We start from the raw sequence: 57,671 nt of genomic DNA, 5'->3' as shown, positions 1-57,671 counted from the left end.
AATGTTCCACAGACATCTCGGAGATAGACTTGCGAGCGATCAAACCACCGGCGTTATTCACCAGAATATCGATGCTTCCGAACGCCTCGACCGTGGCCGAAACCAATGCGTCCACACCCTCGGATTTACAAAGATCACCCTGCACCGCGATGGCCTTGCCGCCCGCTGCGGTGATTTCATCAACCGTCGCCTGGGCGCTGTCGGCACTGGCAAAATAGTTTATCGCGACATTCGCGCCTTCACCGGCCAAACGAAGGGCACAAGCGCGCCCGATATCACGGCCACCGCCAGTTACGATCACTGTCTTGCCTTGTAGTTTCAAATCAATTTCCTCCAGTTTCAGGCTGATTTATAGACACTATAACGGTCTTTCGGTCCCTTACTCTACAAGTAGCATACTAGTTTACAATAGCTGTTTCTAGCTAAACCTGCCCCATCGCAGTGTGGCGCTGATAAAGTTCATAAAAAAAACCACCACGACGGGCGTGATACGGAATTTCGCTCAGTTTGCCTTGTTCAAAGCGACCCAGTTTTCGGCTGTGATCCAGTCACAAAAGGCGGCAACGGCCTTGATTCGTTTGTGGGCCTTGGGAAGCACGAGGTAAAAACCCGCGACATCGCCCTCGGGCATATCGTTCAGGGCGTCACGGCCAAGGGGGGCAACCAGCTTGCCCGACCTCAGATCATCCAGCGCATCAATCCGCGAGATTAGACCAATTCCCAACCGCGCAATCGTCGCGCGCCGCAAGGTCGCCGCATCCTGAAACTCAATCTCGCCCTTGGCCGTCGCATCCGGAACACCCAAATGGGACAGCACCCGCTGCCAATGAATGCGCCCCACCACCGGATGAAGCAGGGTGTGGTTTTGCAGATCTTCCGGCGTTTCCACCTTATCGGCAAGCTCTGGCGCACAACAGATAATCTTGGGATCCTGCACCAGAAGCGTCACCTCCAGATCCTTCCATTCGCCAAAACCCCATTGGATAGAGACATCAACCTCGTCACTGTCGAATTCCGGCAGTTTCACCATGGTCGTCAGGCGCAGGTCGGCGGTGGGCTCCCTCTCGCGGAAATGTTCCAGCCGTTCCATCAGATAGCGGGTTGCGAAATAGGGGCTGACATTGATGTTTATCCGGTTCCGGTCGCTGGCATTTGTAACCCGCCGCACACCATTGGAAAATTCGTCAAAGCCGGCCCGCACATAATGCGAAAGCACAATCGCAGGCTCGGTCGGTTCTATCACCCGGCCTTTTCGGTGAAACAGCTCCACCTGAAGCATATCTTCCAATAACTTGATCTGCTGGCTAACCGCTTGGGGAGAAACCAAAAGAACTTCGGCCGCCGCGCGGTAGCTGCCCTGTTTCATCACCACAGAGAAAACCCGCAAGGAGTTCAGTGGTGGCAGGCGGGTCGTCATGGCACAGTGTCTATATCATCAAAGAAATGGGCGTTGTTGGTCTTGATATGTTCGATCGTGGAATCAAGACGGCTAAGGTGCAGCATCCCTTCCGCAACCGCTTTTTCGGCGTCATGCGCCTTGATCATCGCGACAATCCGTGCGTGATCCTCGATCAGCTCAGGCATCCGGTCCTCTTTGGACAGGCCCAAAACGCAAAGACGATCTACCTTTGCCTTTTCCGAACAGATCACCTCAAAAGCATATTCGACACCGGCAATTTCACACAGCAACGCGTGGAACTGATAATCAAGCGCGCTGAAATCCCCGTATTCGCCGGTTGTCAGCAAGGCTCGCTGCTGCTCAAGGCTGGCATCAAGTGCCGCCGCACCTTCTTTGTCGCATAGCCGGGCGGCACGGCGCAGAACCTCTGCCTCTACCGCTGCACGAATAAAACGTGATTTTTCAATGGCCTGCGTGGAAAACCGCTTTACCTCGGTGGCTTTTTGTGGCCGGATCAGCAACAGGTCAAGGTTCGCAAGACGGCTAAACGCCTCTCGGACAGGTTGCCGTGACACGCCGAAACGCGAAGCGATCTCAACCTCTGACATCTTGGTTCCCGGAAGCAGGCGCAGCGAAATGATATCGTCGTAAAGGTGGTTTGCCACCTCATCCACGCCGGTACGCCCATCCCACTTTGGTGCTTTTGCCGTATGCTTATTCATGTTTTGAACCTAAATAATTCCCGACCATATAAGCCCGAAAAACCTTAAGACGTCGTCCTTTGGCCTCTCTTGTCAAGGTGTTGCAGCCTTTTTTCCGGTCAAGCGCCCAGAGTTTGCATGCAATCGATGGAACGCTATGGCCGTTTGACGGCCAATGGTTAAATATGGGCAGATGGTGTAAAGCTGAAAACAAGAAGTAATTTGCACATCCCGCCGCATCCTGACTAGATTGATGGCGAAATGTCGGGTTACTCCGGATACTGAAGGGTCACACAATGCGAAGTTTGCAACCATGAGCGCGATGCAGCAGCAAAAACATGACCGCTCTCTTTCCGATCTGGTCTATGAGAAAATCCTGGCACTGATTGCCAGCGGGGAGACATCTCTCGGCTCCAGACTTCCGACCGAAAGCGCGTTATGCGAAAAGTTCTCGGTCTCTCGTCCTGTGCTGCGGCAGGCGCTTAAACAATTGCGCGAGGACGGGGCGATCGTATCGCGGCAGGGGTCGGGATCATTTGTTGTGCGCCGGCCCGAAGGTGCTGTCTTTGGCTTTGCGCCGGTCGGGTCGATTGCCGATATCCAGCGAACATTTGAATTTCGCGCCGCCATTGAATCAGAGGCGGCCTATCTTGCAGCGCAACGGCGGACAGATGCAGAACTGGCCTCGATGCGGTCCCTGCTGGCGGAACTTGACCGCTGCACCAGCGAGGGGAAATTGGGCGTCACGACCGATGAGGCCTTTCATGAGCTGATCTGCAGCGCATCGGGAAACCCCTATTTTACGGTCGCGCGCACCTCTATCAAAGGGAACATCCTGACCGGGCTGAACCTGACCCGAAACCTGTCGCTTACCAAACCCCAGGAACGGTTGGATATGGTCCAGCGTGAACACTACCAAATCTTTGAAGCCATCGAGCAAAAAGACCCAAACTCGGCACGGGCGGCCATGCGCGCCCATGTCGAGAATGCCCGAAAACGGGTGTTTGAGGGGTAACCCTTAGTCGTCGGGGTGGCCCAGATTGACGAACCAGCCGCCAATGCGGTGGCTCGAAGGATCTTTCGGGTCCACAGGGTCGGTCGCGGCCTCAACCTTGGCGCGGAACTGTTCCGAACTGTCTTGCGGTTGATAGCCGATATGCCCGCTATTGCTCATATTGACCGGCTTGACCTTGTTATCGGACATGCCTGCGGTGATCGTGAACCCCAGATGCGGGGCGGTCAGGCTGGCGGTGACAAGCCGGATGCAATCATCAAATGACAGCCAAGACCAAAGCATCCGCCGGTCAGCCGGTTCAGGGAAGGACGAGAAGATGCGTAGACAGGCGGATTCAATGCCGAACTTGTCCCAATATAGGCTCGCGAGCCCTTCGACAAAACACTTCGAGACGCCATAAAGGCTGTCAGGGCGGGGCTTTGCATCGCAATCAATGCCGTCATTGATCCCGTGATAACCGATCGCATGAACAGACGATGAATAGATCACACGTTTGACGCCATGTTTCCGCGCGCCCTCATAGATGTGATATGACCCGCGGATACTGCTGTTGAGGATATCATCCCAAGGGCTTTCCTGCGGAGAGCCGCCGAGGTGAACAATGGCATCGCAACCCTCAGTCGCGGCAATGGTCGCCGCCTCGTCGGACAAATCAAAGATCAGCTCTTCTTCATGCGGCTGCAGGTTCTTGCACGCCACACGGTCGGCCAGCACCAACCTATCCGCCAAGGGAACAAGCCCGCGACGCATTTCCGTACCCAGACGCCCGGCCGCGCCGGTAATGAGGATTCTCTTGTAAGGTTTGCTCATGGTATTTCCTTGGTCTTAACGGTTCAATTGGGCCACTGCACGTGCAATGCGGGTAACGGCCTCGGTCAGCTCATCCTCGGATGTGGCCGTCGAGATGCGAACGTAGGGCGACAAACCATAGGCCGTCCCCGGCACCGCCGCAACATGCCCCACGTTCAGCAGGTAATTCGCAACCGCGATGTCATCCTCCAGCCGCTCTCCCGAAGGGGTCTTGGTCCCGATCAGGGCCGCGCAGCCGATGTAGGCATAAAATGCCCCTTCGGGCGCGTCGAGCGTCAGCCCGTCAATCTTGGCAATCGCATCGACAACAAGATCACGGCGTTTCTCATAGGCGGCACAAAAGCGCGGGATGTTTTCCTGCGTGCCTTCAAGGGCTGCTTGTGTTGCGTGCTGTGCCGGCGCGCTCACGGATGTGCAGGACTGGCTTTGCACCGTTCCCATCGCCTTGATCAGGTCGCGCGGCCCGGCGGCATAGCCCACACGCCATCCCGTCATCGCATAGGCTTTGGACACACCGTTCACGATCAGCGTGCGGTCGCGAAGCTGCGGACACGCCGCCCCGAACGAGACAAACTCCCGTCCGTCAAAGATGATATGCTCATACACTTCATCGGACAGGATCATAACCTGTGGATGGCGGTCCAGCACGGCGCCCAGCGCCTCTAGCTGCGCACGCGAATAAAGCGAGCCGGAGGGGTTGCCGGGCATGTTCAGGAACAGCCAGCGGGTTTTTGGCGTAATCGCCGCCTCCAGCATTTCGGGCGTCAGGCGAAACCCCGTTTCGGCCTTACCTTCCGGCGTCACCGGCACGCCGCCGAACAGCTTTGCCATTTCAGGGTAGGACACGAAATAAGGGGCGGGAAAGATCAGCTCATCCCCCGGCTCCACCGTGGCAACCAGCGCGTTAAAGATGATCTGCTTGGCCCCATTGGCGACAGCAATCTCGTCAATCTCAAACTCAAGCCCGTTTTCGCGTTTGAACTTTCCGCAGATCGACTGACGCACCTCCGGCGTGCCAAGCGGCGCTGTATAGAGCATCCGGTTCGCGCTTGCCGCCGCAAAGGCCGCATCGGTGATATGGGCAGGCGTGGCGAAATCCGGCTCCCCTTGCCCCAGATCAATCACATCAACCCCGGTGGCCGCCAGCTTCTTGGCCGCTTGGCTTACCAACATCGAGGCCGAAGGTTTTACCGCTGAAAGGCGGTTGGCAATATGGGTCATTTGGTGTCTCCGGTTACATAGCCTTTGCGTACGTCTTCTTTGCGTGCCGCCTCTGTGCGCGCCTCGGCGGGGCCAAAACCACCCCCCCCCGGCAGCTCCAGAATTAGCCGTTTGCCTGCCGGTACATGCTGCCAGCCTTTGGGGCGCAACTTTGTGCCGTCATCCAAAGAAACAGAGCCTAACACACCATCTTTTCCCCCATCACGGCCCCGTGCAGCCTGTGACACACGGTCGAACATGGCGGAAAAATCGAACTCATGCCCGTCAAGCGCGCCAACCTCCATCACCTGACCAAGGCCACCGCGATACTGCCCGTCACCGCCTGAATCGGGGCGCAATTCCTTACGCCAGATCACCACAGGGCCGGTGTGTTCAGTCGCCTCAATCGGCATTGTGTGCACCCCTGACGGGAAAGCAGTTGCCGCCAGCCCGTCAAGCCCGGGCCGCCCGCCCATCCCACCAGAGTTGAACATCAACACCTCGGCATGTTGCCCCTCACCCCCCTTAACCGGCCGTGCCGAGATATGGATATTCCATAGCGCCCCGGCCCCTTCGGCAGGGATCTTACCCGGCATCGCCTTGGCCAAGGCCCCCAGCACCAGATCAGGCACCATATGCCCGATGATGTGACGCAGCGATACCGGCGCCGGCCGTTCGGCATTCACGATATTCGCTGGCGAAGTCACATCAAAGGCCGCCAATGACGCCGCATTATTCGGGATATCCGGCGCCACAACACATTTCAGCGCATAAGAGGCATAGGCCTTGGTATAGGTCAGCGGCACGTTGATACCCCAAGGGCTGATCCCGTCCGTGCCCGTGAAATCGACATTGACCTTACCCTCCATGATCTGCAGTTCTGCCTGCAGACGGATCGGCGTGTCATAGCCGTCGGTCAACATGCTGTTCGACCAACTGCCCTTGGGCAGTGCCGCCAGCCGTTCGACCATCGCCGCATGGGTGCGCGACATGATGAATTCGCCCAGCGTATCAAGGCTGTCAAAACCCGCCTCATCCATCATCTCCATCAGGCGCATATGGCCGACGTCGTTACAGGCCGCGAGCGAGTAGAAATCACCGATGACCTGATTGGGTTCGCGCACATTGGCACGGATCATCGAGACCAGAACCCTGTCTACCTCACCGCGTTCGGCGAATTTCATGATCGGGATCTGGATGCCTTCCTCGTACACAGATTTCCCGTCCGCGCCAAAGCCGCGCCCGCCGACATCGACCACATGGGCGGTGCAGGCAAAGAAACCCACCAGCTCGTCGCCCCTGAACGACGGGGAAACCATGGTGATGTCATGCAAATGGCCGGTGCCCTTCCACGGGTCATTGGTCACATAGGTATCACCGGGGAACATCTGGTCCCGCGGGATCTCAGCCGCGAAATGCTTGACCGCTTCGGCCATGCAATTCACATGCCCCGGCGTGCCTGTCACCGCCTGCGCCAACATGCGGCACTGCGGATCAAACACACCTGCCGAGAGGTCTCCCGCCTCACGAACCGAAGTCGAAAAAGCCGTTCTCAGCAATGTTAGAGCCTGTTCTTCGACAATAGAGACAAGCCGATTCCATGCGACCTGCATGCGGATTTCAGCGATCTGACTCATGCTGTTGTTCCTTTCTGGACTTTCCGGACAAGCAGGATGGTCCCGTCCCCTTGGATGATGGCGTCAAATGGCGAGGTCACAACGGTAGAAGTTTCGCGCTCGGTGATCACCACCGGGCCTTTGATACGGTCGCCCGACGCAAGGTCATCGCGTGCAACGATGCCGGTCGTCAGGTTCGTGCCGGTGGTCGGATCAAAGACGTCGCGTGTCTCGCCAACCTCACGGAAGATCCCGTCAGCCTGCAGGTCGACCCCTTCTGGCGGCACCATCACGTCCTGCGCCTTGACCGAGAAGGTCACGAATTCAATCTCTGGCCCGACAACGGCGCGGCCAAAGAAGTGGGCGTAACGTTCCTTGAAGGCCGCGACGATCCCGTCACGATCAGCCTCGGTGAAATCACGGTCGGGCAAGACAACCGGAATTTCCCAACCCTGACCAGCATAGCGCATAAAGGCCGTCACCTCCCGCTCGATCTTGTTCTGGGTGCCTGCCCGCACAAAGCTTTCGGCAGTTTGCTTCAGATCGCGCAGCAATGTGTTAAGTGCCGCAGGATCAAACGCAGACATCGGGATGACCTTGGAGGCAAGCGCCTCATAGCCAAACGGCGCCCGCAAAAACCCGATAGCAGAGCCGACGCCCGCACCATTGGGGATCAGACATTGCTGCACCCCCAGCTTTTCGCAAAGCCGTGCGGCGTGAAGCGGGGCTGCACCACCAAAGGCGATCATCACGTTGTTATTGATGTTCTTTCCGTTCTCAACCGCATGCACCCGTGCGGCGTTGGCCATATTCTCATCGACCACCTCGACAATGCCGAAGGCCGCCGCCTGCGCATCGATCTTCAGCTTGTCGCCCACATCGCGCGCAATGGCGTCGCTGGCATTTCCGGTCGACAGCTTGATCTTGCCATCCGCAAAATTATCCGGGTCCAGCTTGCCCAAGACAAGATCGGCATCGGTGATCGTCGGGCGCATCCCGCCACGCTGATAACAGGCGGGACCCGGCTCTGACGCAGCGCTTTCGGGGCCGGTTTCAATGCGGCCCATCGCATCAACCCAAGCAATAGAGCCACCGCCAGCACCGATCTCAATCATCTCGATCACAGGGATCGAAATCGGCATCCCTGACCCTTTGGAGAAACGATAAGTACGGGCCACCTCAAAGGTGCGGGCGGTTTGGGGCTGATAGTTTTCAATCAAGCAAATCTTGGCCGTGGTGCCGCCCATGTCATAGCTGACCACATTTTCAAGGTTGAAGCGTCTGGCCACATCGGCCGCAAAAATCGCGCCCCCCGCAGGACCGGATTCAACCAATCGTACCGGAAATTCCGCAGCCGTCTCAACCGAGATCAGGCCACCACCCGAATGGATAATAAAGACGGGGCATTTCACGCCCATATCTTTCAGCCGCCCCTGCAAGCGCCCCAGATAATCCGACATTTGCGGGCGCACATAGGCGTTCGCACAGACGGTATTGAAGCGTTCAAATTCGCGCATCTGGGGCGAAACTTCGGCAGAGATCGAGATCGGCACATCCAGCTTGCGCGCAATGATTTCACGCGCCCGCTCCTCATGCGAAGGGTTGAGGTAGGAGTGGATGAAACCGATCGCCACCGCCTCGAACCCTTCGGCGGCCAGCCGGTCGGCCAAAGCCTCTAGCGCCGCCTCGTCCAAGGGCTGCAGCTCATCGCCTTTGGCACTAATACGGCCCTTTATGGGAAACCGATCCTCTCGCGGGATAAGCGGCGTTGGCAGTTTTATGTTGAGGTCGTACTGCTCAAACCGGTTCTCGGTCCGCATCTCGATCACATCGCGAAAGCCCTCGGTTGTGACCAGTGCCGTGCGCGCGCCGCGCCGTTCGATCAGCGCATTGGTGGCAAGGGTGGTGCCATGAATGACGATGTCGATCTCGCTGACATCGACGCCCGCATCCTTGGCCACAATTTCCATCCCGTCCAGAATGGATTGTTCGGGATTGGTGTAATTTGTAAGCAGCTTGGTCGAAAAAATCGCGCCCCGCACTTCCAGTGCAATATCGGTGAAGGTGCCTCCGATATCAGCGCCAAGACGAATGTCGGATTTGGTCATGCAGGTTTCCTCTCAGCGAATTTTGATCCGGGAATAGAGCGCCCCGATAGCGTGCTTGGGTCAGGGAACATCCCCCGTTCACATTCAACTTGGACGCAAGGCAGCGGAAAACCAATCAAGAAAATGTGGGTATAGGCAAGTTTTACTTGCTAGTGGTAACCCGTAATTCTGGGTCTAAATGGGCCGGATTTCTAATACCGGAGCACGCAGATGAAGCTTTATTACGCCGATACAACCGTCGCCATCGCCCTGATCATCGCCCTGAAAGAGGCAAAATTGCCTTGTGATCTCGTCAGGGTCGATTTCGCCGCAGGAGAGCAAACTAGACCGGAGTTTCTAGCGATCAACCCCAAAGGACGGGTACCTGCCCTTGTTACGAAACAAGGAATTCTTACGGAAACGGGGGCCTTGCTGGACTATATCCATGCGCTGGCCCCCGAGGCCGGTTTGGTACCGGACGATCCCTTTCAGGCCGCCAAGATGCGCGAGTTGATGTATTATCTGGCCTCTACCTGGCATGTGAACCACGCCCATAAGGGGCACGGCGAGCGTTGGGCCGACAAAAAAGAGAGCCATGAAGACATGCGCCTCAAGGCCCCCGAGACGATGAGGGCCTGTTGCGCCTATATCGAGGAGAATCTGCTGAAGGGGCCATTCCTGTTGGGTGACCGGTTCAGTTTGGCAGATGCCTATCTTTATGTTGTCAGCGGATGGCTGAAAGGTGACGGGGTTGATGTTTCGGACTATCCAAAGCTGGCGGCGTTCCGTACCGAAATGGAAAAGCGCCCCTCGGTTCTGGCCGTTCTTTCAGAAAATATGATGTAGGAAAATGCCAGAACCAGTCTCTAATATGCCCTAAAATGATTCCTCGATGCGCGCCCGAAGGTCGGGCGGCACGAGAGCTGCAAGGGAATGGACCTGACCGCCACGGGATGACGCAACCATCACCGCATGGATCTGCCAAGCCTCGCCATCCTTAGCCAGAACCGGCGCGCCAGAGTTACCGGAAACCACCCGGCAAGAGAGCGCCAATACGCCCGGTGCCGTTGTCAGCAAAGCGCAGTCGTCCTGCCGCTCTGCCTGCTCGGGTGTGTCGCGGCGATAGGCAAACAGGTTGAACGGCGCAGAGGGTGGGCCAGCATCGGGACTGGCCAACGGTAGCGGCGCAACCAGATCCATCGGCACAGGGGATGCCAACCGCAACAGGGCCACATCATTCGCCATGCTTGCGGTTACGTCGGCTGTGGACAGGATCACCTCGGCGCCCCGCCCCGTCACAACACTGCGTCCTGCCGAATAGCCTGCGGCAAATTGCACCATGCCCGGACGTGCCTGAGACCTCGCCAGACAATGCCGCGCGGTCAGAACCAGATCAGGGGTTACCAGTACCCCGGTGCAGATCGCACTGCCGGACCGGAACGTATTACCATAGCTGATCCTGCCGATGGCAGATGGCACCTCTTGTGCCGCAACCTGCCCCGCCGCGCCGATCAAAAGGGCCCCAAGCCCTATTCTCCACGTCCTCGCCACTCCGGCCCCCGTTCTCTTGCACTGTCAAAACAGGCACTAACATGGCCTTATTTGTGCATCTATTGCCAAGACCATGCCACATATAAATCCGCAAGAATAGCAATGCCTTTGACCCAACCAAGGTTACGTTGTTCCGTCCTATTCCCTACTGTTTTCAGCTAACGTGAAAAGGGACGGCTACCATCAGCACCGCGCCTATAGGTTGGGGAGTGCGCAGCAGCGGCTATCTATCTGGCGGCGCTAACATCTTTCACGCAGATCAATCACAGCAATTCCGTTAGCGCTACCCCCAGTCAACTGCCCCTCCATCTGCTTGGCATGGTAAATATTTGCCGTTATTCAACGCCTCGGGAAAGGTGTTTTGCAAAAAAACATAGCCCGTCCCCCCCACCCTTGGGGCCCTCCTTTTAGTCAAAGCAACGGAGTTTGCCGTGTCCCGTTCCAGCCGCATCGCCCCAGAGTCGCTCAAAGCCAAAATCATGGGCGCCGAAGACGCAGCCTCTCTCATCGACAATGGCGCTGTCGTCGGGATGAGCGGGTTTACCGGTTCGGGCTATCCCAAAGCAGTCCCTTTGGCGCTAGCTGCGCAGATCGAGGAACAGCATGCGGCGGGCAATCCGTTTCAGGTAAAGATATGGTCCGGCGCATCAACCGGCCCCGAGCTGGACGGCGCTTTGGCCAAGGCAGATGGTATTGATTTCCGGCTGCCCTATAACTCTGACCCGATCGCGCGTGAGAAAATCAACGCGGGTGAGATGAATTATTTCGACATGCACCTAAGTCAGGTCGCGCCGATGGCGTGGCAGGGGTTTCTGGGTCGGCTTGATACGGCTGTGATTGAGGTTTCCGGCATCACGCCCGAGGGCGATCTGATCCCCTCCTCTTCGGTTGGCAACAATAAGACATGGCTCGATCAGGCCGAAAAGATCATTCTGGAGGTCAACAGCTGGCAGAGCGACGCCTTTGACGGAATGCATGACATTTACTACGGTACCGCCTTGCCGCCCAACCGCCTGCCGATCCCGCTGGTAAAGCCCGATGACCGCATCGGTCAGCCCCATTTCAAGGTCGATCCGAACAAGATCGTCGCCATCGTTGAAACCGACATCCCCGACCGTAACGCCCCCTTTGCCAAACCCGACGCAACCGCCGAGGCGATTGCAGGCCATCTGCTGGACTTCCTTAAACACGAAGTTGCCGTTGGTCGGATGCCTGCATCGCTTTTGCCACTACAATCTGGCGTGGGTAATGTGACCAATGCGGTGCTGGCCGGCCTGTTGGACAGTCCTTTTGAGAATATGACCTCCTTTACCGAGGTTATTCAGGACGGCATGCTCGATCTGCTGGATGCGGGGAAGCTGCGCATGGCCTCTGCCACCGCCTTTTCCCTAAGCCCCGAAGTTGCCGAACGGTTCAACAAGGATGCGCACCGCTATCGCGACAAGCTGATCCTGCGCCCGCAAGAGATCTCGAACCATCCCGAATTGATCCGCCGCCTTGGCTGTGTGGCAATGAACGGGCTGATCGAAGCGGATATTTACGGGAATGTGAATTCCACCCATATCATGGGGTCGCGGATTCAAAACGGGATCGGCGGTTCGGGTGACTTTGCCCGCAACGCCTTTATTTCCATTTTCATGTCGCCCTCTACCGCCAAGGGCGGCAAGATTTCGGCAATCGTGCCTATGGCAAGCCACGTCGATCACATTTCACAGGATGTGCAGGTCATCGTGACCGAGCAGGGCTTGGCCGATCTTCGCGGGCTGGCGCCCAAGCAAAAAGCCAAGCTGATTATCGAGAACTGCACCCATCCCGATTACCGCGACGCCTTGCGCGATTATTTTGATCGGGCGAACCACAGCTCTTTCGGGAAACATGCGCCCAATAACCTGAACGAGGCGCTAAGCTGGCATCAGCGCTATGTCGAGACAGGGTCGATGAAATAAAGGAAGCCGCATCTAGCGGCTTCCCCATATTCGATCAGATCGCGGTTTTGCGGCTTTCTTCAAGATAGATTTCGCGCAACCGCGTGGCGACGGGGCCGGGTTTGCCCGTGCCGATTGCGGCCTCGTCAATCTCCACCACAGGCATCACAAAGGCCGAGGCTGAGGTAAAGAATGCCTCATCCGCGGCTTTCGCCTCATCAATCGTGAAGGGGCGCTCTTCCACTTCCATCTGTGCCTCGGCGGCAAAGCGCAGAACCGCCGCCCGTGTGATCCCGTGCAGGATATCATGCGACAGTTGGCGCGTGATGATCCGCCCGTTTTTCACGATATAGGCGTTGTTGGAGGTGCCCTCGGTCACATGCCCATCCTCAACCATCCAGGCATCGTCGGCACCGGCCTTTTTGGCCATCATCTTGCCCATTGACGGGTACAAAAGCTGTACGGTTTTGATGTCGCGGCGGCCCCAACGGATATCCTCGATCGAGATCACCTTGATGCCTGTTTTCGCCTGCGGGCTATCGGCCATCCCCGGTTTGGACTGTGTAAACATCACCAGTGTCGGTTTCACATCGGCACCGGGAAAGGCAAAATCGCGATCACCGGGATTGCCGCGCGTAACCTGCAAATAGATCATCCCGTCGACTACCTCATTGCGGGTCACCAATTCGCGGTGGATCGCCAGAAGCTCTTCGTCCGAACAAGGCGTCGCGATGTCCAGCTCCTTCAAACTGCGGGCCAAACGGACCGAGTGACCGGCAAAATCGAGCAGCTTGCCATCCAGAACGCTGGTCACCTCATAAACCCCATCCGCCATCAGAAAACCGCGGTCAAAGATTGAAATGGTGGCCTCGGATTCGGGCAGATACTGACCGTTAACGTAGACGATGCGCGACATGAATAATCCCCATAATTTGGCGCTGGGTGGATGGACACCTTCGGCATCAAACCCAACGGACCCCTGCGGTTTCCGCCAAAAAACGCGGTCCGTCAAGGTCGCGGGGGGATTCAATCCCGGTTTTCCCCCTGATCCACGGGTGCGCCGCGCCGCCGCAGGAATGCTGCGCCGCAAAAACAGGGTTGCGAACACAAACGCAACAATCTAACCCTTGATGCAATCAAGACGACATTTCATTACCAAGAGGTCCGACATGAGTTTCCGCATTCAACCAGCCCCAACCGCGCGCCCCAACCGTTGCCAGCTTTTTGGCCCCGGCTCCCGTCCTGCGCTGTTTGAAAAGATGGCCGCCTCTGCCGCGGATGTCATCAACCTTGACCTTGAGGATTCCGTCGCCCCCAGTGACAAAGACAGCGCGCGCGCCAATATCATTGAGGCGATCAACACCGTCGATTGGGGCAACAAGACGCTTTCGGTCCGGATCAACGGGTTGGATACACCTTTTTGGTACCGCGATGTCGTGGATCTGCTGGAACAGGCCGGCGAGCGGCTGGATATGATCATGATCCCCAAGGTGGGTTGTGCCGCCGATATTTACGCCGTGGATGCGCTTGTCACCGCGGTTGAGCGTGCAAAGGGTCGCCAAAAGCCGATTGCGTTTGAGGTCATCATCGAATCTGCCGCAGGGATCGCCCATGTTGAGGAAATCGCGGCATCATCGCCACGTTTGCAAGCGATGAGCCTTGGCGCAGCCGATTTCGCGGCCTCGATGGGGATGCAGACCACCGGCATCGGCGGCACGCAGGAAAACTATTACATGCTGCAAGGCGGGCAAAAGCATTGGTCCGATCCGTGGCATTGGGCGCAGGCCGCGATTGTTGCCGCGTGCCGGACGCATGGGGTTTTGCCGGTCGATGGCCCCTTCGGTGATTTCTCGGATGATGAGGGCTTTCGCGCGCAGGCACACCGGTCTGCTGTCTTGGGTATGGTCGGAAAATGGGCGATCCACCCCAAACAAATCGCGCTGGCGAATGAGGTCTTTACCCCTTCGGACGCCGCCGTGGCCGAAGCCCGCGAGATTTTGGCCGCGATGGATGACGCCAAAGCCCGCGGCGAAGGCGCGACCGTTTACAAGGGCCGTTTGGTTGATATCGCCTCTATCAAACAAGCCGAGGTCATTGTGCGCCAGTCCGAGATGATCAAGGGCTAAGCCTTGAACCGGGCCAGAAAACCCTGCACTCTGGCCCGGAATTTTGAGAGACCTCAAAGAATGTAACGCCTGACCACCCGTTGGTCAGAAACCGGCAGGTGCACTATGACAATATCCGATCCGCGGGCTTTTCTGACCGGGCTTTTTACCACGGCCGTTGCACGGGCAGATCCGATGCTGTGCTTGGCTGCCCATCTTCCTCCCCGCCCCAAGGGACGTCTGGTTGTGATCGGTGCGGGCAAGGCCAGCGCCCGTATGGCCGAGGCGCTTGAGGCGCATTACGGCCCCTGCGAGGGGCTGATCATCACGCGATACGGCTATAATAGACCCGTTTCCGTTGAGGTGCTTGAGGCCGCGCATCCCGTTCCCGATGACGCAGGCGTTGCGGCCACGCGGCGGTTGATGGATTTGGTTTCCAGCTTGGGCGCGGACGACCAGATTATCGCCCTCATCTCTGGCGGGGGGTCCTCACTGCTGTGCGCACCGGCAAAGGGGCTGACCTTGGCGGACAAGCAAACGCTCAACGCGGCGCTGCTGGCCTCGGGGATGCCGATCTCGCAGATGAATATCGTGCGCAAACAGGTGTCCATGGTGAAAGGGGGTCGGCTTGCCGCGCTCGCCCATCCGGCGCAAATGCTGAGTCTGGTGATCTCGGATGTGCCGGGCGATGATCCGGCCGAGATTGCCTCGGGGCCAACGGTGGGAAGTGCTGCCACACGGGACATGGCGCTTGCGGCCTTGGACCGTTGGGCCGTCACCCTGCCCGCCCATATCCGCGCGGTGATTGAGGGTGCCCCTGATCCGCTTGCCCCCGATGACCCCCGCTTGGCTGGTGCCGAATTGCGCATCATCGCCGCCCCCGCACAATCGTTACAGGCCGCAAAAGCCGAGGCCGAGGCGCAAGGTGTCGAGGTCCGCCTATTGGGTGACGCGCTAGAGGGTGAGGCCCGCGATCTGGCCGCCCAACAAGCCGCCATGGCCCTCCAGATCGCCGAAGAGGGCCATCCCCATCCGGTCTTGTTGCTGTCGGGGGGCGAATGCACCGTCACGCGTCGCGGTGATGGTGTGGGCGGGCCGAATGCGGAATATGCCTTGGCGGCTGCTGTGGCGTTAAAAGGCCATCCCCGCGTGCATGTTCTGGCCTGTGATACGGATGGCGTCGATGGCGCGGCCGAAGTCGCAGGCGCCTATGCGGGGCCAGAGACGCTTTTGCAGGAGGTGTCTGCCCCGGATGCACTGGCGAGCAACGATGCGCATGGATTTTTTGGCCGCATCGGGGGGCAGATTGTGACCGGCCCGACCCTGACCAATGTCAATGATTTCCGCGCAGTGCTTATCATGCCGCAAGCATGAAAAAGGGCGGCAAAAATGCCGCCCCCTTTGTCATTGTATCGATCGATTAAACCGCAGAGGCAATCCAAGTTGCCAATGCCGCCTTTGGCGCCGCGCCAACTTTGTTTGAAACAACCTCACCATCTTTGAACAAGAACAGCGCCGGAATGCCGCGCACACCCAGTTCAGCAGGGCTGTTGGGATTTTCATCGACGTTGATCTTCACGATCTTCACTTTGCCTTCGTATTCGGCGGAAAGCTCTTCCAATGCCGGGCCGATCTGGCGGCACGGACCGCACCATTCCGCCCAGAAATCCACGACAACGGGAATATCGGATTTGCGGACTTCGGCATCAAAGGTTGCGTCGGTAACGGGGATCGTGGCCATGACATATCTCCTGACTGGAATGTGTTTAAAGTGAAGGTAAGGGTGGCCCTAAGGAACGTCAAGGGAAGCTCGTACCTTCAAGCGCCCGCCTCACGGTATCGGGATCAACCGTCATCAGCTGGGCTGTACGTGTCCAAAGCAAGGCCACCTCGACCACGCGATCAGGATAGATCTGCGTTAGGGCGGTGTGATAGGCCCCCATCTGGCGCAAAAGACCGTCCGGTACTTTGGCCACGCTGTCCGGGATCACAAGGTTGGACTTGAAATCCACGGCCAAAACCCCTGTGTCAGAGACTAATAGCCGGTCAATGCTGCCAACCATGGGCTTGCCTTGCAAAAGGGCTGTCAAAGGCGCTTCGGCCAAGGCATCCGCGCTGAACAGCGTCGGGTGCGCGGTGATGGCGGCAGCAGCCTCGGCCAGAAGGGCATCACCATCAGGCGCATCAGGCAGCAGCGCGGCGGCGATTGCGGGCCAATCCGTGACGGGATAATTGGGTAGATGTTCCAACAAAAGATGCAACCGCGTGCCTCGGTCCATGGATGCGCGGTTGTCGTCATCGCTTGTGAAATCGCCGGGCAATGCCTTTGCCCCGCCCAGATTGGATGGGTTAAGCGCTTGTTCGGGACGGTGTTCAAGTGGCGCCGGCGCTGTGACCCATTCAGGAAGCTCCGAAGATTCAGGCTCTATTATGGCAGAACGTGCTTCATTCGGTGGCCAAATCCCATCACTCAGGGTCAGCCCACCATCAACGCGCGCTGTGGCACCGGCCTTGACCATAGCCTCTTGGATCAGCCGGTACCACACCACCGTTTCCGCATCATCATCGGATTTATCCGCGCCAATAGCGCCTGCCGCCGCCACAATCAGCCAGCTTTGGGCCCGTGTCATGGCAACATAAAGCAAGCGCATCGATTCCGCTGCATCTTGCTCTTTACGGGCGGCGCGGGCGGCCTCGATGGCCTCCGGGCTTTCGGCGCTGGGGGTTTTCCAAGCAGGGCCTTCGGGCAAGACAAAAAGCTCGTTGCGCTCACGGGACCGGTATTGCGCGGTGTCGGGCAGGATAACAATCGGCGCCTCCAACCCCTTGGCGCCATGCACCGTCATCACGCGAATACGCTCGCCCGCGCTGTCCATCTGGCGCTTCACCTCCACATCATCCGTCTGTAGCCAGCCCAAAAAGCCGGTCAAACTGGGAACATCGTTGCGCTCATAGGCCAAAGCTTGGGACAGGAATTCGTCGATCCCGTCCTCAGCCTCGGCACCCAAACGGGCCAGCAGTTTGCGACGGCCATCATGGCGGGTCAGCATGCGTTCGATCAGATCATAGGGCCGCATGAAATCTGCCTGATCGCGCAAATCCCTAAGTACAGACACTGTTTTGGCATGCTCAGGTGCGTTTTCCAAAGCTCGCCAAAGATAGCCTTTGCGCGGTTGGGCAAGGCTGTACAGCTCTTGCTCGGTCCAGCCAAACAGCGGGCTGCGCAGACATGCCGCCAGCGAAAGGTCATCTTCCGGCGTCGCCAAAAATGCCAAAAGGGCCGCAAGATCGCGCACGGCAAGCTCTGCCCCCAGTTTCAGGCGGTCGGCCCCCGCAATCGGTAAGCCAGCCGCCTTACATGCCTGAATAATCGCGCCGAAAATATCCGACCGTCTGCGCACAAGGATCAGGAAATCCCCTGCATGAACCGGACGAGTTTTCGTGCCGCCATTCACCGGAATTTGCGTGCCCGCAGCGATAGCATCGCGGATCGTTTCGGCGACCTTTTGGCCCAGCTTGGCGGCGTGATGTTCCTCTGTAACCAAGTCGACAGGGTCGTACCAGTTTTCCGGCTCCGGCTTGGTGGATTTTTCAATCACCGGCCATAAATCCACCCTGCCCGGCATGTCGGGGAAAAAGGCGATATGCTTGACCTCGCCGCCCAAGCCCTTCTCATAACGCGCGTCAAAAGTCATATCCACCAAACGCAGAACCGTATTGGAAGAGCGGAAAGAATGCTCCAATTGCAGCTCTTGCAGCGGGGTATCGACTTGATTGAGCTTGCCTTTGAAAAGGTCGCGCTTTTGGTCAAACGCTTCCACCTCAGCCCCTTGAAAGCTGTAGATCGACTGTTTTTTATCGCCCACAACGAAAATCGTGCGCGACACATCCCGCGCGCCGCTGCCGGATGTAAACTCATCCGCAAGCAGCTCGATCACGCGCCATTGGTCGGGGCTGGTATCTTGCGCCTCATCCACCAGAATGTGGTCAATGCCGCCATCGAGCCGGAACAAGACCCATTGCGCCACCAAAGGATCGGTTAACAACGCTTTGGCATAGGTGATCAAATCATCAAAATCGAGCCAGCCGCGCGCCTCTTTCCGCGCCTTATATTCAGGTAGGAAAGCCGCGGCAAAACGGTGCAAAATGGCAGTGCGCTTGGCGGCAGCAAGGGCAATACGCGCGCCGCGGGCGGCCTCTACCCGGCGCATCAAATCCTCTAGCCGATCAAGCAATTGGCCAAGTTTGGCCTGCGTCGCTTTGGTTGGAAAGGTGCCTAACTTGGCGGAAAAGGGGGATTTGGTCTTGGCCCCCGTCAGGAAAATACCCTCCATACCGGCCAAAAGTCGCAGGTCAGGGTTGGCCAGATCAAGCATGCCCAGTTTGGCCGCCGCTTTAACATCATTAGCGGAACCCGTGGCGATGATCGCGGTCGCTTCTGGTAGCCATTCTGCCTCACCGCCCAAAAAGACATCGGCAAGAATAGATGCCTCGGTTTGGCCCTCGGGTACTTCGAATAGCGCCCGACATTCGGCATCGGACAAAAACCCGTGAAAATCATTCCGGCGGTTCGCAATCTCGGCGGCCAAGGCGTTAAAATCCTCACCGGTATAGGCATTTGCAAGTGCGCGGATCACATCAGGGGCGATGTTATCGGCAAGTTCGTCAATGATTTCGTCACGCAGCAGGGCGGCGGCGCGGTCATCCATTTCCGTGAACTGCGGAGAAACCCGCGCCTCTAGCGGAAAGCGGCGCAACAAGGACGCACAAAAAGAGTGGATGGTTTGAATGCGCAAACCGCCGGGCGTTTCAATTGCGCGGGCAAAAAGCTGACGGGCGCGGGCCAAGCGCGCCACATCCACCACATCATCGACACCCAGATCCACCAATTCCTTGCGCAGGGCGCCATCCTCTTTCATCGCCCATTCACCCAAGCGCGCGAACAAACGGTTTTGCATCTCGGATGCGGCCGCCTTGGTATAGGTCAGGCACAAAATCCGTCCCGGATCGACGCCCGACAACAACATACGCGCCACTCGGTCCGTCAATACCCTCGTTTTGCCCGATCCGGCATTGGCCGACAGCCATGTCGAGGCACGCGGATCGGCCGATTGCACCTGCCGCGCGGAAGCTGCGTTGCGGATCATGTCACATCCTCCGGTTTCGGGTCATCGGTCATTTCCCATTCGCCATAACGGGCGAGGTGATCATAATCGCCCGGGAAGCGCTCTTCATGCATCGCGCGGCGCGAAACATAGCCGCGCTCGGGGTCCATATATTCGGCGATCAGCAGGTGAAGCTCCTCCCAAACCTTGCCTAACATGGCCTCATCGGGGGTGCTGGTGTCTTGTTTTGGCGACGATCCAAGCCCGATATAGGTGATGCCAGCCACCTCTCGTGGGCCGTCAAGCGCGGTGAATGCGCCGCGACTTGCCATTGCCGCCTCAAGCAGCAGCTGCTTGTCATAAAACTCTTGCTGTTTCTGGCTTGGTGGCGCGCCGGTTTTATAGTCGAAAATATGCACGCGGCCATCGGGCAGCGCGTCGATCCGGTCGGGTTTGGCGGTCAAGGTAAAGGGCAGGCCAGTCAAGGGGGCCGCGCCCTGTTCCTCAATCAGCACAGGGGTTCCGCCCAGCCGTTCCTCTACCCCCAAAAAGAAATCGGCGGCACGGTTCAGGCGCGAAAGCCACAGCGCACGGGCAGCGGGCCAGGGTACTTCTTGGGTCAAAACAGTCTCTGCGATGGCCAAAAGACGGGTGCGGGCGGCATCACGGGTTTCCTGCGCGGGCCTGCTGCGGGTGAAGTTTTCCAACACCATATGAAGCACCGAGCCGCGCAGTAACGCATCCGGTGACGGGCGCAAAGGGTTCAGCTTGAACAGCCGCAAGATATGGCGGGCGTAAATCGCATAAGGATCGCGCAGCAGGGTTTTGATGCCAGTGACGGCCAGCTTGGCAGGACGGGCAGAAACCGGCGGGCGGGGCGCGGGGCGGGGTGCGCTTGGGGCAATCGGGTTCGGCTGCTCGGCGGCGGTGGCAAGCGAAAACCACGCCTGCCCACGAGCCCGCATTTCTGCAAGCGCCTCTTGCCCACCTTGAACAGGCAAACCGTTTAGCAGGTTCGTCAGGCGGTTGACCCAACGCGAGGCAACCGTTTCTGCATCGGCATTTCGCACCGCGCGGCTGATCACAACACGCGGTGCGGCGACGGCTTGCTGATAGTCGTGCGCCGAAAGCCCGATCCGGCGTTCGGGCAGCAACAGACCCGCCTCCATCCGCATCGCGCGATTCATCCAAGGGTCGGGCGGCGGCGATTGCGGCCAGATGCCATCATTCAACCCGCCAAGTATCACCAGTTCCGCGCCCTGTACCCGTGCCTCAATCGTGCCCCAGATCATGATGCGGGGGTGGGCTTGCACGGCCTCACGAACCTCGCCCTTGTTCAAAAGCGCCTCGAACAAGTGGCGATAATCAGCGGCGGTCATCGCACCACCATGCGCGGCCTCGCTTGCCAATTCCTCCATCGTTGCCAATGCCGCAATGCCGGCAGCTTCTTTCCAAAGCTCGCTGGATTGCGCATTCGGGCCACAGGCCAGCGCCTCGGCCAATTGGCGATGCCGTGCGACATGATCCGCCAGCGAAAGGGTGCCGGCGCTTTGCAAATCATCCAGATTGCGCGCCAACCACTCTGCCCAAGGCAGCGTCTTGGGGTTCTTTTCGGCCTGCGCCCAAGCGATTAGATCCGCACCCGTAGGAAAAGCAGGGCCATAGCGGCGCAGCTTCAGTTCCAGATTGCGCGTGAAAAGAAGGTGATCCCCGCGATCAATCTCCCCCTCTTTGTCGCTGGCCGTCAACGGATGCTTCAGCAAAATCAAAAGCGTCTCGGATGTCATCCGGTCCTCGAACAGCCCAAGGATATGGCGCAGATAACGGCCCGGCGCGGACAAGGCCAAGGGACGGCCCGCGCTGTCATCAGGCAAAATCCCCCAACGGTCGAGCGCGGCCGTCACCTGCCGGGTCAGCCCTCGATCGGGGGAAATCAGCGCGGCCGTCACGCCATCTTCGGCAGCTTTGCGCAGGATCAGGGCAATCGCCATCGCCTCACTGCGCGGGGTGGGTGCCTCGATCAAGGTCATATCGGCGCAGGCGGCAGGAAGATCGGTCAGATTCTGGCCTTCGGTCAGCCATTGGTCGGTAACCGGTGCAGGGCGAAGTGACAGGGAAATCAAGGCATTACGTGATGGGCTTGGCGCGGGCGTCGCCTCCCATGGGGTGATATCAGCCGGCGTGATGCCGAACATCTGCATCAGTTTGAAGAAACGGTATTGCGGGTGATCCTCGGCGGTCAGGGCATCGCTAAGCCCTTCCCAAACCTGATGCGGCAGATCAAAGTCAAACCCCGGCAGCACAATCGCGCCTTGCGGCAGTTTCGCCACCGCCCGCATAAACAAGGCCGTCGTGCCGCGCGAACCGGTAGAGCCCGCAACGATCACCGGATCAGTCGGCGGGTTGTCCTGCCATGCGGTGGTGATCGCCTCGGCCAACATGCGTTGCCGCGTTTGGCTGTCGGGCTGGCCCATTTGACCCAACAGCTGCACGACAATGGCCATAAATTCCCGCGTGCGCGCCCAATGCGCCGAATGGTTCGCCACATCAAGCGAGGCGATGGTATCGGGCGAAATCCCCTCGCCCTGCATTTCATCAAGCAAGGTCGCAAGGCTGTCGGCAAGGTCATAAAGCGCCGAGCGCGGGGCCAGATCGGGCTGTTGTTGCAGCAGCCCCTCGATCAATTGCGCCAAAACCAGACGTTGCCGCAACGGCGACACAGCAGGCGGAAGGCCCGCCGTCGGCATGGCCGATGCGAGGTCGGTGACCAAGCGGATTCGGGGCAAGAACGTAGCCCCTTGCTGGGTGAAAAGTGCCACAATCCGGCGGCGCATCCGTGTGGTGTTGACGTAAAGCGTGACGCGGGCCATTGCCTCCGGCGAGGCGTCGGCCATGCGTTGCTTTAGGCCCGCGACCAAAAGAGCGGGGAAATCCGCGCCCGAAGGCAGGGCGAAAATTCTGGGACTGGCATCAGGGAACATGATTTAACATCTCTTCGGCGATCGCGATGCCCTCGGGGCGGCCAACATCACACCACCCGCCAGTATGGACAACGCCAAAGGCGCGCCCTTCATCAATCATCCGGTCCCACAAGATATTGAGCGAAAAGGCCTGATCAGGGATGGCTTCGATCCCCCGCGGCAAAATGATTTGGGCACCGAGATAGGCCAGCCCCGCCGCCCCCTTCGTCCGAACAATCCGGCCATCCTTAGTCAGAATGAAATCACCAGCGCCCTTGTAGCCCTTGATCCGGTTTGGCGGGGCAAGCAACAAAAGCGCATCCATCTGCGCGCCATCCCAATGGTCTTGCAGGGTGATCAGCGGGTTCGGCCCTGTCCAAACCGCGTCGGTATTCAACGTGAAAACCGGCCCCTCCCCCAGCAAGGGCAAGGCGGCACGCAGGCCGCCGCCCGTCTCTAGAATGGCATCCTTTTCCCATGAAACGGCGATGTTTTCATTTGATACCAAATGCTTGCTGATCTGCTCGGCCTTATAGTGGGTGTTGACCACAACACGCCGCAGCCCCGCGCCTTCAACCTGCTGAAGCGCGTGATCCAGCAAGGACATACCCGCAACCGGGATCAGCGGCTTGGGCATATCTGCTGTAAGGTCGCCCATTCGCGTGCCAAAACCGGCAGCAAATAACATCACCGCGTCGGCTGTGTTCCGCATTGGGTGCGTATCCTTTCAAGGGCGTCCGGTGTCGGTTCTGGCAACCAGAGGGCGCAAAAGGCGGCTAACTCTGCAAGCTCTGAATGCATAAGATTGCGTTGAAGCTGGCGCCAGACACGCGGGATCAGGGTCACATATTGCGCTTTTCCACCCTTTAGGCAAAGCCGAGCAAAAATGCCAAGGATACGCAATGCACGCTGCGCGCCGACCGTCGCATAGGCGGCCGCAAAGCTTTGCGCATCGGTGCCCCCGCGAAAACGGTTCATCATTTCGGCCTCGGTCTGCGGTGAAACCTCTCGTCTTGCGTCTTGCAAAAGAGATACCAGATCGTAGCTTGGCTGGCCCAACTGCCCTAGTTGGAAATCCAGCAACCCGACCTTGGCAAGCTCCGCGCGTTCCGGCAGCCATAGCAGGTTCTCGGCATGATAGTCGCGCAAGATAAGCACGCGCGGCCCGTCCGCATGGGCGCGCATCGCGGCCACTAGCACCGCCTGAAAACCGGCAACATCCCCGACATCGCCAGTGATCGCAAAACGGTACCACTCCAACGCAAAACCCGCGGCCTGCGCCCAATCCTCTGCGCTAAGGTTGGGCAGATTGGCGGGGGGCGCGCTGGATTGCAGGTGCAAAAGCACATCCGTCGCCGCAGCATAAAGTGCCTGCTCTTGGGCCGGATCCTCATTAATCAGACGGGCGAAAAGCGCATCGCCAAGATCCTCGATCAACAAGAAACCATTCTGCAAATCTTGCGCAAAAATGCGCGGGGCGGACAGGCCGAGCGCGTTCAGATGGCTGCCGATTGCGATGAAATCTGCCGGATCATCGCCTTTTCCGGGCGGGGCGTCCATCAAGACGGCTGTCTTCATGCCCATTTTCAACCGCTCATAGCGTCGGTCAGAGGCATCCCCTGCCAAAAATGTGCGGGTCGCATTCGCCCAGCCGGCCTCGGCCAGAAACAGCGTGGAAAGGGTTTCCCTATTGGCCATCATAGTCCGCCTTCAACTGCGCAACCAAGCCGGATCGACCGCCGGAAATCTGTGCGATGCGCCCCTCGCCCTCGGGCTTCAGGTCAATATGCAGGGCATCCGCAGGTGTGAACCTGCCCAACCGGTCAGGCCATTCCACAAGGCATATCGCAGTTTCGAACGCGGCATCAAGGCCAAGCTCCAGCGCCTCATCCGGATGGGACAGGCGGTAAAGATCAGCGTGCCAAATCTCACACTCATCCGTTTCATAGGTTTGAACAAGGGTGAAGGTGGGCGAGGGGATATCTTCGTCCCGGCCCAGCTTTTGTCGGATAAGCGCCCGTGACAGATGGGTTTTTCCGGCGCCGACACTGCCATTCAGCAATACGACATCACCCGCCTGCAAATACCTTGCCAGCAGCTTGCCCAATTGCGTAGTCGCAGCATCATCGGGCAAAAAAAGAGAGAGAAGTGCATCAGCTGACATTCGGCCAGTTTTACGCGCCGTAGAAACGGGCGCAAGGGCGAAGCCTGCCTAGCCTACCATTTTGCTGTCACCGGTGTAGGGAAGATCATTATCCTCCGACCCAGAGCCACAATACTGAAAGGTCGCCATGGTTGCCCCACCTGCAAGAGGCGCAAAACGGCAATATACAAGCCGTCCGTCAGACAGGCGTACTTTACCATCCCACAGCTCACGCGGACCGATTTGCGCGGCGAAATCTTCAACCTTGTCCCAGATCGTTGTGGGGGCCGTTGCCTCGCGCCAATAGTTGCACACCGCCGAGATACTGCCTTCATTCCCAATGGATGCAGCAGGGTCATGTCCCCAAAGCACCGAATAGGCGGCATTGGACATAACCAACACGCCCGCTGCCGAGAAAACCGCAATTGAGGCATCGACAGCATCGACCACCGCTTGTCCCAATTCCAGATCTGCGCGGTAGCGGCGGGTTTGTGACATCTCGTTCGAAATATCCTCAAACGATAGGGCAAGCGCACCATTCGGATGCGGGCGCCCGATAACCCGGTAGGTCTGCCCGCTCGATAGGCTCCAGGTTTCCTCATAATGGCCAGAGGCTGCCGCCTCCTCTATATCGGTGATCTGGTTACGCCATCTTTTGTAGTCACGCGGCTCGGGGATCATCGAATTTTCGCGCATCGCATCAAAAAACATGGTCAGCGTGGGGCGCTTGGTCAAAAGGTCAGGTGACAGCCCCGTCAGGTCAATAAGCGCCGGATTGAAAAGAACCAACTTGCGATCCTGATCGAAAATCGCAAGCCCGGTGGACAGATAAGCAAAGGTTTTCGTCAGGGTCTGCATAAAGGCGCGCAAGCCCTCTTCAGCCTTGACCGTGCTATCGGCAGGAAGGGCATAAGCCTCTTGTCCGGTCTCATCGCCGAATTGGACGATATCGAACCAATTGTCCTTTTGATCAGCGCCTCGGGCAAGTTTTTCACGACGGGTGGCTTGGGTTGTATCGTTCGGCGTTGCAAAGAGTTTGGGCAGCGGCCAGGTCAGATCTTCCTCATCCCCAAGCTTTTCCGCCACCAGATCAAGATAGCGCGCGTTGGCCCAGATAACATCGCCATTGGCCGCCATACGCCAGATCGGCAGCGGCGCCTTGGCGGTAATGCTGCGTAGTTGCGCAAGCTCATCCCGAATGGCGCGGCGGGTAAGCGGGTCAAGCCCTTGCGCAGATTTAGGCGCATCCGCATCAAGGATAGACACACGCGTTACCCCGCCCCGCAATTCCGCGCGCAGCATAAGCGGTTGGCTTTCCTGTCCCTCAGCGCTGCTCATCATCAAAACGCCGTCGGTCTGAAGCGTTTCAAACCGCTCCGCGACTCCGTCGAACCGTTGCTCCAGATAGCTAAGCAACCCCGGCCACACCGCCGCCCCATTCTGGCAGGTCTTTGGCAGCAGGCTTCGCCCTGCGGGCGTTGCATCAATCAAGATCTTGCCATCAAAGATGAACTCGGCGCCATTGCCCTTTTCAAGGAAGATCGAACCAGCACCCGGGCGCTTGTCTTTTTGCAGCACAGTCAAGCACAGCAACCCGAGACATGCCGAGAACACTCCCGTCACTACCAGCCCACCTGCGAGCAAAGGATCAAATACCACGACATTCCCTCGAGCAATTCAGAAAACCTTACTCAACCCTGAGTATATATCGTTAACGAGATGTTAAGGATGCGGGAACACTGAGGTGGAAACTACGCGATTGTGGCATTTAGAACGCAGCATTTTGACAATTAAGTCTCAATTTTGGTGTTTTCGCCCAAGACACCCTCTGAGACAGCAATGATTGCGGCCAAGGGCCAGACCACCTCGACAATGGCGCCACACCCGACAGGATGCTCATCCCTCGCGAGGAACGGGTCGGAACCGTTGCGAAAAGACAGCTCTGCGCCGGATCGCTCCAGCAGGGTTTTGGCTATGAAAAGCCCCAAGCCCATCCCCTCATATTCGGGGCGTTGTTCGTTGCGGCGTACCGATTGCCGCCGTGTCACGAAAGGATCGCCGATACGGCCGATGATTTGCGGATCAAACCCTTGACCATCATCGACCACCCTGATGGTCAACGCCTCAAGGCCCCAGCTTGCCTCGACCCAAACGGTCGTTTTTGCGAAATCCACCGCGTTCTGGATAAGGTTGCGCAACCCGTGGATTACCTCTGGCTGGCGCTGCACGCTGTGCTGGGCTGCATCGGGCGGAAGCGTGAAAACCACATCCTTGCCGCGCTCCATATGCGGCTCGGCGGCCTCGCGCAGCACTTCGGCCAAGGGGGCTTGCATTAAATGTGCATCGTTTTTCCCAGCCCGCCCCATCGACCGCAAAATATCGCGGCACCGGTCGGCCTGATCGCGGATCAACTGCGCATCATCCCGCAGGTCGGGGCTTTCCGACAGCTCCTCTATCAACTCTGTGCTGACCAGTTTTATTGTCGCCAGCGGCGTGCCTAACTCATGCGCCGCAGCCGCAACCACGCCCCCCAGTGCCGTCAGCTTTTGTTCCCGCGCAAGGGCCATTTGTGTGGCCAAAAGTGCGGTGGACATGGATTGGATCTCGGACGCCACACGGTAGGAGTAGAGCCCGAGAAACAAGATCCCGATAACAATCGCCAGCCAAAAACCAACCTCCAACAGGCCCTGAATGGTCAGCACAGTGCCATCAGCGAAATAGAGCGGGATGTTGAACACGGTCACAAAGCTGATCAGGCAGATCGCCATCACGCCAAGCAAAACCGTAGTGCGCGAATGCAGCGCCGATGCCGAAATAATGACCGGCGCAATAATAAGCAGGGCAAAAGGGTTCGTCAGCCCGCCGGTCAGGAACAAAAGGCACGAAAGCTGCGCCAAATCGAACAGCAAGACCAGCATCCCCTCTAGATCCGACAGACGCCGGTTCTTTGGATAGATGAAATAAGACAGCAGATTGGCACAAACCGACATGCCTACAACCAGATAGCAAAGCACCAGCGACAAACGCAGATCAAGATAGAAATAAGCAATGGTGATCGCCGCAAGCTGCCCGACAATGGCCATCCAGCGCAGCACAACAAGCGTATGAAGCCGCAACCGGTAATCGCCCGGTCCGCGAGAAAAGAGACCAGCGCCAGCGTTCATCATTGCATTGCCCCGCGTACATAAAACGACTATCTCCCCTGTCTAAGAGGGGGCAGGTTTGGATTCAACTTAAACTGCCCATCCTGCCCGAATGCCTGACAGGCGAACCGAAAGTGAGGAGATGCAGATGTTGAAGATTTACGCCGGGGTCGCCGTGGCCGCAGTATCCGCACTTTTAGGTGGGACCGCCTTTTGGGTGTACACCAACCAATCCGGCGATCAGTTTGCCGAATGCCGCGGCGGGCAGGTCGGTGGCGCCACGATTGGCGGGCCGTTTACCTTGGTTGATCAAACCGGAAAAACAGTCACCGATGCGGATGTCATCACCAAACCAACGCTGGTTTACTTCGGCTACACCTTTTGCCCCGATGTCTGCCCGCTAGATAATGCACGCAATGCCGAAGCGGTCGATATTCTGGAAGAAATGGGGGTGGATGTTACTCCGGTCTTTATCACTGTCGACCCGGGTCGCGACACGCCAGAGGTAATGGCAGAGTTTGCCGATATTATGCATCCCAAAATGATCGGCCTAACCGGCAGCGCAGAGCAAGTAAAAGCCGCATCACAGGCCTATAAAACCTATTTCAAACTCCACAATGATGACCCGGAAGATGAATATTATCTGGTTGATCATTCGACTTTCACCTATCTTATGCTACCTCAAACGGGCTTTGCCGATTTTTTCAAACGTGAGGTGACGGCCGATGAAATGGCGCAGCGGGTATCTTGCTTTATTAACGCAAGCTGATGCCGCTTACCGAATACAGGCGGCAATGAAAGAGGGATGGACATGTCCGAAGATCTAAGTGCGGAAATTGGGACGGATCGGTCCTTGCTTTTGGTTGATGATGACGAAGCCTTTGTGAAACGGCTTGCCCGTGCCATGGAAAAACGCGGGTTCATTCCCGAAACAGCCGAGACTGTTGCCATGGGTAAGGCCATCGCCTCCGCGCGCCCCCCCGCTTACGCCGTCGTCGACCTGCGTCTGGAAGATGGTAACGGGCTTGATGTTGTTGAAGTTCTTCGGGAAAAGCGTCCCGATTGCCGGATCGTGGTTTTAACCGGTTATGGCGCAATCGCTACGGCTGTTGCTGCCGTAAAAATCGGCGCGACGGATTATCTTTCCAAACCCGCCGATGCCAATGAGGTCACTAGCGCGCTTCTGGCGCGGGGCGATGCATTGCCTGCCCCGCCTGAAAATCCAATGTCGGCAGATCGGGTGCGTTGGGAACATATTCAACGCGTCTATGAAATGTGCGGCCGGAATGTATCTGAAACCGCGCGCCGCCTAAATATGCATCGCAGAACATTACAACGCATTCTGGCCAAACGCAGCCCTCGCTAGGTCGCAGTTTAATTTACGCGTTAAAGTAGATCAATTATATGTGCATTCGAAGTATATTGCGTATATCTTTTATATACTGTATTTGCGCTCCTCTGAGATACTGAGGAGTACCACGTTGGACATAGATCTAAATAATTTATCACTTAAAGAACTACGTGAATTGCAAGCCCAAGTCACAAAAGCGATTACAAGTTTTGAAGCTCGTAAAAAGAAAGACGCCCTAAGCGAACTGGAAGAAAGAGCCAGAACGCTTGGTTTTTCTTTGGCAGAGCTTACAGGCGCACCAGCCCCCCGCAAGCGTACCCCGGCCGAGCCGAAATACGCGAATCCCGAAAACCCATCAGAAACCTGGTCCGGACGCGGGCGCAAGCCACAGTGGTTCAAAGCGGCCTTGGCTGCGGGTAAAACACCTGACGACATAGCGCTCTAACTGCTTAAAGTTGCTCCAAAAGGTCTGCGTGCCGCGCAACAAAGGCGGCACGCACCTCTACCGGCGGGCGCAATCGGATTGACAGCTTGTGGACTTGCTGCGCTGCGCGTTTGCCGAAAATCCGATCCGCCTCTTCTGTTGTGAAGCCCGCTATTTCCACCGCTTCCAGCCACGCGGAAATACGGTCCGCCTCTTTGATCGCCTTCTTGATCATGGTCGGCAGGACAGCAGGCAAGCCAAAGCGCCGGTGGATCGCCGCCGTCAACCGATCATCAAGCGCACCGTATCCCGGACCGACAGCGGCCTTTACCGGGCTGATCATATCGCCAATCACATATTCCGGCGCATCATGCAGCAATGCGGCCAAATACCAGCGCGGTGATTCATTGGGATTGGCTTTGCGAAAGATCTCTTCGACCAGCAGGGAATGCTCGGCCACGGAATAGGGCCAATCGCCATGCGTCTGGCCATTCCAGCGGGCAACAAAGGCCAAGCCGTGCGCGATATCCTCAATCTCAATATCAACCGGCGTCGGATCAAGCAGATCTAATCGCCGACCCGAGAGCATTCTTTGCCAAGCGCGGGGCTGCTTCATAACCGTTTCCTCTGCTCGCCTTTATTTCACCAAACCCGTCTGACATTGCCCAGCCCTATCTACAATGCTATCTGACCCATAATTGAATATTTGCCAAGGAGCACGGCACATGCCGAAGGACTATATCGTCAAGGACATCGCACTGGCCGAATTCGGGCGCAAAGAATTGAACATTGCCGAAACCGAAATGCCGGGGCTGATGGCATTGCGTACAGAGTTTGGCGATTCCAAGCCGTTGCAGGGCGCGCGGATTGTCGGCTCTTTGCATATGACCATTCAAACGGCCGTTTTGATTGAAACGCTGACGGCCCTTGGCGCGGATGTGCGTTGGGCGTCTTGCAACATCTTCTCGACTCAGGATCACGCGGCCGCAGCAATCGCGGCGGGTGGCACCCCCGTCTTTGCGATCAAGGGCCAGTCGCTGGAAGAGCATTGGGATTACCTTGACCGTTCCTTCAGGTTCCCCGAGGGCGCGAATATGATCCTCGACGATGGCGGCGATGCCACGCTTTACATCCTGCTTGGCGCACGTATGGAAGCGGGCGAAGATGTGCTGGCCGTTCCCACTTCGGAAGAGGAAGAGGTGATCAAGGCGCAGATCAAGAAGCGCATCGCCGAGACCCCCGGTTGGTTCGCCAAAACCCGTGAGGCCATCAAAGGTGTCTCCGAGGAGACCACAACCGGCGTGCACCGCCTTTATGATCTGCACAAGAAAGGCCAACTGCCCTTCCCAGCGATCAACGTCAACGATTCCGTGACCAAGTCGAAATTCGACAATAAATACGGCTGCAAGGAATCGCTGGTCGATGGCATCCGCCGCGCGACCGACACCATGATGGCCGGCAAGGTTGCCGTTGTCTGCGGTTACGGCGATGTTGGCAAAGGCTCTGCTGCGTCGCTGCGGGGGGCTGGTGCCCGCGTGAAAGTGACCGAGGTTGACCCGATCTGCGCGCTGCAAGCCGCGATGGACGGGTTTGAGGTTGTGATTTTGGAAGACGTGCTCGACAGCGCCGACATCTTCATCACCACCACCGGCAATAAAGACGTGATCCGGATTGAGCATATGCGCGCAATGAAGGACATGGCGATTGTCGGCAACATCGGCCATTTCGACAATGAAATTCAGGTTGCAGCCCTGAAGAACCACAAGTGGACCAACATCAAAGAGCAGGTGGATATGATCGAGATGCCTTCGGGCAGCCGTCTTATCCTTTTGTCCGAAGGGCGTTTGCTGAACCTTGGCAATGCCACCGGCCACCCGTCTTTCGTGATGTCGGCATCCTTCACCAATCAGGTGTTGGCGCAGATCGAGCTTTGGACAAAAGGCGAAGACTATCAGCCCGGCGTCTATATCCTGCCCAAGCATCTGGATGAAAAGGTAGCGCGTCTGCATCTTGGCCGTATCGGCGTGAAGCTGACAGAGCTGAGCAAGGATCAAGCGGATTACATCGGCGTTACCGTCGAAGGCCCGTTCAAGCCAGAACACTACCGCTACTGATCGCTTTAATTCTTAACTTGCATGGCCCGGCGTTCTGCGTCGGGCCATTGCAATTTAACCTTACGTAAACGGCATTCGGAAAGGCCCAAAGCGGCAGAATCCCACATTTTTTTGTTTGTTTGATCCCGCATTTCGTCCTAACCTTTCCGCAGCCGCCCGTTTTTTGGGGTGCAAACAGATACAGGAGCAACCAAGACATGAGCAAGAGAGACGATCTGATTGCGAAATATGCCGACGACCTGCGCAACAAGTGCAAAATGGAACCCGACATGGATCTTCTGACCAAGGTGACCATTGGTTGCGGCCCTGCGATCTATAACGCCGACAGCTCCACGGTTGCGGGCAGCGACCCGTCTGAACTGGAAACGGTTAAGAAAAACTACCTGATGAAAAAGCTCGGTCTGGCAGATAGCCCCGCTTTGATGGAGGCGATCACAGCCGTCATCAACACTTACGGCCAGTCAGAGCGCAGCAAATACCGCGCCGTTATCTATTACATGCTGGCCAAGCATTTCAACAAAGAGTCGGTCTACGGCTGACACCTTTGCACATGCAGATCGCGCACCCGTGCCCATCCAGCGCGGGTGTTCGCATTTTCGGGGTCTGAACAAACTGTATCAAAACCACCTCAAACCTTAGGTGCTTGGCCTTTGCACCGCGCAACCAGAGTTGCTATACCAAACGCATAGGACAGTATGTCCGGGACCTTTTTCAAACAGAACACGTGTGGTGCTTAGGGAGCGCGTGGTGCGAGAGGAGGGTCCTGATGGGGTCGGGGCCCTCCTATTTTTTGCACAGTTATGCCCGGCGTCAATTCACTGACCAAAACACAGCCTTCAATCAAAATAGCCAGAACAGGGGTTCCGCCCCGATTGCCGCGTTCGTCGGGAACTGGCCATTATTGCGCCAGACCGCCCATACGGCAAATGATCTGCCATTCTTCCTCGGTGACGGGCTGTACCGACAGGCGGGCGGTTTTCACCAGCGCCATGTTTTCCAGTTCCGGCGCATGCTTGCAATCCTCCAACGTCACGGGCTTCGGCATTGGCTTCACCGCCTTGATCATCACGCAATCCCAGCGCGGATCATCGGTGGTGCTGTCGGGTTCGCTCTCGCGGCAGACCTCGACAATGCCCACGATCTCTTTGCCGATGTTGGAGTGGTAAAAGAACCCGCGATCACCAAGTTTCATCGCCCGCATGTTATTGCGGGCCTGATAGTTGCGCACGCCGTTCCATTCCTCCCCCTCTTCGCCCTTGGCAAGCTGATGATCCCAGCCCCAGACGTTGGGTTCGGATTTGAACAGCCAATAGGCCATTAGCCCACCACCTTTTTCCACTCGCTGATTGCGACCGATGCAAACAGCCCCGCCTTGGCATAGGGGTCTTTCGCTGCCCATTCCTGCGCCTGCGCCAGACTTTCCACCGACAAAACCACCAGCGATCCGCACATGGCACCTTCGGGCGTCAACAGTGGTCCGGCCATTTCGACCACGCCGGTGTCCTCGATATAGGCCAGATGGGCGGTCCGGTTATCAAGCCGTACTTGCAGGGCATCGGGTTTATCGTAACAAAAAAGGGCAACGCGCATCGTGGTTTACTCCGGTTTCAAAGGGCGGGACATGAGGGCGCGAACGGCATCCTCAAGCGTGATCTGGTTTTGTGAAAGGGCGGCGACCATCTGTGTCACAGGCATATCCACCCCATGGGTTTGCGCCAGTTTAGCGACGGCCTGCGCGGTCGCAACCCCCTCGACGGTCATCGCAGGGTCAAAACTGGCCCCCTCGCCCAGCGCCACACCAAAGCGGAAATTACGCGATTGCGCCGAGGTGCAGGTCAGCACCAGATCACCAAAGCCCGAGAGCCCCCCCAAGGTTTCCACCCGCGCCCCTTGATGCAACGCCAGCCGCTGCATCTCGGCAAAGCCGCGCGTCATAAGGGCCGCCCGCGCGCTTTCTCCAAGCCCCGCGCCGATCACCACGCCCGCCGCAATCGCGATCACGTTCTTCAACGCGCCGCCAAACTCGGCACCAATCACATCGGTCGTGCGGTACAGGCGCAACACATCGGTTGAAAGCTGGTGTTGCAAGGCCATTCCAACCGCGTCATCCGCACAGGCAAGCGTCAGCGCGGTCGGCAGGCCCTTGGCGATATCGCTGGCAAAGCTCGGCCCAGTTAAAATCGCCGCATGGGCATCGGGGCAATGTGTCAAGATAACACCCGTTGGCCCCAATCCCGTCGTCAGGTCCACCCCCTTGCAACAGGCCACCAGATTGCGTCCCGCCAGCGCGCCAGCGTGTTCCGCCAGAAACCGCCCCATCGCCTGCGCGGGCAGCGCCAAAAGCACCGTCCTTGCCTGCATGACCTGCGCCAGATCATCCGCAACAGTCACTAACGCCGGCAATTCGGCCCCCGGCAGGCGGTCAATCCCGCGCCCCTTCTGGCCACGCCCCCATAGCATCACTGGCGACTGCGCCCCCAAGGTTATCGCCAAAGCACCGCCAAAGGCCCCCGCCCCGATGATTCCGATCATAGCTTGGCCCCCTTTTTGCCCGACCCCAAAAGCGCAGGGCTGCTTTGATCAAGCGGCCAGCGAGGACGCGCCGAAAGGGTCAGATCATCCCGCGCGCCGCTACGAAACCGTTCAATCCCCGCCCAAGCGATCATCGCGGCGTTATCGGTGCAAAGCGCCAGTGGCGGGGCCAGGAACCTCACACCCGAGACGGCACAAACAGTCTCTAACTCTGCCCGAATGGCAAGGTTTGCCGCGACACCGCCTGCCACCGCCAGCGCGCCAACAGGAGCCAATGCCAAGGCGCGTCGGGTCTTTTCGGCAAAGACATCCGTGACCGCCGCCTGAAACCCCGCACAAAGATCAGCGCGATCGGCCAACGTCAGCCCGCCTTTTTCGGCAATCACCTTATCACGCGCGCGCAACAAAGCGGTTTTCAAGCCCGAGAACGACATATCGCACCCCGGCCGATCCATCAGCGGGCGCGGCAGAGGGAACCGTTTCGCATCGCCCTTACGGGCCTCTGCCTCCACCGCCGGGCCGCCGGGTTGGGCCAGGCCCAAAAGCTTGGCCACCTTGTCAAACGCCTCGCCAGGCGCATCATCGATGGAACCGCCAAGCCGCGTAAACTGATCCGCCCCGTCCACCCGCAAATACTGGCAATGCCCGCCAGACACCAAAAGCATGATATAGGGAAAGGCCAATCCATCCGTCAGGCGCGGCGTCAGCGCATGGCCGGCCAAATGATTGACCCCAATCAACGGCAAGCCCGTCGCCGCCGAGATCCCCTTGCCGCACATGACCCCCGCCATCACGCCGCCGATCAAGCCCGGCCCCGCCGTAACAGCCACCGCGTCCAGATCGCCAAAGCCCAGCCCTGCCTCGGCCATGGCCTTTGACACGCAGCCGTCCACCCGTTCTGCATGGGCACGGGCGGCGATTTCAGGAACCACACCCCCAAAGGCGGCGTGCAGGCTTGTCTGGCCCTCAACCACATTGGCCAAAATCTGCCGCCCCTCCGGCCCGTCGCGCACGATTGCGGCAGCCGTGTCATCACAACTGCTTTCGATACCAAGAATGGTTATACTTTGCCGCATGTCAGCCCCGTTGCCTAAGGGTTTTCCAGCAGGTAACATTGTGTCCATGACCACACAATCCCAGATGCCTGCCTTTCTTTTGACGCGCCCGCTGGCATATAGCCAGCGTTATGCCGCAACTTTGCAGCACTGTTTCGGGCCGGGCCTATCGATTACCATCAGCCCGCTGATCGCCCCCCGCCTTTTGCAAACGCCGTTTCCGACCGGCCCTTGGGACTGGTTGATCCTGACATCGGAAACCGGCGTGGCCGCCTATGCCCAGCATCCCGCCCGCCCCTCAGACCTGCCAAAGCGTGCCTTTTGCGTCGGGGATCGCACGGCCAAGGCCGCACAACAGGCGGGGTTAGAGACGATTTCAGCCGATGCCGATGCCGTTGCCCTGATCGCCCTCATTCAAAAGCACAGCCCCGATGGGCAGCTTTTACATATATGCGGCGCGCACCGGCGCGGGGATGTGGCCGGAAACCTTACCAACAGCGGAATTCCAACCAAGGCCTTTGTTCTTTACGAACAAGAACAAAGGCCCCTATCCGTGCAGGCCGCAAATTTGCTTTCCGGAAAAAGGCCCGTTCTGGCACCGCTTTTCTCTCCGCGCACGGCGGCCATCTTTGCCGGGGCGCTTGCAGATACCTCGCAAAAAGCGCCCCTGATTTGCGCAACGCTTAGTGATGCGGTGACGGATGCGCTGGCGCAACACAAGGATATAACCCTTTGCCCGGCGGCAAAACCCACCGCCGCGGCATTAACCGATGCGATAAAGAAGTATTTGGCAGCACGTCAGGCACCTTGAGCCTGTGGCGCAGTCAGTTTAGGCTATAAACATACCGGCCCATCCGGAAATTCAAATGGAGGCGCAGCAATGGCAACCCCAAAGACCCCACGCAAACGCGCGGTCAAGGCCCAAGTGGCCCAAGATGGAAGCGCGGGCGAGCCCCTCGTGGATGCCACAACCGAAACTCCCCCCTCTGTTTCTGACGTGTCCGAACCCGCCAAGGTTGAGGATTCCGCCGTTGCCCAAGACGGTGCCGCCGATACAACAAGCCCCGCACCAACGGAAGAAACCGTCGATGTGGCAGAGCAGCCCGTAGAACCCGAGACGCCCGAAGAAAAGCCCGAGATTGCAAAAGAAGTAGAGGTGGCCGCCCCGCCGCCGCCTGTCGTAAAATCCGGCCCCGGTTTTGTGCCCTTGGTTTTGGGCGGGGTTGTGGCCGCAGGCATCGGCTTTGGCCTTGCGCAATACATCAAACCCGAAGGCTGGCCTTTCCCCGGCACGTCAACGATGCAAGCCGATTATGAACAGCAGGCCAAAGATATCGCAGATCTGCGTGCCCAGATCGCGGCCTTGCCGAAAGAAGATGCCAGCACCGCTTTGATGGGCGAAGTGGAGCAAATTCGCGACATCGCCAACACCGCTTTGGAAACGGCGCAGGCTGCAACCCCCGCGCCCCAAACAGATGTGACGCCACAGCTAGAGACGCTGGCCGCACGGATCACAGCGCTTGAAAACCGCGTACCCGAAGGCGAAACGGTAGAACCCGCCGCGATCCAAGCGCTGAAGGCCGATATCGCTACGCTCCGCAGCGGTCTGGATGAACAAAAAGCCGCCGCTCAGGAAATCATCGATGCCGCCGAGGTCACGCGCGCCAATGCGGTTGCCGAGGCGCAAACCGTTCTGCTGCAAGCCGCCGTCAGCAATGTTGAGGCCGCGATGCAAAACGGTCTGCCCTTTGCAGAACCTTTGGCGACATTGGCCGATGCCGGTATCACCATTCCGCAAACCCTGACCGATCACGCCGAAAACGGGGTGCCAACCATCACGGCACTGACCGAAAGCTTTGATGTGGCGGCGCGGGCAGCACTGAACCAGAGTTTGCGTGAGAATATGGGAAGCACCTGGACCGAGCGTGCCGGCTCTTTCCTGCGCAGCCAGACCGGCGCAAGGTCCCTGACTCCGCAGCAAGGCGATGATCCCGATGCCGTGCTGTCGCGCGCGAATGCTGCCGTTGCTGCGGGTGATCTGCAAACCGCGCTTACTGAAATCGAAGCCCTGCCCCCGGTTGCGCAAGACGCGCTTGGGGATTGGGTTGCACAGGCGAAACTGCGTCAAGACGCACAAGCAGCGACTGCCGAATTAACGGCAGCGTTGAGCGAAAGGTAAACCACTGGAATGATTTGGTCGCTCATCAAAGTATTGCTGTTTGTCGCCGCCATCACGGGCCTTACTTACGGGGCTGGTGTGCTTATGGATACCGGTGGCGGTATTCAGATCGCTATGTTGGGGGTGGAATTCACCCTCGGCCCATTGCAAACCGCCGTGGCGCTTTTGCTGCTGCTGGTTGGTGTCTGGGTGTTGCTCAAGCTCATCGGTTTTGTCGTCGCCGTTCTGCGGTTTCTCAGCGGGGATGAAACCGCGATTTCGCGCTATTTCGATCGCAACCGTGAACGCAAAGGCTATCAGGCGCTGTCGGACGGGCTTATGGCGCTTGCCTCGGGCGAGGGGCGTGTGGCGCTGTCGCGTGCTGCCAAGGCCGATAAATTACTGGACAAGCCGGGCCTTACGACCCTGCTGATCGCACAGGCGGCGGAAATGACCGGCGATACGAACCGCGCCGAGGCCGCCTATAAAAAGCTGCTGTCGAATGACAAATCGCGCTTTGTCGGCGTGCGTGGGTTGATGCGCCAAAAGATCACCCAAGGTGATACCGCAACCGCCCTGAAGCTGGCCGAAAAGGCCTTTGCCCTCAAGCCGAAACACGCCGAGATTCAAGACACTTTGCTGGGATTGCAAACCGGTCAGGGTGATTGGAAAGGGGCGCGCGTGACGCTTGGTGCCAAGCAAAAATCCGGCGCGTTGCCGCGGGATGTGTACCGTCGCCGCGATGCCGTTCTGGCCCTGCAAGAGGCGAGCGGCGTGATTGAGGAAGGCGCCACCATCGAGGCCCGCGAAGCCGCGATTGAGGCAAACCGTCTTTCGCCCGACCTGATCCCCGCAGCGACCATGGCCGCCCGCAGCTATATCGCCAAAGGCGATACCCGTCATGCGACGAAGGTCCTCAAGAAAGCATGGTCGGTACAACCGCACCCGGATCTGGCCGCCGCATTTGCCGAAATTGCACCAAATGAAAGCACCACGGATCGCTTGAAGCGGTTCCGCGTGCTGACCAAGCTCAACCCTGATCACATCGAAACCCGCCTGCTGTTGGCAGAGCTGAACATCACGGCCGAGGATTTCCCCGCCGCACGTCGCGCGCTGGGTGATCTGGCCTCTACCAACCCCAACGCCCGCACGCTTGCGATTATGGCAGCCGTGGAACGTGGTGAAGGGGCCGATGATGCCGTGATCCGTGGCTGGCTGGCCCGTGCGCTGACGGCCCCCCGTGGGCCGCAATGGTGCTGTGACAAGTGCCAAGCGATCCATGCACATTGGGGCCCTGTCTGTGACAATTGCAGCAGCTTTGACACCCTGTCATGGCGCGAGCCTGTCGACACCTCAGGCCCAAGCGCCACTGGCTCAGAGCTGCTGCCCCTGATTATCGGCGCACCGGAAGAGCCCGCGGTTGTCGTTGAAGGCAGCCCCGAAGAGGCTGAGATCATCACCGAGGAAGCCGAGGCAAAAACTGAAAAATAGGGCTACACAGTTCGACTTTGTAGTGCTATTAGCCCGCCATGCTGTGAAGCTCGGCGGGCTTTTCAATCAGAAAACGTCCAACTCCAGCATAACGCAATTGGTATCTTGGCGTTATCAGATGCCCCAATAGCTCAGATGGTAGAGCAATTGCTTCGTAAGCAATGGGTCGGCGGTTCGATTCCGTCTTGGGGCACCACCACTTCAGATAACTCATTGGTAACACTCCAGCTTTTAACACTTGTTAGGAGCCGTAGACCATGTCGGAGACCAAATCACCTACGTTCACCTTCGCAAAGGACGGGGTCTTTTACTTCAGCCGCCGTATCCCCAGAGAGCTTCGCCGCCACTATTCTTCCCCTAGGATCGCATATTCGTTGCGCACCAAATCAGAAAAACTAGCCGAAGCCAGAGCGAGACGGGCTGCAGATCAGCTGGATGAATACTGGTACCACCTCAGATCACATGATGCTGACTTGCCGGGAAGGGAATGGCGTTAATTGCGGCCCATGCCATGCCTACATCATCGCTCCCAAACGGTCTGGTGTTCGTGACTTTCTCCCCGAGGTCTTCCCCGGCTGCACCATCAGAACATGGAAACCAGCCAAGGTAAAATTGACAGGTTGGGTTGCGGATACTGTGGACCTTGTGAAGGCTTTCTTCACCAACAACCCGGATGGGGTCTACCTCTACAAGGACCTCAGGGACGATCTTGTGACCACCGACACCTCCAACTTCAACAAACGTGTTCGACGCCATGAAAGCTATAAACTCGAACTGGACAGGATGGGTCTTGAGGAGATCACCGTTGGCAATCAGCGCCACCGCAACGCCCTTGCAAGCAAGTCATCGCCCCTAGGTCCTATCGAAGGCTCCAGCTACTTCGTAGATGTCTGAGCCGCAAAAATCTGAGCGTCCTATCAATAGACAGGGCGTTCGCGTTTCCCCCCCCTAGTCAAGGGCAGTGGTATGGGTGCCACGGAATAAGTGCCACCATTGCTTAAAGGTACGGCCACCCATGCTGGTCAGACCTTGCTCCACCATCACAACCCGCCTGTAGCACATCGCAACACCACTCCTCTGAGAGGGTTGGCTGACCGAGGTGCTTGGCGAAACTATCTTTCAGGTTTCCATGAAGGCCCGCGAAGGTGCTGCTCTGGTCTCCGAGCAAGAAGCCTTGCAATCCCAACTTGATTCGATGGGCGCAGCCGTCACACAGGATGCTGAACAACTGGCGAGGCTTTCCCCGAGGGAGCGTTGGCGGCAAGCTGTGGCCGACCCTAGGCACCATCCGCAGTTACGCTGCCGATCTGCTGTTCACCTAGAATCTGGTTGAGCAGATAGGGCAACATCGGTGCATCCCCGGTGTTGCTGCCCGTGATCTCGACTGCTCTGATTTCCAACGTTTGCTCATCAATGCCCCCTCTCGGGCCATTGCTGTGCAATCGCCTACCGGCCAACGGATCGTCAGTGATCCGCAGCGCTTCAGTGCCGCGTTATAATCAGCCCAGTCCGTCGTCTTATAGGTCGGCGATGTCGGTTTACTCATGCAGGGAAGCTACCACACTGGTTTCACGACATGAATCCCTCAACCCCTTTGTGCAACAGTGCCGTGATATACCCAAAATCGAACAAGCATATCATGGACATTCAAGCTCATTTGCACGCCCCGTAACCTGCTCTATTTGCGCCAAGAAAACAGCTATGGGGGCACCCTATAAAATCAATATAAATTAATACATACAAATCAACACGTTATATATCAAATGTGAATACGTCTTGGATTTGAAAATCAACTCACTACATTTAGTCACGCCCCCCCCTCTTTGTGAAGCCGCCCAAATATTACGCTATACACAAATTTTACACGTTTTTTCGATGCATTGCGCATGCGCCAAGGGCAAAGAAATAAAATGGTAAACTATTGGCCCCTACTCTCTGAAACGTAGTTGCCCGCAGTGACGGGAGTACTTTTAGTAACGGAGCGGTCCAATGGCGACCTATACCTTTGTTGGTTACTCACCATCAGGCATCTCGTTTTTATCGGGTGCCCGGCTCCGCATAGATTCGACCTATGATGCCAATTCCGCCTCGGCGTACAGCTTTGAGGTCACCGACGATGACACGCAATGGTCTGGCGATTCCATGGTGGATGGCACCGCGGATGATACCTCCCAGCAAACGACAACCGTCCGAGATGGCGATGGCAATGTGGTGGCCAACGGGCAAAGCTATCTAGAGTATTCCAAGACCGCGTCGGACGGTTACGGCAATGACATTGTTATCTACCGCGTGATGATCGGGTCCACGACCGTTGGCTATGCTGCTGATGGTCTGCTCGTGCCCGGCAATACCTATGATTACACTGTCGATGAGATCACCCCGACAAACCAGCCGCTCTATTCCTCGATTGTCGATCAATCCCACGATCCCGATCAGGGTAACGACATGGAAGGCACCGCAAACGGGGATTCACTGCTCGGCGCTTCGGGTGACGACACCATTGAGGGCAATGCCGGTTATGACACGATCTATGGCGGAACTGGGAATGACCGCATCGGTGGCGGGGAGGGAAACGATTCCCTTTATGGTGGCGATGACGACGATTCTATTCGTGGGTGGAGCGGGGATGACCAAGTCTTTGGCGGGGGGGGCGATGATACCCTAGAGGATGATGAGGGCAACGACACCATTTACGGTGGGGCGGGCGATGATAACATCTACCTCTGGAAAGGGGATGACAGCGCTTTCGGCGGCGACGGAAACGATACGATCGAGGCGTTCGACAACTTTGGTACCGATACAGTTGTCGGCGGCGGCGACTTTGACACCCTAAGCGTCGAAACCCTGTCTGCGCCTGTCACGGTTACCTACACTAATGATGACTCCGGCACGCTGACCAATGGCGGCGACACCATTTATTTTTCCGAGATCGAGAAGATCGTCACAACCGATTGGGCCGACCTGGTCGATGGCCGGACAAGCAGAGTTGGCGCGGACTTTGAGCTTGGGGACGGCAATGATACTGCCTATGGCACATTCGGTGACGATAGCATCTCTGGCGGCGATGGCGACGATTTAATCGACAGCTGGGCCGGACTCGATACCGTATACGGCGGAGCAGGCAACGATTCCGTTTACGGCGGCGATGGTGCGGACCTGCTTTATGGCGGCGACGGCACTGATGAAATGCAAGGCTGGACGGGCAATGACACGCTTTATGGCGGGGCGGGGGATGATACGCTCCAGTCTTGGGAAGGCAACGAGTTTCTTTATGGCGGCGATGGTGCCGACACTTTCCTGATTACAGAAAAAACCGGCGCAACAACAATCAGCGGCGGTGAGGGCGGAACCGATGATGACACGCTGGATTTCAACGACTCTAGCGGAACAAGCGGCATATCCGCCACGTTTAGTGGCAACGAGAAGGGCAGCTTTGCCCATACCGGCGGTGTTGGCACCGGTACCTTCGAAGGTATTGAAAGCGTCAAAGGTACCGAATTCAACGATGAAATCGACGCATCAAGCACAAACTCCGGCATCGACATCAGCACAGCCGCCGGGGATGACACAGTTATTGGCGGCTCTGGCGCGGATCTGATCTCGGGCGAGGCCGGAAACGATTCTATTACCAGCGGTCTCGGTGATGACACGGTTTACGGCGGCGATGGTGCCGATTGGATCAATGCCGGAACAGGCGCTGACAGCGTTGAAGGCGGTCTCGGCAATGACTCCATCTATGGCGGCAATGACAACGATACGCTTTATGGCGATGAGGGAAACGACTATATTGAGGCGGGTGTCGGCAATGACTCGGTCTTTGGTGGCACCGGCGACGATGTCCTTTCAGGAGCGGCAGGCGATGACACCCTTTGGGGTGACGAGGGAAACGATTCCCTTATAGGCGGCGACGGGGCAGATTTACTATATGGCGGTATCGGCAAGGATACCTTGTCAGGTGGCGCAGGCGATAATGAGATTTATGGCGGCGAGGGCGATGACTATGTCGCCAGCTCACATGCCACCAGCGGCAATGATACGATCTATGGCGGGGATGGCAATGATATCATCTATACCGGCAGCGGCAGTGATGTGGTTTACGGCGGGGATGGCCGGGACAGCATCTATCTGGCAGGCGGCGAAAACACTGCATATGGCGGCGAGGGCAATGACCGCATAACGACCTCTGACACCTCGGGGGCTTCCAGCATTGATGGTGGCGCGGGCGATGACGTTATTTCCACCCATAACGGTATCAACAACGCTGACACGATCGCGGGCGGTGAAGGCAACGATTCAATCGTTTCCCACGATGGCGATGACATCGTTGATGCCGGCGCAGGCAATGACACAGTACTGGCCGGCAGCGGTGATGACACTGTTGACGGCGGCGACGGCGATGATGAGCTATATGGTGAGTCCGGCGCAGACATTATAACGGGCGGCGGCGGCGACGACTTCATGTCCGGTGGCGACGGCGATGATCTGTTCGTTCTGACACATGACGGCGGCAATGATACGGTTTACGATTTCGACATGACGCTGAACGCCGGAAAGACCGCCGATCAGCTGGACGTAAACGATCTGCGCAATCTTGACGGCAACCCGATACAATGGGCTGACGTCACGGTCACCGACACTTTCGGCGATGGCACCGGCGATGCAATCCTGACCTTCCCCGAGGGAGAGAGCATTACCCTTCTCGGGGTGTTGCCAACGCAAGTGGATGGCAAGCTGGAAATGACCACGATCGGCATTCCCTGCTTTGTCAGCGGCACGCCGATCCTTACGCCCTCTGGCTGGCGCGCGGTCGAAACGCTTGAGCCGGGAGATTTGGTCGAAACTCAGGAAGGCCCCGCCCCGATTATCTGGGCAGGGGGGCGCGATCTTGGCTCTGCCGATCTGGCTGCACGCCCTACAGATATGCCGATCCATTTCGAAACAGGCGCCATTGGCAACATCTGCCCCCTGCGTCTGTCACCTCAGCATGCCGTCGCAATGGTTCAGCCGGATGGTTGCATCAAACTGGTTCGCGCGCGGCATTTTGTTGACATGGGCAAACGTGGCGTGCGCATCGCACGCGGTGTCAAAGCGGTGCAATACCATCATATCTTGCTGGACCGTCACGCCATCCTGTCCGCCTCTGGTGCGGCAGTTGAAAGCATGTATCCGGGAAAACAGGCCCTTGCCGCCCTGTCATTGGCCCAGCGTTTGCAGATCGCACGGGCCATCAAAGGCATCCGTCCCTCTGCCATGATCAATTTGAACGACCTGACCGCCGCCTACGGCGATCGCATCTATCCGCTTTTGCGACGCAAAGAGCTTGCCATTTCAAGGCGCGCGACCGCCATGCCGCTCTCCCAAAACATGACACACTTTTTGCAGGGCCAACAAAGGCTGGCACTAAGGCCGGTTGCAACCGGTAAAGGTATAATCTTGCCGAATGCGCTAACGACAAGCCCATCATAACGCCCTAGCATGTGCCCATAGACCGACCACATGCCACAAAGGTAGTTACCCGATGACCGATACCCTCTTGCGCGGACGCATCCTGACCTTCCACCATGAGCCCGTAGACCCCGAGGATACCGGTGCCTATAGCTATATCGAGGATGGTGCCATTTTGATGCGCGACGGTATGATCGCCGCTTCGGGCACATATGATGAGGTTGCGCAAACCAGCGGCGATACCCCTGTTATCGACCATCGCCCGAAACTGCTTATGGCCGGCTTTATTGACACGCATATCCATTTTCCACAGGTGCAGGTCGTTGCAAGCTGGGGCGCCCAACTGCTTGACTGGCTCAACAATTACACCTTTCCGGCAGAGGCCGAATACGCCAATGCCCAACACGCCCGCGCCATGGCCGGGCGGTTTTGCACCATGCTGACCGATCACGGGACCACCACGGCCATGGCGTTTTGCTCGGTCCACAAAGCCTCGGCAGAGGCCTATTTTGCCGAGGCCGCAGCCCGCAACATGCGGATGATTGGCGGCAAGACCATGATGGATCGCAACGCCCCCGATGCCGTTCTTGACACCCCGCAATCGGGCTATGATGACAGTAAAGAGCTGATCGCGGCATGGCATGGCAAGGGCCGCGCCTCCTATGCCATCACCCCGCGTTTCGCGATCACCTCCAGCTCGGAGCAGTTGGAAATGACCGGCGCGCTGGCGGCGGAACATCCCGATTGCTACATCCAAACCCACCTATCGGAAAACCATGACGAGATCGCATTTACAGCCGCCCTTTATCCCGATGCACGCGACTATCTCGACATCTATGAGGGCCACGGGCTGCTTGGCCCGCGCACATTTTTAGGCCACTGCATCCACCTGAAGGACCGAGAGATCGCCGCAATCGCTCAAAGTGGCGCACATCCGGTGTTCTGCCCCACCTCGAACCTGTTTCTGGGCAGCGGATTGTTTGATGATGCCGGTCTTCGCGCCCGCGGGATCAAAAGCGGGATTGCCACGGATATTGGCGGGGGAACCAGCTATTCCATGCTGCAAACCCTCAACGAAGGCTACAAGGTGTTGCAGCTTCAAAACCAGACCTTGCATGCCTTGCGGGCTTTTCACTGGATCACGCGCGGCAACGCCGAGGTGTTGGGACTGGCCGATAAGATCGGCACGCTCGACGCCGGAACAGAGGCGGATATCGTCGTGCTCGATCCAGCTGCCACCCCCGCCATGGCCCTGCGAATGGAACGCGCCGAGACTTTGAACGAAGAGCTTTTCGTATTGCAGATGATGGGCGATGACCGCGCGATTGTTCAAACCTATGTCGCAGGGCAGCCGCAGAAAGAAACCGCGTCATAACTACAGCACCCGGGTTGGATTTCGGCCCGGTTGATGCCCCCAACCCATCCTATTTGCGGCTAAAAACTAGGCGAACCCGTCTATCTATATGATAATAAGTAATAATTTTTATTTACCACAAAACCACAAAAATACACTAAAACATAAATATACCCAAATTAGCGACTGATTCGGGTTGAAAAGAACTGTGGCGTTTACGGGGAACAAGCCTTGCAACACGCAAAGCACTTCCCGTGACCTCACTGTAAAAAAACGAGCGAACAGGGAACCCAAAAATGAACAATAAAATTTTGAAACTCACCGCCTCGGCAATCGCAATCTGTGCTGCGGCACCTGTCTTTGCCGACGCGCTGACAATCTACACAGCGCTTGAGGAAGAAGAGGTCGCGATCTATCTTGATGCGGCCAAAACGGCCATGCCCGATCTGGAAATTGACGTGCTGCGCTTGTCTACTGGCAAGCTTGGCGCAAGATTGCTGGCCGAGGCGGGCAACCCGCAGGCTGATGTGATCTGGGGTTGGGCTGTCACCGCGATGATGGACCCGCAGGTGCTGGAGCTAATGGCACCGGTTGAAATTGCCGGCACTGAAACGCTTGCGCCGGAATTTCGGGATGCGGATGGCCGCTGGTTCGCGCAGATCGGATATATGGGGGCGTTTTGCGTCAACACGGCGCGGCTGGCAGACAAAGGGCTAACGATGCCGACAAGCTGGGCCGATCTGGCAGCGCCGGAATTCAAGGATGAAATCCTGATGCCCGACCCCAATGAATCCGGCACCGGCTATCTGCATGTAAACGCGGTTCTACAAGCGTTGGGTGTAGAAGAAGGCTGGAAGCTGCTGGACTCGGTTCATCCGAACATGGCGCAATACACCTCTTCGGGGTCCAAGCCCTGCAAATCGGCGCGCACGGGGGAATACACCGTTGGTATCTCGCTTGCCTTCACTGCGATGCAATCCATCGAGGAAGGCTATCCGCTGGCCATGGTCTTTCCGTCAGAAGGTGTCGGATATGAACTGGAAGCCTCGGGCGTATTGGCCAGCAGCGACCAGAAAGACGAGGCAAAACGCTTCTTGGATTGGACAATGTCGGACGGGGCTATTTCGCTGTTTCGCAAGCATAAGGCACTTGTAACCGTCGCCGGCGGAGAGGCCTCAGAAGCCGCAGCAAACGCCGGGCTGCCTGCTGATATCTCTACCGTGCTGGCCCCTGTGGATTTCGTTGAATCCGCCGGCCGTCAGAATGAGATCAAGGCAGAGTGGCGCGAGAAATTCGGCCGCTGATCCACGACACGGGCTGCGGGGGAATATCCCGCAGCCCTTTTCGCCAACCAATCCAGTACCCGTGCAGAACCCCGTTCTGAACGCCTAATTCCGGGGCATACGGACATGTATCTTACTGTCAAAAACGTCACCAAACGCTACGGCACATTTACGGCCTTGGACGATGTTTCCATTTCGATCGAGCAGGGTGAATTCGTCTGCCTGCTTGGCCCCAGCGGCTGCGGCAAGACCACGTTGCTGCGGTTGATCGCCGGGCTGACCGACATCGACGAAGGCGAGGTTTTGCTTGAGGATGAAATCCTGTCGGACGTGCCGGCGCGGGATCGCGGGTTTGGTATCGTGTTCCAATCCTACTCGTTGTTTCCCAGCATGACCGTTGCCGAAAACATCGGCTATGGGTTGAAAATCCGCAACGCGCCGGCTGCCCAGATCAACGCGCGGGTCGCTGAATTGCTAGAGATCGTGAAGCTGCCCCACCTTGCAGATAAACTTCCCGGACAACTTTCGGGCGGGCAACAGCAACGCATCGCCCTTGCGCGTGCGATTGCCGTTGATCCACGCGTCCTGCTGTTGGATGAGCCGCTTTCGGCGCTTGACGCCAAGGTACGCAGCAGCCTGCGCGATGAGATCAGGCAGTTGCAAAGAACGCTTCAAATTCCAACGCTTATGGTCACCCACGACCAAGAAGAGGCGCTTGCGCTGGCCGATAAGATCATCTGCATGAACCACGGTGTCGTGGTGCAGGCGGGCACCCCCGAGGATCTTTATTACCGCCCCGCCACCCGCTTTGTCGCGGATTTTATGGGGGTCAGTAACCTGATCTCAACCGATCTTATCCGCCGGGAAATGCCGGCACTGCTGTCACAGCGCCCCGATGCCCCCGACGCGCAATTTGACGCCTGCATCCGCCCCGAGAAAATCCAGATCAATGCCGATCCAAAAGGCAGCGCCACCATCCGCTCTGCCGGGTTTCTTGGCAATCTGACGCGCTACAAGCTGGACAGCGTCTTTGGTGAGATGATGGTAGAGGCGCATGGCCCCCAACGCCTAAAGGAAGGGCAAACCGTTGCGCTTCAGATTTCGCCGTCCGATTGCACTTGGGTTGTCAATGATGGCTATGAGGTGCCGGAATGACCGCCGCATCAACCAAGGCCGCCGCCAAGCGCGGGATGCGTCTGGACAGTGACAAGGTTCTGGCGGCCGCCTGCGTGGTCATCCCGCTGATCGGGCTAACCTTGTTTTTCCTTTACCCGATGGCCACCGTATTTTTGCGGTCCATCACCACCGCCGACGGCAGCTACGGGTTGGGCAACTATGCCGAGGTGCTTGCATCCAAAGGGTTTTGGCGTGCAACGCAGAACTCTATGGCGATGGGTGTTGCCACAACAATTGTCAGCGTGTTTCTGGGCTTTATCATCGCGCACGGCCTGCACCGCTGCGCCTTTCGCGGCAAATGGTTGATCCGCGGTGTTATCATTCTGCCGCTGCTGGCGCCCTCACTGGTGCAAGCACTTGGGCTGATCTTTTTGTTGGGCCGCAACGGGCTTGTCAGCCGCGCGATCGGGACAGAGGTGGATATTTACGGCTTTTGGGGCCTTTTGATCGCCAATACGCTTTATGCCTTACCGCAGGCGGTAATGATCATCGGGGCGTCACTGGTTTTGCTGGATGCCCGCACCTATGAGGCCGCCGAGGTGATGGGCGCCAAACCGATCCGCCAGTTTCGAGACCTGACCCTGCCCGCGATCTTTTTTGCCCTGCTCAACAGTGCCTTTGTTGTCTTTATCATCACCATCACCGATTTCGGCAATGCGGCGGTGATTGGCGGGGATTACTCTGTGCTTGCGACCGAGATTTACACCCAAGTGATCGGCTTGCGAAACTTTAACATGGGCGCGGTTGTTGGCATTATGCTGCTGTTGCCCACGGTCATTTCCTATGTGATTGAACGCCAGTCGATGAAACGCCAACAGGGGCGGCACGCAACCAATGTGCAGCGCTTCGTGCCCAGCTTTTATGCCAAGCGCGACATCCCGATGGCGGCTGCCTGTTTTGCGGTTGTGGCGATGATCCTGTCGGTGATCGGCGTCGTAATCTATGCCAGTTTTGTCAAGCTCTGGCCCTATAACCAATCGCTGACCTTCAAGCATTTCGACATTACGCTGGCGGGCGGCTATGCCTCGCTCTGGATCACCATTGCGATTTCGCTGGGGACTGCGGCGGGCGGGACGTTCCTGATCTTTCTTATGGCATTGGGCTTGCGGCGATTGTCGGGCGGGGTGTCCCAGATGGTTCAGGTTCTGGCCGCGATGCCTGCGGCGGTGCCAGGCATTGTGCTGGGTCTGGCTTATATCCTGACGTTCAACTCCACATCCACGCCGCTTTACCTGCTTTACGGAACGGCCACGTTGATCGGGATCATCAACTTCTATCACTATCACACGCAGGCATTCCTGACCGTGATGACCGGCTTTCGTCAGTTCCCAACCGCGTTAGAGGAGGCCGCGACGACGCTGGGCGCGGGGCTTGGCCGCACGGCGGTGAATGTGATCGCGCCCTTTGTGGCACCGATGCTGGCGGCGGTGTTCTTCTTTTTGTTCATGCGCTCGATGGTGACGCTTTCGGCGGTTGTGTTCTTGACCACGGCCAAGCTGGATGTGGCGGCTGTCACGATTATGCGGCTTGATGATGCGGGGCTGACATCGCAGGCGGCGGCGTTTTCCACCTGCGTCATGGCGGTTGTCTGCCTTGCCTTGGGCGGGATGAAGCTTGCGATTACCCTGCTGTCGCGGTCGCCGCAAATGCCGAAAGAGGGCTAGGCCATGTGGTTCAAGGAACGCCACCAGCGCATTTTGCAGCTTTTGCAAAGCAGCCAGCAGGTCAACGCGAATGAGCTGGCCGAACTGCTTGGCGTTTCCCGCGAGACCGTGCGCCGTGATCTGCTGGAGCTGGAAAGCGGCGGGCTGGTGGACCGCGTCCATGGTGGCGCGGTCCTGCCCCGCAAGGAAAGCGAGGCCCCGTTCGAGGCCCGCAAAAGCGCGCATCACCGCGCCAAGCAAGATATCGCGCGCAAAGCCGTGTCCCTTATTCCGGCGGGGGCATCGATCATGGTGGATGCCGGCACGACGACCAGCGTTTTCGGCACTGTGCTGGCCAAATTGTCGGGGATCATGGTGATCACCAATTCGATCGACATTGCGCAAACCATCCGGGCGGCCGGCGCGGACATAAACCTGATCTTGCTTGGCGGGCAAATCGTATCGGATGTGCCCGCCACCTATGGAGAGCTGACCTTGTCAGAGATTGCCCGCTTCAAGGTGGATCTGGCCTTTATCGCACCCGTTGCCGCCCATGCCACCGAGGGCGCTTTTTCCTTTGACCTCAAGGAAAGCGAGGTCGCGCGCGCAATGGTGGCGCAGGCCCGCGAAACCGTCATTCTGTGCGACCGAAGCAAGCTTGGCGAAACCAGCCGCGTCCGGTTTTGCGAGGCCGCCCAGATCGACACGCTGGTAACAGACAGTCTGGCGCAACCCGAACAGATCGCCGCATTCGAGAACACCCGCACAACCATTATTGTCTAACGCCCATAGCATAAAAGATCAGGAGAAGATCAATGACCAACCCAACCGCCCCTCAAGCAAACGATACCCGCCTCAGCCAGATTTTGGCGGATGGTGAAGTCTTTGCGCGGGCGGCGGGCGAAACGGCCCGCAAGTTCTTTCGCAAGCACAATAATGTGGAGTTCAAAGAGGATGAAAGCCCCGTCACCGTCATTGACCAGATGATTGAACGCGACCTGAAACAGGCCATTGCGGCCAAATACCCCCAAGACGGGATATTTGGCGAAGAAAGCGGCGTTGACGGTGATTTGACCGGAAACCTTTGGGTTATTGACCCGATTGACGGCACACGCTCTTTCATCTCGGGCAATCCGCTGTTCGGAATGTTGCTGTCCTATATGCAAAAGGGCATGCCAATGGCCGGCATCATATCCATGCCGATGCTGGATGAGATTTACTGCGGGGCCGTCGGGCATCCGGCCACCTGCAACGGCCAGCCGATCAAAGTATCCGAGCAACGCAATATCGATGACTGCACCCTCTATATAAATGAGGGCGACAAGATGATTGTAGATCATCCCGAAACCCTGTCAAAGCTGTTGAAAGTGGGTAAAAACTGCAGGTTCGGCTATGACTGCTATCCCCATGCCTTGCTGGCGGCGGGGCATGTTGATGCCGTGGTGGATTTCGATCTTAAACCCTATGACTATCTGGCACTTACCCCTGTTATCGAGGCTGCTGGCGGGATTATGACGGACTGGCAAGGCAAGCCGCTTGACCTGTCCTCGGACGGGGCGGTGGTTGCGGCGGCAACGCCGGAATTGCACCGCGCGCTTTTGGCCTTGTTGAACGGTTGAACCATGCAAGAGAAAGCAAACACCATGACCGAATCCGCAGTTGATGTCGTGAACCCCGAGGGCAAGAGCCGCGTGGTTTTGCTCTGTGAACATGCCTCTAACCGGTTTCCCGAAGTCTTTGGCGATCTGGGGCTGGCGGCGGATGATATTGAAAGCCACGCCGCATGGGACCCCGGCGCGCTGGCCCTTGCCAAACGGCTGAGCCAGCATCTTGATGCGCCCTTGGTTGCCTCTACAGTGTCGCGACTGATCTATGACTGCAACCGCCCGCCAGAAGCACCAAGCGCCACACCGGTGAAATCTGAGCTGATCGAAGTGCCGGGGAACGCAGATCTTTCCCCCGCCGAAAAAGCCCAGCGCGTCGCCGAGGTTTACGACCCCTTCTGCGCCGCTGTGGCCAAAGTTCTGGATGCGCGGGATGCAGGTACAATCGTCGTCACGGTCCATTCCTTTACGCCGGTCTATTTCGGCCAGCACCGCAAGGTAGAGCTGGGCCTGCTGCACGACAAGGACAGCCGTCTGGTCGATCTTATGCTTGAACAGCGGGCCGCATTGCCGCACCGTGTCGTCGAACGAAACCAACCCTATGGCCCCGATGATGGCGTAACCCATTCGCTCCAAAAACACGCAGTTTCGCGCGGCTGCCCAAATGTCATGCTTGAGCTGCGCAACGACCTGCTGACGACTGACGAAAACGTCGAAACAATCGCAAATGAGATCCTGACCCTCTTGATCCCGGCAATAGAAAAACTGACCAATATGGAGAATCAAAAATGAGCGCCAAAATGACCTTTGATGACTTGCAGGACCTCGTCGCCAAACGCGAAATCGACACAGTGCTGGTTTGCTTTGTGGACATGCAGGGCCGACTGATGGGCAAACGCTTTCACGCGGGGCATTTTGTGGCAAGCGCTTGGGAAGAAACCCACTGCTGCAACTACCTTCTGGCGACCGATCTGGAAATGTCGACGCCTGACGGCTTTGCCTCTACCAGCTGGGAACGGGGCTATGGCGATTATGTGATGAAGCCGGACCTGACCACGCTGCGTCCGGTGCCATGGCTGGCGGCAACCGCGATGGTGCTTTGTGATATTCTGGATCACAACACCCATGAAGAGGTCCCCCATTCCCCCCGCGCCATGCTGAAACGACAGGTGGCCCGCTTGGCCGAGATGGGCTTTGACGCGATGACCGCGACCGAGCTGGAGTTTTTCCTGTTCGAGAAAAGCTATGAAGAAATCAGCAAATCCGGCTTTCGTGATCTCGCACCGCTTTCGGTGTATAATGAGGATTACAACATCTTCCAGACCACCAAGGAAGAGCATGTGATGCGCCCGATCCGCAACCATCTGTGGGATGCGGGCCTGCCGATCGAATGCACCAAAGGTGAGGCCGAGGCCGGTCAGGAAGAGCTGAACATCAAATACGCCGATGCGATGAAAACGGCAGAATATCACAGCATCGCCAAACATGCGGTCAAGGAAATCGCTTGGCAACAGGGCCACGCTGCATCCTTCCTGCCCAAGTGGCACCAAAGCAAGGCCGGCAGCTCCAGCCATGTTCACCAGTCGTTGTGGAAAGATGGCAAGCCCGCGTTTGCCGATGACAGCGACGATCTGGGCATGTCGGAGCTGATGAAACACTATATGGCCGGCCTGCTGAAATATGCGCCGGATTATACCTATTTCATGGCGCCCTATATCAACAGCTACAAGCGTTTCATGAAGGGAACTTTTGCGCCAACACGGGTCATCTGGTCGGTGGATAACCGCACCGCAGGCTTCCGCCTGTGTGGACAAAACTCCAAGGCGATCCGGGTTGAATGCCGGATTCCGGGATCGGATATGAACCCCTATCTGGCGATGGCGGGGATGCTTGCTGCGGGCATCGCGGGGATTGAGGAAAAGCTGAGCCTTCAAGCACCCGCCACCGGGGATATTTATCAAGGCGACACCGGCATGATTCCGGGAAATTTGCGCGATGCACGCGAAACTCTGCTTGCATCTGCGATGTTGCGCAAGGCATTGGGCGATGATGTTGTCGATCACTATGCGCGCGCCGCCGAGGTGGAGATCGAGGAATTTGATCGCGTCGTTACCGATTGGGAAATCGCACGCGGATTTGAACGGGTATGAATGAGGCTAGCATGACTGAAACACTTAAATGTATCTCGCCGATTGATGGATCGGTGTTTGCCACGCGCCAGACATTGACGCTTGACGCCGCCCGTGCGGCTGTCGACCGTGCAAGGGCTGCGCAAAAAGCATGGGCCGCGCGCCCTATGGATGACCGCATCGCGCTGGTCATGGCGGCGGTTGCGGCGGTCGGTGATATGAACGACCAGATCGTGCCAGAACTGGCGCAAATGATGGGCCGTCCCGTGCGCTATGGCGGCGAATTCGGCGGCTTCAAGGAACGCGCCTCCTATATGGCCGACATCGCGAACCAGGCGCTGGCCGATATCCTTGTGGGCGAAGACGCGCAGTTCAAACGTTACATCAAGCGCCTGCCGCATGGTGTGGTTTTTGTCGTCGCCCCGTGGAACTACCCCTATATGACGGCGATCAACACCGTGGCCCCTGCGCTTATCGCGGGCAATGCCGTGATGCTGAAACACGCCACCCAAACGCTTTTGGTGGGCGAGCGTATGGCACAGGCCTTCCATGCGGCGGGCATCCCTGAGGATGTGTTCCAGAACCTCTATCTGTCCCACGCGACAACCAATGATCTGATTGCGGGGAATGCGTTTGATTTCGTTAATTTCACCGGCTCGGTCGGTGGCGGTCAGGCGATGGAACGCGCCGCGGCGGGCACCTTTACCGGTGTTGGCACCGAACTTGGCGGCAAAGATCCCGGCTATGTGATGGAGGATGCCGATCTTGACGCGGCGGTTGAGACGCTGATCGATGGTGCGATGTTCAACTCGGGGCAATGCTGCTGCGGGATTGAGCGGATCTATGTGCATGAAAGCCTGTTTGATGATTTCGTTGCCAAGGCCGTGGCCATTGTAAACGGCTACAAGCTGGGCAATCCGCTGGATCAGGACACCACGATCGGCCCGATGGCCAACCTGCGCTTTGCCACCGAGGTGCGCGCCCAGATCAATGAGGCCGTGGCGGCTGGCGCCAAGGCGCATATCGAGACCTTTGCCGAAGATGACGGCGGCGCCTATCTGACGCCGCAAATCCTGACCAATGTCACCCATGACATGCGCGTCATGCGCGATGAAAGCTTTGGCCCCGTTGTCGGCATCATGCCCGTCAAGGATGACGCCGAGGCCATCCGCCTGATGAATGACAGCGAGTTCGGGTTGACGGCCTCTCTCTGGACCAAGGACATCGACAGGGCGCAAGCGGTCGGTGACCAAGTGGAAACAGGGACGGTGTTCATGAACCGTGCCGATTACCTCGATCCCGGCCTGTGCTGGACGGGATGCAAGAATACCGGGCGCGGCGGCGGTCTGTCGCTGATCGGCTATCACAACCTTACACGTCCAAAATCATACCACCTCAAGAAAGCTACGTCATGAAACTCATTGGAAACTGGTCCTACCCGACAGCAATCCGTTTTGGTGCCGGCCGCATTACCGAGATCGCCGAGGCCTGCCGTGCCGCTGGCATCACAAAACCGCTTTTGGTGACCGACAAGGGCCTTGCCGGCATGGAAATCACGGCAAAGACACGGGCAATTCTAAAGGATGCCGGTCTGTGTGACGATATGTTCTCGGATGTTGATCCGAATCCCTCGGACAAAAACGTCGAGGTCGGGCTGAAATTCTATCGCGATGGCGGTTACGATGGTGTGATCGCATTTGGCGGCGGATCGGGGCTCGATCTGGCCAAGGTTCTGGCCTTCATGGCCGGACAAACCCGCCCGCTGTGGGATTTCGAAGACGTCGGCGATTGGTGGACCCGCGCCGATCCTGCCGGCATCCATCCGGTTGTGGCCGTGCCGACAACCGCCGGAACCGGGTCCGAGGTGGGGCGCGCCAGCGTCATCTCCAATTCGGCAACCAATGAGAAGAAGATCATCTTCCACCCCAAGATGTTGCCCGTTCAGGTCATCTGCGACCCCGAGCTGACGGTCGGCATGCCCAAGTTCATCACCGCCGGAACCGGTCTGGATGCCTTTGCCCATTGCGTTGAGGCCTATTCATCACCGCATTACCACCCGATGTCCCAAGGCATCGCGCTGGAAGGGATGCGCCTGATCAAAGATTACCTGCCCCGCGCCTATGCCGATGGCACCGATCTTGAGGCACGCACACATGTGATGAGCGCGGCTGCCATGGGCTCTACTGCGTTCCAAAAAGGGCTGGGGGCGATCCATGCGATTTCCCACCCCATCGGTGCGATCTATCACACCCATCACGGCACCACGAATGCGGTCTGCATGCCAGCCGTTCTGCAATTTAACCGCAGCGCCATCGCCGAGCGTTTTGACGCGGCGTCGGCCTATCTCGGGATTGCGGGGGGCTTTGACGGGTTCTGTGCCTTTGTCGATGATCTGAACGCGTCGATGGCAATTCCGAAAACGCTGACCGAATTGGGCGTCAAGGATCCTGACATCGACCGTTTGGTAAAGGACGCCTTGGCCGATCCAAGCACCGGCGGCAACCCCATCACGATGACCGCGGAAAATACGCGCAAACTGATCGAGGCTTGCTTGTAAGAAAACTGTGCGACCGGCCTTCAGGCTGGTCGCACACGCCGCATGGCCTGCACCACGGACACCAAGATCAACGCCACAATCGCCGCCACAAAGACGGCTGAAATAGGGCGCTCTAGGAAAATCATCGGGTCGCCGCGGGAAATCAACAACGCCCTCCGCAGGTTGGTTTCGATCAACGGCCCCAAGACAAACCCCAGCAACAACAGCGCCGGATTGAACCGCGCCAGCGACAGCGCGTAACCAATAGCCCCAATCAGCGCGACGGCAAAAATATCAAAGGGCGCGCCGCGTACCGAATAAACGCCCAAGCAAACAAAGATCAGGATCGCAGGATAAAGCCAGCGAAACGGGATGCGCAACATCGACACCCAAATACCGATCAGTGGCAGGTTCAGGATCAGCAACAACAGGTTCCCGATACCAAAGCTGGCGATCAGCCCCCAAAACATATCCGGCCGCGCCTCTAGCATCAGCGGGCCGGGCTGCACCCCGTGAATAACCAGCGCGCCCAGCATCAAGGCCATGATCGGATCACCGGGGATGCCCAGCGTTAGCGTTGGCACAAAGGCGCTGATAGCGGCGGCGTTATTGGCCGCCTCGGGGCCTGCGACACCTTCAACCGCGCCATGGCCGAACTTTTCGGGATGACGCGAGATACGGCGTTCCGTGGCATAGGCAAGGAAGGACGAGATGGTGGAACCTGTCCCTGGAAGTGCACCGAAAAAGCTGCCAAGACTGGCGCCGCGCAGGGCTGGAAAAGGAATGCGCTTCAGCTCTTCGCGGCTGGGCAGCAGATCGCGCATCGCAATGCGGCGCGGCACGCCGGTGCGTTCGGCCACCTGAATATTGGCGATAACCTCTGCCACGCCAAACAGCCCCATCGCCAAGGCGACAAGGTTCACACCGTCCATCAGCTCTGCCTGCCCAAAGGTGAAACGTTGCGCGCCGGAATTCACATCCGTCCCGACACAGCCAAGGATCAATCCCAGCACAACCATGGCCAGCCCCTTGGCCGGATGCTTTGCCCCGATGGTCGAGGCCGCCACAAGGCCAAGGATCATCATCGCCGCATAATCAGCCGCGCCAAAGGCCGTCGCCGCACGCGACAGAAACCCCGACAGCACGATCAGCACAGCAATGCCAAAGAACGACCCCAAAAAGCTGGAGGTCATCGAGGTGAACAGCGCCACGCCCGCCCGCCCCTGCTGTGCCAAGGGATAGCCGTCAAGCGTGGTCACCGCCGATTGCGGCGTCCCCGGCAAGCGCAGCAAAATAGAGGCCACCGCGCCGCCGTATTGCGACCCGTAGTAAACCCCCGCCAGCATAATCAGCGCGGCTTCGGGGCTAAGGTAATAGGTGATCGGCAACAAAAGAGAGATCGTCGCCATTGCGCCAATCCCCGGCAAAACGCCGACAAATGTGCCCAGCACCACGCCGAACACGCAATAGATCAAGACCTCCGGTTGCAGCGCAACACTTAGCCCGTGCAGAAAACCTTCCCAACCGCTCATGCCCGGCCCCTTATTGTTATGACGGCCACAGCGGAACGGTCATCCGCAACCCATAGTGAAATACCAAAACCGATACCAAGGTAA

Annotated in this window: 50 protein-coding genes, 1 tRNA gene and 1 pseudogene (2 of these 52 only partly in view); 27 read left to right on the top strand and 25 right to left on the bottom strand. The window is 57.9% G+C overall.

Going from position 1 to position 57,671, the window contains the following annotated elements; all coding sequences use genetic code 11:
* From EOK75_RS09070 to EOK75_RS09060, 3 genes are all read right to left on the bottom strand, one after another.
* On the bottom strand, positions 1–322 hold the 5' portion of the coding sequence (locus tag EOK75_RS09070) for an SDR family NAD(P)-dependent oxidoreductase (protein WP_137193654.1). 422 nt of this gene lie to the left of the window's left edge; 322 of the gene's 744 nt are visible here — the first part of the coding sequence; it begins with the start codon at positions 320–322; its stop codon lies beyond the left edge, outside the window.
* 180 nt (positions 323–502) lie between these two features.
* Positions 503–1,417 (bottom strand): LysR substrate-binding domain-containing protein, encoded by a 915-nt coding sequence (locus EOK75_RS09065; protein ID WP_137193653.1) that lies wholly within the window; start codon positions 1,415–1,417, stop codon positions 503–505.
* Positions 1,414–2,121, bottom strand: coding sequence for a GntR family transcriptional regulator (locus tag EOK75_RS09060; RefSeq protein WP_137193639.1), 708 nt, complete (start codon positions 2,119–2,121; stop codon positions 1,414–1,416). The genes EOK75_RS09065 and EOK75_RS09060 overlap by 4 nt, the downstream gene beginning before the upstream one ends.
* 292 nt (positions 2,122–2,413) lie before the next feature.
* Between EOK75_RS09060 and EOK75_RS09055 the strand changes: the two genes are divergently transcribed.
* A complete protein-coding gene (locus EOK75_RS09055; RefSeq protein WP_240793955.1) occupies positions 2,414–3,115 on the top strand; it encodes a FadR/GntR family transcriptional regulator in 702 nt (233 codons plus the stop codon).
* A gap of 3 nt (positions 3,116–3,118) precedes the next feature.
* Here EOK75_RS09055 and EOK75_RS09050 read toward each other — a convergent pair whose 3' ends face one another.
* The 4 genes from EOK75_RS09050 to EOK75_RS09035 are packed head-to-tail and all read right to left on the bottom strand — an operon-like array spanning position 3,119 to position 8,849.
* Entirely contained in the window at positions 3,119–3,925 is an 807-nt protein-coding gene (locus tag EOK75_RS09050; protein ID WP_137193638.1) for an NAD-dependent epimerase/dehydratase family protein, read from the bottom strand.
* Between the two features lie 15 nt (positions 3,926–3,940).
* Positions 3,941–5,146, bottom strand: a complete 1,206-nt coding sequence (locus tag EOK75_RS09045) for a pyridoxal phosphate-dependent aminotransferase (RefSeq protein WP_137193637.1) — start codon at positions 5,144–5,146, stop codon at positions 3,941–3,943.
* Positions 5,143–6,762, bottom strand: coding sequence for a hydantoinase B/oxoprolinase family protein (locus EOK75_RS09040; RefSeq protein WP_137193636.1), 1,620 nt, complete (start codon positions 6,760–6,762; stop codon positions 5,143–5,145). Before EOK75_RS09040 ends, EOK75_RS09045 begins: the two co-directional genes overlap by 4 nt.
* Positions 6,759–8,849: a hydantoinase/oxoprolinase family protein gene (locus tag EOK75_RS09035; RefSeq protein ID WP_137193635.1), complete on the bottom strand. Its 2,091-nt coding sequence runs from the start codon at positions 8,847–8,849 to the stop codon at positions 6,759–6,761. Before EOK75_RS09035 ends, EOK75_RS09040 begins: the two co-directional genes overlap by 4 nt.
* A 210-nt stretch (positions 8,850–9,059) precedes the next feature.
* Between EOK75_RS09035 and EOK75_RS09030 the strand changes: the two genes are divergently transcribed.
* Positions 9,060–9,674, top strand: coding sequence for a glutathione S-transferase family protein (locus EOK75_RS09030; RefSeq protein WP_137193634.1), 615 nt, complete (start codon positions 9,060–9,062; stop codon positions 9,672–9,674).
* 30 nt (positions 9,675–9,704) lie between these two features.
* On the opposite strand, the gene EOK75_RS09025 is transcribed toward EOK75_RS09030, so the two are convergent.
* Entirely contained in the window at positions 9,705–10,379 is a 675-nt protein-coding gene (locus EOK75_RS09025) for a trypsin-like serine peptidase (RefSeq protein WP_137193633.1), read from the bottom strand.
* Between the two features lie 431 nt (positions 10,380–10,810).
* Here EOK75_RS09025 and EOK75_RS09020 point away from each other — a divergent pair, with 431 nt between their 5' ends.
* Positions 10,811–12,325: an acetyl-CoA hydrolase/transferase family protein gene (locus EOK75_RS09020; protein WP_205965446.1), complete on the top strand. Its 1,515-nt coding sequence runs from the start codon at positions 10,811–10,813 to the stop codon at positions 12,323–12,325.
* A gap of 34 nt (positions 12,326–12,359) precedes the next feature.
* On the opposite strand, the gene EOK75_RS09015 is transcribed toward EOK75_RS09020, so the two are convergent.
* Complete coding sequence (locus tag EOK75_RS09015) at positions 12,360–13,220, bottom strand: D-amino-acid transaminase (protein WP_137193632.1); 861 nt, start codon at positions 13,218–13,220, stop codon at positions 12,360–12,362.
* A gap of 253 nt (positions 13,221–13,473) precedes the next feature.
* On the opposite strand from EOK75_RS09015, the gene EOK75_RS09010 reads away from it, so the two are divergent.
* On the top strand, positions 13,474–14,430 hold the full coding sequence (locus tag EOK75_RS09010) for an L-malyl-CoA/beta-methylmalyl-CoA lyase (protein WP_137193631.1): 957 nt from the start codon (positions 13,474–13,476) through the stop codon (positions 14,428–14,430).
* A gap of 105 nt (positions 14,431–14,535) precedes the next feature.
* Positions 14,536–15,783: a glycerate kinase type-2 family protein gene (locus tag EOK75_RS09005; RefSeq protein ID WP_137193630.1), complete on the top strand. Its 1,248-nt coding sequence runs from the start codon at positions 14,536–14,538 to the stop codon at positions 15,781–15,783.
* Positions 15,784–15,829: 46 nt separating this feature from the next.
* Here the strand turns inward: EOK75_RS09005 and trxA are convergent, their stop codons facing one another.
* From trxA to regB, 8 genes are all read right to left on the bottom strand, one after another.
* Positions 15,830–16,150: a thioredoxin gene (trxA, locus tag EOK75_RS09000; RefSeq protein WP_050521877.1), complete on the bottom strand. Its 321-nt coding sequence runs from the start codon at positions 16,148–16,150 to the stop codon at positions 15,830–15,832.
* Between the two features lie 58 nt (positions 16,151–16,208).
* The gene (addA, locus tag EOK75_RS08995; RefSeq protein ID WP_137193629.1) at positions 16,209–19,556 is read right to left on the bottom strand and encodes a double-strand break repair helicase AddA; all 3,348 of its coding nucleotides are present in this window, start codon (positions 19,554–19,556) and stop codon (positions 16,209–16,211) included.
* Entirely contained in the window at positions 19,553–22,495 is a 2,943-nt protein-coding gene (gene addB, locus EOK75_RS08990; RefSeq protein WP_137193628.1) for a double-strand break repair protein AddB, read from the bottom strand. The genes addA and addB overlap by 4 nt, the downstream gene beginning before the upstream one ends.
* A complete protein-coding gene (locus EOK75_RS08985; RefSeq protein ID WP_137193627.1) occupies positions 22,485–23,186 on the bottom strand; it encodes a nucleotidyltransferase family protein in 702 nt (233 codons plus the stop codon). The genes addB and EOK75_RS08985 overlap by 11 nt, the downstream gene beginning before the upstream one ends.
* Positions 23,162–24,172 (bottom strand): aminoglycoside phosphotransferase family protein, encoded by a 1,011-nt coding sequence (locus EOK75_RS08980; protein WP_137193626.1) that lies wholly within the window; start codon positions 24,170–24,172, stop codon positions 23,162–23,164. Before EOK75_RS08980 ends, EOK75_RS08985 begins: the two co-directional genes overlap by 25 nt.
* Positions 24,162–24,638, bottom strand: coding sequence for a tRNA (adenosine(37)-N6)-threonylcarbamoyltransferase complex ATPase subunit type 1 TsaE (gene tsaE / locus EOK75_RS08975; RefSeq protein ID WP_137193625.1), 477 nt, complete (start codon positions 24,636–24,638; stop codon positions 24,162–24,164). Before tsaE ends, EOK75_RS08980 begins: the two co-directional genes overlap by 11 nt.
* Before the next feature lie 48 nt (positions 24,639–24,686).
* On the bottom strand, positions 24,687–26,276 hold the full coding sequence (locus EOK75_RS08970) for a PAS-domain containing protein (RefSeq protein WP_137193624.1): 1,590 nt from the start codon (positions 26,274–26,276) through the stop codon (positions 24,687–24,689).
* Between the two features lie 131 nt (positions 26,277–26,407).
* A complete protein-coding gene (gene regB, locus EOK75_RS08965; protein WP_137193623.1) occupies positions 26,408–27,784 on the bottom strand; it encodes a sensor histidine kinase RegB in 1,377 nt (458 codons plus the stop codon).
* A 124-nt stretch (positions 27,785–27,908) separates the two neighbouring features.
* Between regB and EOK75_RS08960 the strand changes: the two genes are divergently transcribed.
* From EOK75_RS08960 to EOK75_RS08950, 3 genes are all read left to right on the top strand, one after another.
* Positions 27,909–28,529, top strand: a complete 621-nt coding sequence (locus EOK75_RS08960; protein ID WP_137193622.1) for an SCO family protein — start codon at positions 27,909–27,911, stop codon at positions 28,527–28,529.
* Between the two features lie 42 nt (positions 28,530–28,571).
* Positions 28,572–29,126, top strand: coding sequence for an ActR/PrrA/RegA family redox response regulator transcription factor (locus EOK75_RS08955; RefSeq protein ID WP_137193621.1), 555 nt, complete (start codon positions 28,572–28,574; stop codon positions 29,124–29,126).
* A gap of 115 nt (positions 29,127–29,241) precedes the next feature.
* A complete protein-coding gene (locus tag EOK75_RS08950; protein ID WP_137193620.1) occupies positions 29,242–29,556 on the top strand; it encodes an H-NS histone family protein in 315 nt (104 codons plus the stop codon).
* Between the two features lie 4 nt (positions 29,557–29,560).
* On the opposite strand, the gene EOK75_RS08945 is transcribed toward EOK75_RS08950, so the two are convergent.
* Positions 29,561–30,151: an HD domain-containing protein gene (locus tag EOK75_RS08945; RefSeq protein WP_137193619.1), complete on the bottom strand. Its 591-nt coding sequence runs from the start codon at positions 30,149–30,151 to the stop codon at positions 29,561–29,563.
* A 109-nt stretch (positions 30,152–30,260) separates the two neighbouring features.
* Between EOK75_RS08945 and ahcY the strand changes: the two genes are divergently transcribed.
* Together ahcY and EOK75_RS08935 are read left to right on the top strand one after the other, a co-directional pair.
* On the top strand, positions 30,261–31,649 hold the full coding sequence (gene ahcY / locus EOK75_RS08940) for an adenosylhomocysteinase (RefSeq protein WP_137193618.1): 1,389 nt from the start codon (positions 30,261–30,263) through the stop codon (positions 31,647–31,649).
* Positions 31,650–31,846: 197 nt separating this feature from the next.
* Positions 31,847–32,188 carry a DUF2853 family protein gene (locus EOK75_RS08935; RefSeq protein WP_137193617.1) on the top strand — a complete coding sequence of 114 codons (342 nt, stop codon included), beginning with the start codon at positions 31,847–31,849 and terminating at the stop codon, positions 32,186–32,188.
* 359 nt (positions 32,189–32,547) lie between these two features.
* Here EOK75_RS08935 and EOK75_RS08930 read toward each other — a convergent pair whose 3' ends face one another.
* The 4 genes from EOK75_RS08930 to tsaD are packed head-to-tail and all read right to left on the bottom strand — an operon-like array spanning position 32,548 to position 35,257.
* Positions 32,548–32,967 (bottom strand): EVE domain-containing protein, encoded by a 420-nt coding sequence (locus EOK75_RS08930; RefSeq protein ID WP_137193616.1) that lies wholly within the window; start codon positions 32,965–32,967, stop codon positions 32,548–32,550.
* The gene (locus EOK75_RS08925) at positions 32,967–33,239 is read right to left on the bottom strand and encodes a YciI family protein (protein ID WP_137193615.1); all 273 of its coding nucleotides are present in this window, start codon (positions 33,237–33,239) and stop codon (positions 32,967–32,969) included. The genes EOK75_RS08930 and EOK75_RS08925 overlap by 1 nt, the downstream gene beginning before the upstream one ends.
* A gap of 6 nt (positions 33,240–33,245) precedes the next feature.
* Positions 33,246–34,181 carry an NAD(P)H-dependent glycerol-3-phosphate dehydrogenase gene (locus EOK75_RS08920; RefSeq protein ID WP_137193614.1) on the bottom strand — a complete coding sequence of 312 codons (936 nt, stop codon included), beginning with the start codon at positions 34,179–34,181 and terminating at the stop codon, positions 33,246–33,248.
* Positions 34,178–35,257, bottom strand: coding sequence for a tRNA (adenosine(37)-N6)-threonylcarbamoyltransferase complex transferase subunit TsaD (gene tsaD / locus EOK75_RS08915; RefSeq protein WP_137193613.1), 1,080 nt, complete (start codon positions 35,255–35,257; stop codon positions 34,178–34,180). The genes EOK75_RS08920 and tsaD overlap by 4 nt, the downstream gene beginning before the upstream one ends.
* A 46-nt stretch (positions 35,258–35,303) precedes the next feature.
* Here tsaD and EOK75_RS08910 point away from each other — a divergent pair, with 46 nt between their 5' ends.
* The 6 genes from EOK75_RS08910 (at position 35,304) to EOK75_RS20810 (ending at position 39,779) form a co-directional block, all read left to right on the top strand.
* On the top strand, positions 35,304–36,047 hold the full coding sequence (locus EOK75_RS08910; protein WP_168199197.1) for a uroporphyrinogen-III synthase: 744 nt from the start codon (positions 35,304–35,306) through the stop codon (positions 36,045–36,047).
* A 69-nt stretch (positions 36,048–36,116) separates the two neighbouring features.
* Entirely contained in the window at positions 36,117–37,415 is a 1,299-nt protein-coding gene (locus EOK75_RS08905) for a COG4223 family protein (RefSeq protein WP_137193611.1), read from the top strand.
* A gap of 9 nt (positions 37,416–37,424) precedes the next feature.
* Positions 37,425–38,885 (top strand): heme biosynthesis protein HemY, encoded by a 1,461-nt coding sequence (locus EOK75_RS08900; RefSeq protein ID WP_137193610.1) that lies wholly within the window; start codon positions 37,425–37,427, stop codon positions 38,883–38,885.
* A 120-nt stretch (positions 38,886–39,005) separates the two neighbouring features.
* Positions 39,006–39,081: transfer RNA gene (locus EOK75_RS08895), tRNA-Thr, on the top strand.
* Positions 39,082–39,142: 61 nt separating this feature from the next.
* Positions 39,143–39,382: a DUF6538 domain-containing protein gene (locus EOK75_RS21665; protein WP_338053327.1), complete on the top strand. Its 240-nt coding sequence runs from the start codon at positions 39,143–39,145 to the stop codon at positions 39,380–39,382.
* Positions 39,321–39,779 carry a hypothetical protein gene (locus EOK75_RS20810; protein WP_168199196.1) on the top strand — a complete coding sequence of 153 codons (459 nt, stop codon included), beginning with the start codon at positions 39,321–39,323 and terminating at the stop codon, positions 39,777–39,779. Before EOK75_RS21665 ends, EOK75_RS20810 begins: the two co-directional genes overlap by 62 nt.
* A 386-nt stretch (positions 39,780–40,165) precedes the next feature.
* On the opposite strand, the pseudogene EOK75_RS21845 reads toward EOK75_RS20810, so the two are convergent.
* Positions 40,166–40,303 (bottom strand): annotated as a pseudogene (locus EOK75_RS21845) (IS5/IS1182 family transposase); the annotation flags it as partial.
* Positions 40,304–40,874: 571 nt separating this feature from the next.
* Between EOK75_RS21845 and EOK75_RS21565 the strand changes: the two are divergent.
* The 11 genes from EOK75_RS21565 (at position 40,875) to EOK75_RS08825 (ending at position 56,076) form a co-directional block, all read left to right on the top strand.
* Positions 40,875–44,351: a Hint domain-containing protein gene (locus EOK75_RS21565; protein ID WP_137193608.1), complete on the top strand. Its 3,477-nt coding sequence runs from the start codon at positions 40,875–40,877 to the stop codon at positions 44,349–44,351.
* 52 nt (positions 44,352–44,403) lie between these two features.
* On the top strand, positions 44,404–45,705 hold the full coding sequence (gene guaD / locus EOK75_RS08870; protein ID WP_137193607.1) for a guanine deaminase: 1,302 nt from the start codon (positions 44,404–44,406) through the stop codon (positions 45,703–45,705).
* A 275-nt stretch (positions 45,706–45,980) separates the two neighbouring features.
* Positions 45,981–46,988, top strand: a complete 1,008-nt coding sequence (locus EOK75_RS08865; protein ID WP_137193606.1) for an ABC transporter substrate-binding protein — start codon at positions 45,981–45,983, stop codon at positions 46,986–46,988.
* Between the two features lie 105 nt (positions 46,989–47,093).
* A complete protein-coding gene (locus EOK75_RS08860; protein ID WP_137193605.1) occupies positions 47,094–48,122 on the top strand; it encodes an ABC transporter ATP-binding protein in 1,029 nt (342 codons plus the stop codon).
* Complete coding sequence (locus EOK75_RS08855; protein ID WP_137193604.1) at positions 48,119–49,807, top strand: ABC transporter permease subunit; 1,689 nt, start codon at positions 48,119–48,121, stop codon at positions 49,805–49,807. The genes EOK75_RS08860 and EOK75_RS08855 overlap by 4 nt, the downstream gene beginning before the upstream one ends.
* A gap of 3 nt (positions 49,808–49,810) precedes the next feature.
* Positions 49,811–50,569, top strand: coding sequence for a DeoR/GlpR family DNA-binding transcription regulator (locus tag EOK75_RS08850; RefSeq protein ID WP_137193603.1), 759 nt, complete (start codon positions 49,811–49,813; stop codon positions 50,567–50,569).
* A gap of 32 nt (positions 50,570–50,601) precedes the next feature.
* Entirely contained in the window at positions 50,602–51,405 is an 804-nt protein-coding gene (locus tag EOK75_RS08845) for an inositol monophosphatase family protein (protein ID WP_137193602.1), read from the top strand.
* Between the two features lie 24 nt (positions 51,406–51,429).
* Positions 51,430–52,182, top strand: a complete 753-nt coding sequence (locus EOK75_RS08840) for an N-formylglutamate amidohydrolase (protein ID WP_137193601.1) — start codon at positions 51,430–51,432, stop codon at positions 52,180–52,182.
* A complete protein-coding gene (locus EOK75_RS08835) occupies positions 52,179–53,540 on the top strand; it encodes a glutamine synthetase family protein (protein ID WP_137193600.1) in 1,362 nt (453 codons plus the stop codon). Before EOK75_RS08840 ends, EOK75_RS08835 begins: the two co-directional genes overlap by 4 nt.
* Before the next feature lie 11 nt (positions 53,541–53,551).
* Positions 53,552–54,934 (top strand): aldehyde dehydrogenase family protein, encoded by a 1,383-nt coding sequence (locus EOK75_RS08830; protein ID WP_137193599.1) that lies wholly within the window; start codon positions 53,552–53,554, stop codon positions 54,932–54,934.
* A complete protein-coding gene (locus tag EOK75_RS08825) occupies positions 54,931–56,076 on the top strand; it encodes an iron-containing alcohol dehydrogenase (RefSeq protein ID WP_137193598.1) in 1,146 nt (381 codons plus the stop codon). Before EOK75_RS08830 ends, EOK75_RS08825 begins: the two co-directional genes overlap by 4 nt.
* Positions 56,077–56,096: 20 nt before the next feature.
* Here the strand turns inward: EOK75_RS08825 and EOK75_RS08820 are convergent, their stop codons facing one another.
* Together EOK75_RS08820 and EOK75_RS08815 are read right to left on the bottom strand one after the other, a co-directional pair.
* Positions 56,097–57,587 (bottom strand): tripartite tricarboxylate transporter permease, encoded by a 1,491-nt coding sequence (locus EOK75_RS08820; protein ID WP_137193597.1) that lies wholly within the window; start codon positions 57,585–57,587, stop codon positions 56,097–56,099.
* Between the two features lie 16 nt (positions 57,588–57,603).
* A protein-coding gene (locus tag EOK75_RS08815; protein ID WP_137193596.1) for a tripartite tricarboxylate transporter TctB family protein crosses the window boundary here: on the bottom strand, positions 57,604–57,671 show its end. 373 nt of this gene lie beyond the right edge of the window; only the last 68 of its 441 coding nucleotides appear in the window; the start codon falls outside the window, past its right edge; the stop codon is at positions 57,604–57,606.

The organism is Pseudorhodobacter turbinis, from assembly GCF_005234135.1.
Taxonomy (GTDB): domain Bacteria; phylum Pseudomonadota; class Alphaproteobacteria; order Rhodobacterales; family Rhodobacteraceae; genus Pseudorhodobacter; species Pseudorhodobacter turbinis.
Note: the sequence above shows the minus strand (reverse complement) of the source record. Positions and strands in the feature narration are given on the sequence as shown.

What these genes read in the sequence shown, in the direction of transcription:
- EOK75_RS09040 (WP_137193636.1), bottom strand. Translation starts at nt 6,762, where the DNA reads ATGAGTCAGATCGCTGAAATCCGCATGCAGGTCGCATGGAATCGGCTT.
- EOK75_RS08945 (WP_137193619.1), bottom strand. Translation starts at nt 30,151, where the DNA reads ATGAAGCAGCCCCGCGCTTGGCAAAGAATGCTCTCGGGTCGGCGATTA.
- EOK75_RS08830 (WP_137193599.1), top strand. Translation starts at nt 53,552, where the DNA reads ATGACTGAAACACTTAAATGTATCTCGCCGATTGATGGATCGGTGTTT.
- EOK75_RS09015 (WP_137193632.1), bottom strand. Translation starts at nt 13,220, where the DNA reads ATGTCGCGCATCGTCTACGTTAACGGTCAGTATCTGCCCGAATCCGAG.
- EOK75_RS09060 (WP_137193639.1), bottom strand. Translation starts at nt 2,121, where the DNA reads ATGAATAAGCATACGGCAAAAGCACCAAAGTGGGATGGGCGTACCGGC.
- EOK75_RS08955 (WP_137193621.1), top strand. Translation starts at nt 28,572, where the DNA reads ATGTCCGAAGATCTAAGTGCGGAAATTGGGACGGATCGGTCCTTGCTT.
- trxA (WP_050521877.1), bottom strand. Translation starts at nt 16,150, where the DNA reads ATGGCCACGATCCCCGTTACCGACGCAACCTTTGATGCCGAAGTCCGC.
- EOK75_RS09065 (WP_137193653.1), bottom strand. Translation starts at nt 1,417, where the DNA reads ATGACGACCCGCCTGCCACCACTGAACTCCTTGCGGGTTTTCTCTGTG.
- addB (WP_137193628.1), bottom strand. Translation starts at nt 22,495, where the DNA reads ATGTTCCCTGATGCCAGTCCCAGAATTTTCGCCCTGCCTTCGGGCGCG.
- EOK75_RS08925 (WP_137193615.1), bottom strand. Translation starts at nt 33,239, where the DNA reads ATGCGCGTTGCCCTTTTTTGTTACGATAAACCCGATGCCCTGCAAGTA.
- EOK75_RS21665 (WP_338053327.1), top strand. Translation starts at nt 39,143, where the DNA reads ATGTCGGAGACCAAATCACCTACGTTCACCTTCGCAAAGGACGGGGTC.
- EOK75_RS08985 (WP_137193627.1), bottom strand. Translation starts at nt 23,186, where the DNA reads ATGCGGAACACAGCCGACGCGGTGATGTTATTTGCTGCCGGTTTTGGC.
- EOK75_RS20810 (WP_168199196.1), top strand. Translation starts at nt 39,321, where the DNA reads ATGAATACTGGTACCACCTCAGATCACATGATGCTGACTTGCCGGGAA.
- EOK75_RS08850 (WP_137193603.1), top strand. Translation starts at nt 49,811, where the DNA reads ATGTGGTTCAAGGAACGCCACCAGCGCATTTTGCAGCTTTTGCAAAGC.
- EOK75_RS08960 (WP_137193622.1), top strand. Translation starts at nt 27,909, where the DNA reads ATGTTGAAGATTTACGCCGGGGTCGCCGTGGCCGCAGTATCCGCACTT.
- EOK75_RS08980 (WP_137193626.1), bottom strand. Translation starts at nt 24,172, where the DNA reads ATGGCCAATAGGGAAACCCTTTCCACGCTGTTTCTGGCCGAGGCCGGC.
- EOK75_RS21565 (WP_137193608.1), top strand. Translation starts at nt 40,875, where the DNA reads ATGGCGACCTATACCTTTGTTGGTTACTCACCATCAGGCATCTCGTTT.
- EOK75_RS09035 (WP_137193635.1), bottom strand. Translation starts at nt 8,849, where the DNA reads ATGACCAAATCCGACATTCGTCTTGGCGCTGATATCGGAGGCACCTTC.
- EOK75_RS08920 (WP_137193614.1), bottom strand. Translation starts at nt 34,181, where the DNA reads ATGATCGGAATCATCGGGGCGGGGGCCTTTGGCGGTGCTTTGGCGATA.
- EOK75_RS08860 (WP_137193605.1), top strand. Translation starts at nt 47,094, where the DNA reads ATGTATCTTACTGTCAAAAACGTCACCAAACGCTACGGCACATTTACG.
- EOK75_RS08835 (WP_137193600.1), top strand. Translation starts at nt 52,179, where the DNA reads ATGAGCGCCAAAATGACCTTTGATGACTTGCAGGACCTCGTCGCCAAA.
- tsaD (WP_137193613.1), bottom strand. Translation starts at nt 35,257, where the DNA reads ATGCGGCAAAGTATAACCATTCTTGGTATCGAAAGCAGTTGTGATGAC.
- EOK75_RS08825 (WP_137193598.1), top strand. Translation starts at nt 54,931, where the DNA reads ATGAAACTCATTGGAAACTGGTCCTACCCGACAGCAATCCGTTTTGGT.
- EOK75_RS08900 (WP_137193610.1), top strand. Translation starts at nt 37,425, where the DNA reads ATGATTTGGTCGCTCATCAAAGTATTGCTGTTTGTCGCCGCCATCACG.
- regB (WP_137193623.1), bottom strand. Translation starts at nt 27,784, where the DNA reads ATGATGAACGCTGGCGCTGGTCTCTTTTCTCGCGGACCGGGCGATTAC.
- EOK75_RS09045 (WP_137193637.1), bottom strand. Translation starts at nt 5,146, where the DNA reads ATGACCCATATTGCCAACCGCCTTTCAGCGGTAAAACCTTCGGCCTCG.
- EOK75_RS08840 (WP_137193601.1), top strand. Translation starts at nt 51,430, where the DNA reads ATGACCGAATCCGCAGTTGATGTCGTGAACCCCGAGGGCAAGAGCCGC.
- EOK75_RS08865 (WP_137193606.1), top strand. Translation starts at nt 45,981, where the DNA reads ATGAACAATAAAATTTTGAAACTCACCGCCTCGGCAATCGCAATCTGT.
- EOK75_RS08910 (WP_168199197.1), top strand. Translation starts at nt 35,304, where the DNA reads ATGACCACACAATCCCAGATGCCTGCCTTTCTTTTGACGCGCCCGCTG.
- EOK75_RS08935 (WP_137193617.1), top strand. Translation starts at nt 31,847, where the DNA reads ATGAGCAAGAGAGACGATCTGATTGCGAAATATGCCGACGACCTGCGC.
- EOK75_RS08905 (WP_137193611.1), top strand. Translation starts at nt 36,117, where the DNA reads ATGGCAACCCCAAAGACCCCACGCAAACGCGCGGTCAAGGCCCAAGTG.
- EOK75_RS08930 (WP_137193616.1), bottom strand. Translation starts at nt 32,967, where the DNA reads ATGGCCTATTGGCTGTTCAAATCCGAACCCAACGTCTGGGGCTGGGAT.
- addA (WP_137193629.1), bottom strand. Translation starts at nt 19,556, where the DNA reads ATGATCCGCAACGCAGCTTCCGCGCGGCAGGTGCAATCGGCCGATCCG.
- EOK75_RS08855 (WP_137193604.1), top strand. Translation starts at nt 48,119, where the DNA reads ATGACCGCCGCATCAACCAAGGCCGCCGCCAAGCGCGGGATGCGTCTG.
- EOK75_RS08845 (WP_137193602.1), top strand. Translation starts at nt 50,602, where the DNA reads ATGACCAACCCAACCGCCCCTCAAGCAAACGATACCCGCCTCAGCCAG.
- tsaE (WP_137193625.1), bottom strand. Translation starts at nt 24,638, where the DNA reads ATGTCAGCTGATGCACTTCTCTCTCTTTTTTTGCCCGATGATGCTGCG.
- EOK75_RS09010 (WP_137193631.1), top strand. Translation starts at nt 13,474, where the DNA reads ATGAGTTTCCGCATTCAACCAGCCCCAACCGCGCGCCCCAACCGTTGC.
- ahcY (WP_137193618.1), top strand. Translation starts at nt 30,261, where the DNA reads ATGCCGAAGGACTATATCGTCAAGGACATCGCACTGGCCGAATTCGGG.
- EOK75_RS09055 (WP_240793955.1), top strand. Translation starts at nt 2,414, where the DNA reads ATGAGCGCGATGCAGCAGCAAAAACATGACCGCTCTCTTTCCGATCTG.
- EOK75_RS08820 (WP_137193597.1), bottom strand. Translation starts at nt 57,587, where the DNA reads ATGAGCGGTTGGGAAGGTTTTCTGCACGGGCTAAGTGTTGCGCTGCAA.
- EOK75_RS09050 (WP_137193638.1), bottom strand. Translation starts at nt 3,925, where the DNA reads ATGAGCAAACCTTACAAGAGAATCCTCATTACCGGCGCGGCCGGGCGT.
- guaD (WP_137193607.1), top strand. Translation starts at nt 44,404, where the DNA reads ATGACCGATACCCTCTTGCGCGGACGCATCCTGACCTTCCACCATGAG.
- EOK75_RS09030 (WP_137193634.1), top strand. Translation starts at nt 9,060, where the DNA reads ATGAAGCTTTATTACGCCGATACAACCGTCGCCATCGCCCTGATCATC.
- EOK75_RS09005 (WP_137193630.1), top strand. Translation starts at nt 14,536, where the DNA reads ATGACAATATCCGATCCGCGGGCTTTTCTGACCGGGCTTTTTACCACG.